At 42.5% G+C, this 56,933-nt stretch carries 50 protein-coding genes, 3 tRNA genes, 1 other RNA gene, 1 riboswitch and 1 other annotated feature; of the genes, 40 read left to right on the top strand and 14 right to left on the bottom strand.

Going from position 1 to position 56,933, the window contains the following annotated elements; genetic code table 11:
- The 6 genes from FFM67_RS08530 (at position 1) to FFM67_RS08505 (ending at position 4,034) form a co-directional block, all read left to right on the top strand.
- Positions 1-74: transfer RNA gene (locus FFM67_RS08530), tRNA-Ile, on the top strand.
- Between the two features lie 11 nt (positions 75-85).
- A tRNA-Ser gene (locus tag FFM67_RS08525) sits at positions 86-173 on the top strand.
- A 14-nt stretch (positions 174-187) separates the two neighbouring features.
- Positions 188-259 (top strand) — tRNA-Glu (locus FFM67_RS08520).
- 113 nt (positions 260-372) lie between these two features.
- Positions 373-456, top strand: a riboswitch (SMK box riboswitch).
- Complete coding sequence (gene metK, locus FFM67_RS08515) at positions 454-1,644, top strand: methionine adenosyltransferase (RefSeq protein WP_137614150.1); 1,191 nt, start codon at positions 454-456, stop codon at positions 1,642-1,644. It overlaps the preceding riboswitch by 3 nt.
- A 110-nt stretch (positions 1,645-1,754) precedes the next feature.
- On the top strand, positions 1,755-3,236 hold the full coding sequence (locus FFM67_RS08510) for an MDR family MFS transporter (RefSeq protein WP_137614149.1): 1,482 nt from the start codon (positions 1,755-1,757) through the stop codon (positions 3,234-3,236).
- A 15-nt stretch (positions 3,237-3,251) separates the two neighbouring features.
- Positions 3,252-4,034: an alpha/beta hydrolase gene (locus FFM67_RS08505; protein ID WP_137614148.1), complete on the top strand. Its 783-nt coding sequence runs from the start codon at positions 3,252-3,254 to the stop codon at positions 4,032-4,034.
- 61 nt (positions 4,035-4,095) lie between these two features.
- Here FFM67_RS08505 and FFM67_RS12270 read toward each other — a convergent pair whose 3' ends face one another.
- The 4 genes from FFM67_RS12270 to FFM67_RS08490 all read right to left on the bottom strand — a co-directional run bounded on the left by FFM67_RS12270 (position 4,096) and on the right by FFM67_RS08490 (position 6,575).
- Positions 4,096-4,263, bottom strand: coding sequence for a hypothetical protein (locus FFM67_RS12270; RefSeq protein WP_170178015.1), 168 nt, complete (start codon positions 4,261-4,263; stop codon positions 4,096-4,098).
- Positions 4,264-4,403: 140 nt separating this feature from the next.
- Positions 4,404-4,964: a tRNA 5-(aminomethyl)-2-thiouridylate-methyltransferase MnmM gene (gene mnmM / locus FFM67_RS08500; protein WP_137614147.1), complete on the bottom strand. Its 561-nt coding sequence runs from the start codon at positions 4,962-4,964 to the stop codon at positions 4,404-4,406.
- The gene (gene mnmL / locus FFM67_RS08495) at positions 4,939-5,919 is read right to left on the bottom strand and encodes a tRNA modification radical SAM protein MnmL/YtqA (protein ID WP_137614146.1); all 981 of its coding nucleotides are present in this window, start codon (positions 5,917-5,919) and stop codon (positions 4,939-4,941) included. The genes mnmM and mnmL overlap by 26 nt, the downstream gene beginning before the upstream one ends.
- Positions 5,916-6,575: a phosphatase PAP2 family protein gene (locus FFM67_RS08490; RefSeq protein ID WP_137614145.1), complete on the bottom strand. Its 660-nt coding sequence runs from the start codon at positions 6,573-6,575 to the stop codon at positions 5,916-5,918. The genes mnmL and FFM67_RS08490 overlap by 4 nt, the downstream gene beginning before the upstream one ends.
- A 181-nt stretch (positions 6,576-6,756) precedes the next feature.
- Positions 6,757-6,946, top strand: a binding site (T-box leader).
- Between the two features lie 107 nt (positions 6,947-7,053).
- On the opposite strand from FFM67_RS08490, the gene leuS reads away from it, so the two are divergent.
- Positions 7,054-9,567: a leucine--tRNA ligase gene (leuS, locus tag FFM67_RS08485; RefSeq protein ID WP_137614144.1), complete on the top strand. Its 2,514-nt coding sequence runs from the start codon at positions 7,054-7,056 to the stop codon at positions 9,565-9,567.
- Between the two features lie 176 nt (positions 9,568-9,743).
- Here leuS and FFM67_RS08480 read toward each other — a convergent pair whose 3' ends face one another.
- Positions 9,744-11,240 (bottom strand): UDP-N-acetylmuramoyl-L-alanyl-D-glutamate--L-lysine ligase, encoded by a 1,497-nt coding sequence (locus FFM67_RS08480; RefSeq protein WP_137614143.1) that lies wholly within the window; start codon positions 11,238-11,240, stop codon positions 9,744-9,746.
- A 120-nt stretch (positions 11,241-11,360) separates the two neighbouring features.
- On the opposite strand from FFM67_RS08480, the gene FFM67_RS08475 reads away from it, so the two are divergent.
- From FFM67_RS08475 to FFM67_RS08465, 3 genes are all read left to right on the top strand, one after another.
- Positions 11,361-12,998, top strand: a complete 1,638-nt coding sequence (locus tag FFM67_RS08475) for a putative polysaccharide biosynthesis protein (RefSeq protein ID WP_137614142.1) — start codon at positions 11,361-11,363, stop codon at positions 12,996-12,998.
- A gap of 409 nt (positions 12,999-13,407) precedes the next feature.
- Positions 13,408-14,016: an aggregation-promoting factor gene (gene apf, locus FFM67_RS08470; RefSeq protein WP_137614141.1), complete on the top strand. Its 609-nt coding sequence runs from the start codon at positions 13,408-13,410 to the stop codon at positions 14,014-14,016.
- Between the two features lie 454 nt (positions 14,017-14,470).
- Entirely contained in the window at positions 14,471-15,604 is a 1,134-nt protein-coding gene (locus FFM67_RS08465; RefSeq protein ID WP_137614140.1) for a 5-methyltetrahydropteroyltriglutamate--homocysteine S-methyltransferase, read from the top strand.
- Positions 15,605-15,692: 88 nt separating this feature from the next.
- Here FFM67_RS08465 and FFM67_RS08460 read toward each other — a convergent pair whose 3' ends face one another.
- On the bottom strand, positions 15,693-16,544 hold the full coding sequence (locus FFM67_RS08460) for an RluA family pseudouridine synthase (RefSeq protein WP_137614139.1): 852 nt from the start codon (positions 16,542-16,544) through the stop codon (positions 15,693-15,695).
- A gap of 194 nt (positions 16,545-16,738) precedes the next feature.
- Between FFM67_RS08460 and FFM67_RS08455 the strand changes: the two genes are divergently transcribed.
- The 3 genes from FFM67_RS08455 to FFM67_RS08445 all read left to right on the top strand — a co-directional run bounded on the left by FFM67_RS08455 (position 16,739) and on the right by FFM67_RS08445 (position 20,747).
- Positions 16,739-18,940 (top strand): PBP1A family penicillin-binding protein, encoded by a 2,202-nt coding sequence (locus FFM67_RS08455; RefSeq protein ID WP_137614138.1) that lies wholly within the window; start codon positions 16,739-16,741, stop codon positions 18,938-18,940.
- Positions 18,941-19,008: 68 nt separating this feature from the next.
- A complete protein-coding gene (locus FFM67_RS08450; RefSeq protein ID WP_137614137.1) occupies positions 19,009-19,350 on the top strand; it encodes a YlbF/YmcA family competence regulator in 342 nt (113 codons plus the stop codon).
- A gap of 263 nt (positions 19,351-19,613) precedes the next feature.
- Positions 19,614-20,747, top strand: coding sequence for a serine hydrolase domain-containing protein (locus FFM67_RS08445; RefSeq protein ID WP_137614136.1), 1,134 nt, complete (start codon positions 19,614-19,616; stop codon positions 20,745-20,747).
- A 50-nt stretch (positions 20,748-20,797) separates the two neighbouring features.
- On the opposite strand, the gene FFM67_RS08440 is transcribed toward FFM67_RS08445, so the two are convergent.
- Complete coding sequence (locus tag FFM67_RS08440; protein ID WP_137614135.1) at positions 20,798-20,980, bottom strand: hypothetical protein; 183 nt, start codon at positions 20,978-20,980, stop codon at positions 20,798-20,800.
- A gap of 207 nt (positions 20,981-21,187) precedes the next feature.
- Between FFM67_RS08440 and FFM67_RS08435 the strand changes: the two genes are divergently transcribed.
- The 10 genes from FFM67_RS08435 to FFM67_RS08390 all read left to right on the top strand — a co-directional run bounded on the left by FFM67_RS08435 (position 21,188) and on the right by FFM67_RS08390 (position 33,879).
- Positions 21,188-22,369: a metallophosphoesterase family protein gene (locus FFM67_RS08435; RefSeq protein WP_137614134.1), complete on the top strand. Its 1,182-nt coding sequence runs from the start codon at positions 21,188-21,190 to the stop codon at positions 22,367-22,369.
- Positions 22,359-24,989: an ATP-binding protein gene (locus FFM67_RS08430; RefSeq protein ID WP_137614133.1), complete on the top strand. Its 2,631-nt coding sequence runs from the start codon at positions 22,359-22,361 to the stop codon at positions 24,987-24,989. Before FFM67_RS08435 ends, FFM67_RS08430 begins: the two co-directional genes overlap by 11 nt.
- A complete protein-coding gene (locus FFM67_RS08425) occupies positions 24,986-25,930 on the top strand; it encodes a 3'-5' exoribonuclease YhaM family protein (protein WP_137614132.1) in 945 nt (314 codons plus the stop codon). Before FFM67_RS08430 ends, FFM67_RS08425 begins: the two co-directional genes overlap by 4 nt.
- A gap of 100 nt (positions 25,931-26,030) precedes the next feature.
- Positions 26,031-26,537: a GNAT family N-acetyltransferase gene (locus FFM67_RS08420; protein ID WP_137614131.1), complete on the top strand. Its 507-nt coding sequence runs from the start codon at positions 26,031-26,033 to the stop codon at positions 26,535-26,537.
- 107 nt (positions 26,538-26,644) lie between these two features.
- Positions 26,645-29,071: an HAD-IC family P-type ATPase gene (locus FFM67_RS08415; protein ID WP_137614130.1), complete on the top strand. Its 2,427-nt coding sequence runs from the start codon at positions 26,645-26,647 to the stop codon at positions 29,069-29,071.
- Between the two features lie 121 nt (positions 29,072-29,192).
- Entirely contained in the window at positions 29,193-30,686 is a 1,494-nt protein-coding gene (locus FFM67_RS08410) for a phosphohexomutase domain-containing protein (protein WP_137614129.1), read from the top strand.
- 83 nt (positions 30,687-30,769) lie between these two features.
- The gene (locus tag FFM67_RS08405; RefSeq protein WP_137614128.1) at positions 30,770-31,123 is read left to right on the top strand and encodes an iron-sulfur cluster biosynthesis family protein; all 354 of its coding nucleotides are present in this window, start codon (positions 30,770-30,772) and stop codon (positions 31,121-31,123) included.
- Between the two features lie 111 nt (positions 31,124-31,234).
- On the top strand, positions 31,235-31,906 hold the full coding sequence (gene sapR / locus FFM67_RS08400; protein WP_137614127.1) for a two-component system response regulator SapR: 672 nt from the start codon (positions 31,235-31,237) through the stop codon (positions 31,904-31,906).
- A gap of 11 nt (positions 31,907-31,917) precedes the next feature.
- On the top strand, positions 31,918-32,940 hold the full coding sequence (gene sapS, locus FFM67_RS08395; RefSeq protein ID WP_137614126.1) for a two-component system sensor histidine kinase SapS: 1,023 nt from the start codon (positions 31,918-31,920) through the stop codon (positions 32,938-32,940).
- Positions 32,941-33,015: 75 nt separating this feature from the next.
- Positions 33,016-33,879 carry a GRP family sugar transporter gene (locus FFM67_RS08390; protein WP_137614125.1) on the top strand — a complete coding sequence of 288 codons (864 nt, stop codon included), beginning with the start codon at positions 33,016-33,018 and terminating at the stop codon, positions 33,877-33,879.
- 78 nt (positions 33,880-33,957) lie between these two features.
- Here the strand turns inward: FFM67_RS08390 and FFM67_RS08385 are convergent, their stop codons facing one another.
- The gene (locus tag FFM67_RS08385) at positions 33,958-35,148 is read right to left on the bottom strand and encodes a toxic anion resistance protein (protein WP_137614124.1); all 1,191 of its coding nucleotides are present in this window, start codon (positions 35,146-35,148) and stop codon (positions 33,958-33,960) included.
- A 65-nt stretch (positions 35,149-35,213) separates the two neighbouring features.
- Positions 35,214-35,867 (bottom strand): 5-bromo-4-chloroindolyl phosphate hydrolysis family protein, encoded by a 654-nt coding sequence (locus tag FFM67_RS08380; protein WP_137614123.1) that lies wholly within the window; start codon positions 35,865-35,867, stop codon positions 35,214-35,216.
- A gap of 305 nt (positions 35,868-36,172) precedes the next feature.
- On the opposite strand from FFM67_RS08380, the gene FFM67_RS08375 reads away from it, so the two are divergent.
- Genes FFM67_RS08375 through FFM67_RS08360 form a run of 4 tightly spaced genes read left to right on the top strand, consistent with a single transcriptional unit; the run spans position 36,173 to position 38,383 of the window.
- On the top strand, positions 36,173-36,742 hold the full coding sequence (locus FFM67_RS08375) for an NUDIX hydrolase (protein WP_137614122.1): 570 nt from the start codon (positions 36,173-36,175) through the stop codon (positions 36,740-36,742).
- 45 nt (positions 36,743-36,787) lie between these two features.
- On the top strand, positions 36,788-37,072 hold the full coding sequence (gene macP / locus FFM67_RS08370; protein ID WP_137614121.1) for a cell wall synthase accessory phosphoprotein MacP: 285 nt from the start codon (positions 36,788-36,790) through the stop codon (positions 37,070-37,072).
- 20 nt (positions 37,073-37,092) lie between these two features.
- Positions 37,093-37,785, top strand: coding sequence for a 5'-methylthioadenosine/adenosylhomocysteine nucleosidase (locus FFM67_RS08365; RefSeq protein WP_137614120.1), 693 nt, complete (start codon positions 37,093-37,095; stop codon positions 37,783-37,785).
- Between the two features lie 52 nt (positions 37,786-37,837).
- Entirely contained in the window at positions 37,838-38,383 is a 546-nt protein-coding gene (locus tag FFM67_RS08360; RefSeq protein WP_137614119.1) for a cysteine hydrolase family protein, read from the top strand.
- A gap of 48 nt (positions 38,384-38,431) precedes the next feature.
- Here the strand turns inward: FFM67_RS08360 and FFM67_RS08355 are convergent, their stop codons facing one another.
- Positions 38,432-39,106, bottom strand: a complete 675-nt coding sequence (locus FFM67_RS08355) for an HAD family hydrolase (RefSeq protein WP_137614118.1) — start codon at positions 39,104-39,106, stop codon at positions 38,432-38,434.
- Between the two features lie 135 nt (positions 39,107-39,241).
- Between FFM67_RS08355 and crcB the strand changes: the two genes are divergently transcribed.
- Both crcB and FFM67_RS08345 read left to right on the top strand, forming a co-directional pair.
- Positions 39,242-39,619 carry a fluoride efflux transporter CrcB gene (gene crcB / locus FFM67_RS08350; RefSeq protein ID WP_137614117.1) on the top strand — a complete coding sequence of 126 codons (378 nt, stop codon included), beginning with the start codon at positions 39,242-39,244 and terminating at the stop codon, positions 39,617-39,619.
- Positions 39,619-39,975 (top strand): fluoride efflux transporter FluC, encoded by a 357-nt coding sequence (locus FFM67_RS08345; RefSeq protein WP_137614151.1) that lies wholly within the window; start codon positions 39,619-39,621, stop codon positions 39,973-39,975. The genes crcB and FFM67_RS08345 overlap by 1 nt, the downstream gene beginning before the upstream one ends.
- A 107-nt stretch (positions 39,976-40,082) precedes the next feature.
- Here the strand turns inward: FFM67_RS08345 and FFM67_RS08340 are convergent, their stop codons facing one another.
- From FFM67_RS08340 to ssrS, 3 genes are all read right to left on the bottom strand, one after another.
- The gene (locus FFM67_RS08340; protein ID WP_137614116.1) at positions 40,083-40,553 is read right to left on the bottom strand and encodes a universal stress protein; all 471 of its coding nucleotides are present in this window, start codon (positions 40,551-40,553) and stop codon (positions 40,083-40,085) included.
- A 57-nt stretch (positions 40,554-40,610) separates the two neighbouring features.
- Positions 40,611-40,895, bottom strand: coding sequence for a hypothetical protein (locus FFM67_RS08335; RefSeq protein WP_137614115.1), 285 nt, complete (start codon positions 40,893-40,895; stop codon positions 40,611-40,613).
- A 66-nt stretch (positions 40,896-40,961) separates the two neighbouring features.
- A non-coding RNA gene (gene ssrS / locus FFM67_RS08330) (6S RNA) lies at positions 40,962-41,155 on the bottom strand.
- Between the two features lie 120 nt (positions 41,156-41,275).
- Between ssrS and FFM67_RS08325 the strand changes: the two genes are divergently transcribed.
- The 3 genes from FFM67_RS08325 (at position 41,276) to FFM67_RS08315 (ending at position 46,919) form a co-directional block, all read left to right on the top strand.
- Positions 41,276-44,824: a hypothetical protein gene (locus FFM67_RS08325; protein ID WP_137614114.1), complete on the top strand. Its 3,549-nt coding sequence runs from the start codon at positions 41,276-41,278 to the stop codon at positions 44,822-44,824.
- Between the two features lie 63 nt (positions 44,825-44,887).
- Entirely contained in the window at positions 44,888-45,355 is a 468-nt protein-coding gene (locus FFM67_RS08320; RefSeq protein WP_137614113.1) for a MarR family transcriptional regulator, read from the top strand.
- 160 nt (positions 45,356-45,515) lie between these two features.
- Positions 45,516-46,919, top strand: a complete 1,404-nt coding sequence (locus FFM67_RS08315) for an MDR family MFS transporter (protein WP_137614112.1) — start codon at positions 45,516-45,518, stop codon at positions 46,917-46,919.
- 24 nt (positions 46,920-46,943) lie between these two features.
- Here FFM67_RS08315 and FFM67_RS08310 read toward each other — a convergent pair whose 3' ends face one another.
- Positions 46,944-48,221, bottom strand: coding sequence for a replication-associated recombination protein A (locus FFM67_RS08310; protein ID WP_137614111.1), 1,278 nt, complete (start codon positions 48,219-48,221; stop codon positions 46,944-46,946).
- 272 nt (positions 48,222-48,493) lie between these two features.
- On the opposite strand from FFM67_RS08310, the gene FFM67_RS08305 reads away from it, so the two are divergent.
- The 8 genes from FFM67_RS08305 to FFM67_RS08270 all read left to right on the top strand — a co-directional run bounded on the left by FFM67_RS08305 (position 48,494) and on the right by FFM67_RS08270 (position 56,739).
- Positions 48,494-49,120, top strand: coding sequence for a DNA-3-methyladenine glycosylase (locus FFM67_RS08305; protein ID WP_137614110.1), 627 nt, complete (start codon positions 48,494-48,496; stop codon positions 49,118-49,120).
- 2 nt (positions 49,121-49,122) lie between these two features.
- Positions 49,123-49,599 carry a DUF3013 family protein gene (locus tag FFM67_RS08300; RefSeq protein WP_137614109.1) on the top strand — a complete coding sequence of 159 codons (477 nt, stop codon included), beginning with the start codon at positions 49,123-49,125 and terminating at the stop codon, positions 49,597-49,599.
- Positions 49,600-49,613: 14 nt separating this feature from the next.
- On the top strand, positions 49,614-50,561 hold the full coding sequence (gene prmA, locus FFM67_RS08295) for a 50S ribosomal protein L11 methyltransferase (RefSeq protein WP_137614108.1): 948 nt from the start codon (positions 49,614-49,616) through the stop codon (positions 50,559-50,561).
- Position 50,562: 1 nt separating this feature from the next.
- A complete protein-coding gene (locus FFM67_RS08290) occupies positions 50,563-51,306 on the top strand; it encodes a 16S rRNA (uracil(1498)-N(3))-methyltransferase (protein WP_137614107.1) in 744 nt (247 codons plus the stop codon).
- 97 nt (positions 51,307-51,403) lie between these two features.
- Entirely contained in the window at positions 51,404-53,611 is a 2,208-nt protein-coding gene (locus FFM67_RS08285; protein ID WP_137614106.1) for a RelA/SpoT family protein, read from the top strand.
- A 35-nt stretch (positions 53,612-53,646) separates the two neighbouring features.
- Positions 53,647-54,093 (top strand): D-aminoacyl-tRNA deacylase, encoded by a 447-nt coding sequence (gene dtd / locus FFM67_RS08280; RefSeq protein WP_137614105.1) that lies wholly within the window; start codon positions 53,647-53,649, stop codon positions 54,091-54,093.
- Positions 54,094-54,197: 104 nt separating this feature from the next.
- Entirely contained in the window at positions 54,198-55,580 is a 1,383-nt protein-coding gene (gene fumC, locus FFM67_RS08275) for a class II fumarate hydratase (RefSeq protein WP_137614104.1), read from the top strand.
- On the top strand, positions 55,567-56,739 hold the full coding sequence (locus FFM67_RS08270) for an NAD(P)-dependent malic enzyme (RefSeq protein ID WP_137614103.1): 1,173 nt from the start codon (positions 55,567-55,569) through the stop codon (positions 56,737-56,739). Before fumC ends, FFM67_RS08270 begins: the two co-directional genes overlap by 14 nt.
- Positions 56,740-56,933: the final 194 nt, after the last annotated feature.

The following is a 56,933-nucleotide window of genomic DNA, read 5'->3' as shown; positions in this document are numbered from 1 at the left end:
GGGCCTATAGCTCAGCTGGTTAGAGCGCACGCCTGATAAGCGTGAGGTCGATGGTTCGAGTCCATTTAGGCCCATTAAATTTTTTGGGGAAGTACTCAAGTGGCTGAAGAGGCGCCCCTGCTAAGGGTGTAGGTCGGGAAACCGGCGCGAGGGTTCAAATCCCTCCTTCTCCGTTCTTTATATTTCTGGCCCGTTGGTCAAGCGGTTAAGACACCGCCCTTTCACGGCGGTAACACGGGTTCGAGTCCCGTACGGGTCATACTGAGATGTTTTTTAACGTCTCTTTTTTTTGCGTTAAAATAGGCTTTTCATAAATTTTCAAGATAAATAGTGTATTTGTTAGTGACACATGCCTTTTTTCTGTTATAATCAGGTCGTTGCAAGTTCCCGATAGGCTCTGAAAAAGCTCAGAGATTCCTTGTAACCGAATAAAAATTAGGGGGAATATTTATAATGGAAGAACGTCGTTTATTTACATCAGAATCAGTTTCAGAAGGACATCCAGATAAAGTTGCTGACCAAATCAGTGATGCGATCTTAGATGCGATTTTAGAAAAGGATCCGAAAGCCCGAGTTGCATGTGAGACATCTGTGACAACAGGACTTGTTTTAGTTTTTGGAGAAATTTCTACGAAAGCTTATGTAGATATCCAAAAAGTTGTGCGTGAGACGATCAAACGGATTGGCTACACAGAATCTAAATTTGGTTTTGATGGAGACAATGTTGCTGTCTTAGTAGCAATCGATGAACAATCACCAGATATTGCACAAGGTGTGGATGATGCCTTGGAAACACGGGGAAAAGAAGAATTATTGGATGATATCGGTGCTGGAGACCAAGGCTTGATGTTTGGGTTTGCAGTGAATGAGACACCGGAATTGATGCCTTTACCTATTTCATTGAGTCATCATTTGGTGAAACGTTTAGCTGATTTGCGTAAATCTGGGGAAGTAGCTTACTTTGGACCGGATGCAAAATCTCAAGTTACGGTTGAATATGATGAACTAGGCAAACCTCAACGGGTGGATACAGTTGTCATCAGTACTCAGCATAATGATCAAGTAGATAATGAAACAATCCAAAAAGATGTTATGGAAAAAGTGATCAAACATGAAATTCCAGCAGAATTATTGGATGAAGAAACAAAATATTTTATTAATCCAACGGGGCGCTTTGTGATTGGTGGACCTCAAGGGGATGCTGGATTAACAGGTCGTAAAATTATTGTTGATACGTATGGTGGCTATTCACGTCATGGTGGAGGTGCTTTCTCTGGAAAGGACGCAACGAAAGTTGACCGTTCGGCTTCTTATGCAGCGCGCTATATTGCTAAAAATATTGTAGCTGCTGAATTGGCAGAAAAAGTGGAAGTACAACTAGCTTATGCGATTGGTGTTGCTCAGCCAGTTTCTATTTCAGTCAATACTTTTGGAACGGCAAATGTTTCTGAAGCAGATTTGATTGCTGCAATTCGTGAAAACTTTGATCTACGTCCAGCAGGCATTATCGAAATGCTTGACCTATTGCGTCCAATTTACAGTGATACAGCTGCTTACGGACATTTTGGTCGAACAGATGTTGATTTACCTTGGGAGCATACAGATAAAATCGCTGCGCTAAAAAATAGCTTGAATATCGGATAAATCGTACAGACATATATGTTTATGGAGTTCACGAGGCGGTTTCTATTGATCATGGATCGATAGAACGGCCTCTTTCTTTATTTTAAAATCAGATAAATTTGGAGGAAAGAATGAATAGAAAAACAAATGTTAAGGTTGTGACGGTGGGGATTTTTATCGCAACGTTCATGTCGGCAATCGAAGGGACGATCGTGACCACGGCAATGCCAACAATTGTAGGCAGTTTGCATGGCATTGAAATTATGAATTGGGTATTTTCGATTTATTTATTAACGAATGCAATGATTACGCCGATCTATGGCAAGTTGGCAGATAAAATCGGACGGAAGCCGATTTTTATTGTAGGTATCTCATTGTTTGTTTTAGGATCGGCGTTGTGCGGTTTGTCAGACGAGATGCTGACATTGATTATTTCGCGAGGAATCCAAGGCGTGGGTGCGGGGGCAATTATGCCGGTTTCATTGACCATTATTGCGGATCTTTATGATATTGAAAAGCGAGCGAAGGTATTGGGTTTAACCAGTGCAGCATGGGGGATTGCTAGTGTCTTTGGTCCACTGGCAGGTGGTTTGATCGTGGATACAGTTGGTTGGCATTGGATTTTTATTATCAATGTACCAATTGGTTTGGGGTTAATTGCTTTATTACAGTACTTCTATGTTGAAGAGAAAAAGATTCGTCAGGCTAAGAAGATGGATATTTTCGGGAGTTTGTTTTTGATGCTGACTTTAGTCAGTTTGTTGTTAGGCTTTCAATTGTTAGGTGATGAAGGAATTTCATTGGCAGTAATGGCGCTATTTGCTGTTAGTATTGTTTCACTGATTTTATTTGTCCGAACGGAACGACGAGTGGAGGACCCAGTAATTAATTTGCAATTATTCAATAATCCGACTTTTGCCAGTGTGAATGTAGTAGCGGCTTTAATCAGCGGGTTTCTAATGAGCTTAGACGTGTATATTCCAATGTGGATGCAGGGTGTGTTAGGAAAACCAGCGGGGTTGGGTGGTTTGGTGTTGGCACCAATGTCGTTGGTCTGGATGTATGGCTCTTTTTTATCTGGCCAGTTGCTATCTAAGTATTCGGCGAAGCGGATCATTGTGATCGGACTGCTGATTATTCTATTAGGCGGTGGGACGTTAGTGGCATTGCCGCAGCAAAGTCCCTTCTGGCTTTTCTTTATTATTACCGGCGTTTTAGGTGTAGGCTTTGGCTTAGCGGTTACGACAACCACGGTAGAAGCCCAAGCCAGTGTCCCAAAGGAAGAAGTTGGTGTCGCTACTTCTTTCAATATGTTGTCTCGCACGATTGGACAAACAGTCATGGTTTCACTTTTCGGAATCATTCTGAACATAGCCAACGATCAGCAGCTAGCACGTGCCGAAATTCATGACCAAGATATTATGAATCGACTAATCAATCCTCAAACAGCGCTGCAAATTGAAGCGGGGCTAAGAACGGAATTACGACAAATTCTTTTTAATAGTCTTCACTGGATTTATGTAGCGGGACTGCTGCTAATTATTTTTGCTTTGATTTTTAGTTTTATGGTAGGGAAGCAATCAAAGCGTGTTAAACTAAACGGACAGGAATAGAATAGGAGGATTTTGATGGCCTTTTTACAAGTCAATGTGTATTCAAATGTTTTACAAATGGAAGTGGCGATGAATGTTATTTTGCCACAAACAACTCATAAAAATATCGGAACTGAAACGGTCGGAGTGACAGAGGATGTACCGGTGATGTATTTGCTTCATGGAATGGGCGGCAATCATAGCGTCTGGGAACGTCGAACATCGATCGAACGTTACGTAGCGGAGTATCAGATGGCGGTGATAATGCCGTCGACTGACCTAGGCTTTTATACAGATACCACCTATGACATGAATTATTGGACGTTTGTTTCAGAGGAATTGCCAACGATCGTTCATGAATTATTTCCACAAATCACGAACAAGCGGGAAAAAACCTTTGCGGCTGGACTGTCGATGGGCGGCTATGGTGCATTGAAGCTTGGTTTAGCAAAACCGGAGCATTTTGCGGCGGTGGCGTCTTTATCCGGGGCAGTAATTTTAGCCGATAGAAAGAGTTTACTACTCGTACGGAATGAAGCATATTGGCAGGGAGTTTTTGGTCCCTTAGATCAAATCCAGGGTTCAGTCAACGATCCCTTGAGATTGTTAGATGAGTTAGTCGCAAGTGGGCAAGAAGCCCCCCGCTTTTTCTTAGCCTGTGGCACCGAAGATGACTTGTATCCAGCTAGTCAATATATGGCTCATAAACTGGAGCAAAAAAATCTGACGGTGACGTTTGAAGAGGGACCAGGAAAACATGATTGGGTTTTCTGGGATGCTTGGATCCAACGTGTTTTGGCTTGGTTTAATGAACAATAGTAAAAAGGTCAAAGAAATCTGATAGTTGGATTTCTTTGACCTTTTTATGATTTATCTAGACTCAATCTTTACGGATTTTTGAGACATGTTTGCTACGGCCACCAATTTTTTCGGCGAATTGATCGGACTCTTGTTTACTTGTGAATACGAGCAGTTTTCCAGGGTCTTTTTCACGGGTCCGCTGACCTTCTTTACCAATGTAACCATGTAGGACTTTGACAACATACATAAGATCACCTGCTTTTTTAAGTTAGCTTATAGTATACGGATGTCTGAAGGGAAAGCAATTCTTTTGCCTACATGGGCTACTGAATAAAAAACGTCGATTCTCATTTACTAGAATGATGATCGACGTTTTTTTTGAGCATTTTATACGCGGGCTTCGACGCATAATAAAATGGGTGGGTTGTTTTTTTGATTGATGAATTGATAATTCAAGACGCTGTATTTTTCTTGCGGCAGGTTTTGGCAATAGTCGAGAACTTCGTGCTTCTCGTCTTCACCGCCGGCATGACCATAATAAATCACTACGATCATGCGTCCGCCAACAACCAACCGCTTCAAAATGGCATCCATTGCTTGCTTGGTTGTTTCGGGCAAGGTGATGATCTGTTTATCCCCCTTTGGTAAATAGCCAAGATTAAAGATGGCGCCTTTGATCGGTTGCTCTGCTGGAATGTTTTCTTCGATGGTTTCATGTCCAGCCAGATAAAGGGTCGTCTGATCGATGGCTGGACCTAATTTTTCCCGTGTATTCTTTAAGGCTTGTGCCTGAATATCAAAGCCGTAGACGTGACCCGTTACTCCAACGAGCTCTGCTAAAAAGAGCGTATCGTTGCCATTACCTATCGTGGCATCAATGACATGATCGCCGGCTGTGATAATTTCTTTTAATAATTGATGACTAAAGCGTAAGGCTGTTAGTAGCATGCGTGAATTCACCTCGTAACGCAAATTTTCCTTGATAAGAGTCGCGGCGAATCAATTCTTGGTCGATCGCGTTTAAGACTTCCCATTTTTTGAGACTCCACATTGGACCAACTAAAGAATCCCATGGGGCATCGCCAGTTAAGCGATGAATAATGATGTCTTGCGGGATCATTTCTAATTGATCACAGATCACCGAGACGTAATCGTCTTTACTCATGAGCTGCAGCCGACCTTCGGCATAATCCCGCAGCATCTTTGTGTTGCGCATCAAATGAAGCAAATGTAGTTTGATTCCTTGAACATCGGAATCTAAAATCGTCCGCCGAACATTTTCCCGCATCATTTCTAATGATTCCCCAGGCAAACCATTGATTAAATGAGTGCAAACATTGATATTGTGTTTCCGCAAGCGAGCTACCGCATCCACATAGGTAGGATAGTCGTGGGCACGATTAATCCGATCACTGGTTTTTTCATAAGTCGTTTGCAAGCCAAGCTCGACCCATAAGTATAAGCGCTGATTTAATTCGGCCAAATAGTCTACGACTTCCGGTGGCAGACAATCTGGTCGAGTGCCGACAGACAAACCAACGACACCAGGAAGGTTCACGACTTGCTCGAAGCGTTCACGAATCACCTCAACAGGTGCATGGGTATTGGTGAAATTTTGAAAATAGACGATGTATTGATCGACGTGAGGCCACTTTTGGTGCATCATGTCGATTTCTTTATGAAATTGCTGCGGTAGCGGATCACTTGGAGCCACGATCATATCGCCGGAACCAGAGACACTGCAAAAGGTGCAGCCGCCGTGTGCGACGGTCCCGTCACGGTTGGGGCAATCAAAGCCGCCGTCCACCGGTACTTTAAAAATTTTCCCGCCGAATTCTTGCCGCAGTGCATAATTCCATGAATGGTAGCGTTTGTTGTCATCGTCACTATAAATAAAGGTCATTTTTTTCTCCTAATCGTTTGCAAATCGTAAACTAATTTTTTTTCTTTGTAATAAGGGTAGGTAAATAAGAGCCAGCTGCTGCCAAATAAGAAGCCGGCTAGCACATCGCTGGGATAATGGACGCCGAGATAGATCCGGCTGATGATAATACTGAAGATCAATAGGCCAAGAAGGAGCTGGGCCATCAAGCGAGAAACTTTTTCTTTAAAAAATAGACCCGCCACAAAAATCAAGGTGCCGTACAACAAGGTACTGGCAGTTGAATGGCCGCTAGGAAAGCTAAAGCTGTGTTCTGTCACTAAATGGGGCAGGATCGTCGGTCGCGGGCGGTGAAAGAATAATTTTAAGGAATGGTTGCCTATCCCGCTGATTAAGGCCATGCTCAAGGCCAACCACAATGCCGTGATCTTTTGCTGATTGAAATAGAACAAAGCAACAAATACGATGGATAGAATCACCACCGTAATCGGATTGGCGAATTTTGTTACCCACAGAAAGTAGCCGTTCATTTGTGGGGACAACCCGTGAACAGCGTGAATGATCCCGCGGTCAAAGCCTCTTAGCGTCTCTGGGTAAAAACGAAGGATATAGCACAAGGCCGCAAAAAATAGCAAGGTAAAACTGCCGGTTAATTGGTAGGTGGATTTATTTTTCATACAGTTAGTTGGTTCAACCTCTCTTGAAATGAAAATTTATTTTTGACTCACAAAATCTGCGAGTCGAACTGGGAACTATTATAACATGATTCCTAGTGGGGACAATTTTTTTTGCGGGCTTCTTAAGGCGAATTCAATTGAATAATATTTTGGAATCTGCTAAGATAAAACTACTTTGAATATTATTGCTTGGAAGAGGAGTAGTAGAAGCGAACGCATTTCAGAGAGCGCACGGGGCTGAGAGTGTGCATGCGGACATTCGAACTTACCTTGGAGCATGATCGATTGATCCGGCTAGAGACCGTTAGCTCTTTAGAGGTCTGTCATCGACAGATAAAAATAGGTGGTACCACGTTGATAACGTCCTATGAAAGTTCTTTTTGAGCTTTCGTAGGGCGTCTTATTTTTATTCAATGGTGGGCTGATTTCACCGAATGATTCATGTATACAAATAAGTTCATATATTAGGAGGCGCAACATGAGTTACGAGCACAAAGCGATTGAAAAAAAATGGCAAAAGTATTGGGCGAAGCACAATGTGTTTAATACCCAAGATGATCCTGAAAAACCAAAATTTTATGCCTTAGATATGTTTCCTTATCCGTCTGGTCAAGGCTTACACGTAGGACATCCAGAAGGGTATACAGCGACAGACGTGATTGCACGCTTGAAACGAGCACAAGGCTATAATGTGCTGCATCCAATGGGGTGGGATGCTTTTGGTTTGCCGGCGGAGCAATATGCGCTAGATACAGGCAATGACCCAGCGGAATTTACGAAGAAAAATATCGAGACTTTCAAGCGTCAAATCAATTCACTTGGTTTTAGCTATGACTGGAATCGTGAAATCAACACAACGGACCCTGAGTATTATAAATGGACGCAATGGATCTTCGAACAAATGTATGAAAAGGGCTTAGCTTATGAAGCAGAAGTTCCGGTTAACTGGGTACCTGAATTAGGCACCGTTATTTCTAATGAAGAAGTGATCGATGGCAAGAGCGAACGGGGCGGCTATGATGTCATCCGCAAACCGATGCGTCAATGGATGTTGAAGATCACAGCGTATGCAGATCGTTTGCTAGATGACTTAGACGCGTTAGATTGGCCGGAAAGTATCAAAGATATGCAACGAAACTGGATTGGTCGTTCGATCGGTGCGAATGTGTCTTTTGCGATTGCAGATAGCGAAGAAAGCTTCACCGTCTTTACGACTCGTCCGGATACCTTGTTTGGTGCGACTTATGCCGTCTTGGCACCAGAATTAGACTTGGTTCAAAAAATCACAACGCCTGAACAAAAAGCAGCGGTGGATGCTTACATCGATGAAGCATCGAAAAAATCAGAATTGAATCGGACGGATTTAGCCAAAGAAAAAACCGGTGTTTTCACTGGTGCGTATGCGATCAATCCAGTCAACGGCGAAAAAATGCCGATCTGGATCGGGGATTATGTCTTGGCTTCTTATGGAACCGGCGCGATCATGGCGGTTCCCGCCCATGACGAGCGGGACTATGAATTCGCGAAAACCTTTGGCCTACCAATCGTGCCTGTGTTAGAAGGCGGCGACGTAGACAAAGAAGCCTTTACTGGCGATGGCCTGCACATCAATTCTGAATTCTTAGACGGCTTAAATAAACAAGAGGCGATCGATCAAATGGTCGCTTGGTTAGAAGAACACGAATGTGGTAAAAAAGAAATCAGCTACCGTTTGCGTGACTGGTTGTTCTCTCGTCAACGTTATTGGGGCGAACCGATCCCTGTGATCCATTGGGAAGACGGAACGACCGGCTTAGTACCGGATTACGAATTGCCGTTGGAACTGCCAAAAACCACAGACATCAAGCCAAGTGGTACCGGGGAATCACCGTTAGCAAATATCGATGAATGGGTTAACGTGATTGATCCAATCACCGGGAAAAAAGGGCGCCGTGAAACCAATACGATGCCGCAATGGGCCGGTAGCTCATGGTATTACTTGCGCTTCATCGATCCTCATAATAAGGAAGCTTTAGCAGATTACGAAAAACTAGAACGCTGGATGCCAGTCGATCTTTATATCGGTGGAGCAGAACATGCGGTGCTGCATTTATTGTATGTGCGCTTCTGGCATAAATTCTTGTATGACATCGGTGTAGTACCAACGAATGAACCATTCCAAAAATTATACAACCAAGGCATGATCTTAGGACAAAGCTTCCGTGACAGCCGTGGTGCGTTAGTCCCAACCAATAAAGTCGAAAAACGTGATGGCAAATGGTTTAGCGTTGAAACTGGAGAAGAGTTAGAAGAAGCACCAGCGAAGATGAGTAAATCATTGAAGAATGTCGTGAACCCGGATGATGTTGTAGAAAAATATGGTGCGGATACATTGCGGATGTATGAAATGTTCATGGGCCCATTAGATGCTTCGATTCCTTGGAGCGAAAATGGCTTAGAAGGCTCACGTAAATTCTTGGATCGGGTATGGCGTTTGATCGTCGATGAAAATGGTAAAATGCGTGATCATATTACCACCTTAAATGATGGTTCATTAACGAAAGTCTACAATCAAACGGTTAAAAAAGTTACTGAAGATATGGAACACTTGCACTTGAATACCGCAATCTCTCAGTTGATGGTCTTTGTGAACGATGCGTATAAAGCTGAAGCGTTAACGTATGAATATGTGGAAGGCTTCGTCCAATTACTAGCACCGATTGCCCCACATATCGCAGAAGAATTGTGGGCGATCCTAGGAAACGAAGGTGGCATTTCTCATGTGGCTTGGCCAACCTATGACGAAGAAGCTTTGATTGAAAATGAGATTGAAGTGATCCTGCAAGTCAACGGAAAAGTTCGTTCAAAAGCGATGGTAGCTGTCGATCTAGCCAAAGATGAATTAGAAAAACTGGCGATGGCGGATGAACATATCCAGCGCAACCTCGAAGGCAAAACGATTCGTAAAGTGATCGTAGTACCGAATAAATTAGTCAATATCGTAGCCAATTAAAGAATTAGAGCGTCGCAAATTTTCTTGCGACGCTCTTTTTATCGAAAAAAATACAAAGTGCTGACCAAATTATTTATGGAAAGTAAGAGGCGTAGAAAAGCAGCGAAACGGGTCGCAAGAAAGCGGGAGTCATCAGTCAAAACATCGTGATAAAATTAAAGACTAGCGGGTGTCCGCTAGTCTTTAATAAACGCTTCTGCTAAATGATAGTCTCCTTCATAAGGAAGACTTTCACCATTGATAGTCATATAGTTGTCAGTCCCTTTGCCAGCTAGAATGATCGCGTCATTGGGACCGGCTTGTTTAATAGCTTCTTCAATAACTGTTTTACGATCAGCCTCAAAGCGAGCGGTCACATGTGGGTTGTTAATGGCTTGCCGAATTTCTTCAGCGATTTTTTCAGGCGCTTCGAAATTTGGATCGTCGCTAGTCAAAAGTGCCACGTCAGCATATTCACCGATAGCTTGACCTAGACCTGCGCGACGGGATTCGGCTTTATTGCCAGTCGAACCAGTAATTACGACGATTTCGCCGTTTGGATGTTGTTCCTTGGCGAAGGCCAACAGCGATTTCATACTTAAATAATTATGGGCGTAATCAACATAGATATGAGCGCCGTTAGGTTTTAACAAAAGATTCATACGGCCAGGAACCAAGGCTTTAGCCAAGCCCTGACGTCCCGCTTGTTGATCCGCCCCGACTAAGGCACCGGCGATCAAGGCGGCAGCGGCATTTTCTTTGTTGAAATCGCCGGCTAATAAAATGTCATAATCACCGTTTAATTGGAAGCGATCATTTTTACTAGTTAAAGCAAAGGCCAACGGATGTTCCAAGGGCTGAACATGGTAATCCGCTTCTTCGTTGCCGTAAGTAATTACTGGCAGCGATTGTTTTGCTGCAAGTTCTTGTAATAAATCAAAATGATCGATCTCATTTTGCAAAATGACTTGCCGTGAATTAGCGACTAATTGGCGTTTACAGTAGAAATAATCTTCAAAGGTCGGGTGTTCGATAGGACCAATATGATCCGGTGAGATATTTAAAAAGATTCCGACATCAAAGGTCAGTCCATAGACCCGTGCCACTTTATAGGCTTGGGAAGAGACTTCCATGACTAAGTGGGTCATGCCGTTTTCCACCGCTTCGGCCATCATGCGATACAAGTCTAGTGATTCTGGTGTGGTTAATTGTGATTTGAAAAAAGTCACGCCATCCAAGGTTGTATTCAAGGTAGATAAAAGAGCGGTCTTTTTATTGGTCGCAAGGTCTAAGATTTGTTTCGTGAAATAGGCCACCGTTGTTTTGCCTTTGGTACCGGTGATACCAATCAGTTGTAATTTTTTTTGTGGGTAATCGTAAAAGGCCATACTTAGGACAGCCAAAGCTTTGCGAATGTCTGTTACAATGATCGCTAAGTCTGCCGGTACTTCGTAAGGCTGTTCGGCGATATAACAAGTCAGACCCGCACTGAGTGCCTGTTCAAGATAGCTTTGTTGGAAGTTATTGCCTTTGCAAAAAAATAAAGTGTCTGGATCGACTGCTCGTGAGTCGTAGGAAATAGCTGCAAAGTTTTTTTCTAAGGGAGCCGCCAACGTCCACTTTGTCGGCGTGATGAACTCGCGTAATAAATGTTCTTCTTCAAGGATCTGTTGAATTTGGGTAAGTGTCAGCATGTTGAGACCTCCATAATAATAGTCTAGGCTATTATAGCATAGCTGGGAACAGAAAAAGCAAAGAGTGATTGTCATGAGAACGATTTCGTTTTACTATAGAGGAATGAATAGGAGGAGACCATGAAGAAGATACAACCGAGTGATCTAAGCTACCAAGAAAAAATGATCCAAGGCTCCGCCTGGCTTTCGGTAGGAAGTATTTTTTCCCGCTTGATCGGCGCAATCTATATTATTCCGTGGTACGCCTGGATGGGAGAAAATGCCCGTGCGGCGAATGGCTTATTTAATATGGGCTATACCTTTTATGCCTTATTTATGATGATCTCCACGGCGGGGTTGCCTGGAGCGATCGCTAAACAAGTCGCCCGTTACAATTCTCTAGGAGAATACCGCACGAGCCGCCGCTTATTGATTAAGGCATTGCAGGTCACGGCGATCTTAGGCATCATTTTTGGCGGGGGAATGTTTTTTTCTGCACCATTGTTGGCGCAAGTATCTGGGGGTGGCCAAGCCTTGATCCCAGTGATCCAGTCTTTGAGTATCGCGGTGATTGCTTTTCCTTGTATGAGCGTCTTGCGCGGCTATTTTCAAGGTCAGCAGGACATGCGTCCATCAGCAATCTCGCAAGTCATAGAGCAGGTTGTTCGCGTTGTTTATATGCTGTTGAGTGTCTTTATCATTATGAAGGTGCTAGATGGCGATTATCTAAATGCAGTGATTCAATCGACCTTTGCAGCAGCGGTGGGAATGATTGGGGCTTATGGCGTTTTGCTGTTTTATTGGTTCAAGGATAAGGAACGCAGTGATCTGCAGCTGAATTATAGCTTGAATAAGGTAACCATTGACACGAAAAAATTATTGCTGGAAACGGTGCGGCAAGCGATTCCTTTTATTTTATTGGGGGGCGGGATCACTTTTTATAAATTGATTGATCAAGTGACCTTTATCCATACGATGGATGCCAACACGAATTACAGTCACAAACAATTAGTTGATCTCTATGCCTTATTTAGTGCGAATCCAGATAAATTGACAATGGTGGTAGTCGCGTTAGGCACTTCTTTGGCATTGACTAGCTTACCGATGCTGACCGAATTATTTACTCAGCGAAGACGACCGGAGCTAGCGAAGCTTGTGAATACCACTATTCAATTATTTGCCTTTATCATGTTGCCGGCCATCACAGGCATGATCTTGTTGGCCTATCCATTAAATACCGTCTTTTATTCCGCGGATGTTTTAGGAAGTAAAATCTTAGTCGTTGCTTGTATTACTGGCTTGATTTCAGCATTGTTTATGATGTTATCGACAACACTTCAAGGTATCTCACATAGTCGTATCGCTGTACGTTATTGGTTGGCTGGTTTATTGCTAAAAGTGGTGATCCAAGTGCCGTTGATCCAGCTTTTTGAGGTTTATGGTCCCTTGTTGGCGACGGCTATCAGTCTAAGTCTGACCTGCGGATTGTCCCTTTGGAAGCTTCAAAAAGTCGTGCGGGCCAATTATCATTTAGCCTTTCGTCGTTGTGTCTTAATACTGATTTTGACAGTATTGATGCTGATCGTCGCGTTCATTGTACGGCAAGTCAGTTATTTAGTTTTAGACCCTGCATTGCGAGGACAAGCTTTGATTACATGTTTATTGACGGCTGGAGTAGGCGGCTGGGTGTATTTCTATTTGTCGCTGAAGATTCGTTTAGTCGATAAATTGGTTGGACCACAAGGAAGAAAATGGCGCCATCGATTAAGAATAAAATAAGGCATACTTCTGCTTACTGCGGTGAGTGGAAGTATTTTTTTGTTATAAAGTCTTATTGAAATGTAAATACCCCAAAAATAGTTGCAAAATAATTCAAAAAAAACAGTGCCGGTTTCTCCAGTTTCATTACAAAAAGATGTCAATGTTGCTGGGAATAATTTTTGTAATATAAGGGTAAAACAGTTGTAAACGCTATAAACCGCTTGTGTATAAGCTGTTTATGGCCAATTGATAAAAACACTATATTTCAAAGTGACACACGAAGAGAAGTTTTGTTACATTGTTTCATCTTATTGTAATGAATTGTCACAATAATATTACCCATGAAATACAAAAGGATGATAAAGTAGCTCTCGTAGTCAATAAGACAGAAGAAAAAGACAAGATGAAAATCGGAGGAAGTTATATAATGAAATTAGGGAAAACAGTTCTTTTTAGTACAGTATTAGCAGCAGGTGCAGGGTTAGCGATGGGAGCTACAGATGCACATGCTTCAGAAACGTATACTGTTCAATCAGGCGATACGCTATCAAAAATCTCTCACAAGTTTGCTGGGAATGATAGCTTAGTGAATGCTATTGCTAAAGCAAATAAAATTTCTAACGTAAACATGATCTTTGCAGGTCAAGAATTGACCGTCAATGGTGATGCAAAAGCTGATGCAGCCCCTGCTCAAGAAACAAAAGCAGCAGCTCCAGTTCAAGCAGCAGCACCCGTTCAAGAAACACAAGCGGCTCCTGTACAACAAACACAAGTTGCAGCACCTGTCCAAGAAGCACAAGCAGCGCCAGCAGGAAATTCTTCTTCAGCAAAAGAATGGATTGCACAACGTGAATCAGGCGGCTCTTACTCAGCAACAAACGGCCAATACATCGGACGTTACCAATTATCAGCGTCATACTTAAATGGTGACTACTCTGAAGCAAACCAAGATCGTGTAGCGGAACAATATGTAACTTCTCGTTATGGTTCATGGGAAGGCGCACAATCTTTCTGGCAAGCAAACGGCTGGTACTAAGATAAAAATAAGTTGAACATCCAAGTCTTTGTGACTTGGGTGTTTTTTTGTGTAAAAAAACAAATAGAATTTTTTTGTGAAAACACTTGACAATCCCTTCTTAAAGTGTGAATATAATGAGCAAATAATGAAGCGTTGAAGAGAAGAGTAATTGATAGGTTCGTGAGTACAGAGACCTCGGAAGGTGAGAACGAGGATTGCGAATGTCAATGAAGATGAGCTCTGAGCATTTTGTTCCGTTCACGCGGAGCAAACGGGAAGCGACCGATACATCGCCGGGTATCAACAGGTACCGTTGAGGCATTATCCGTGAGGAAAATGTAAACAAGGGTGGTATCACGAAAACATTCGTCCCTTTATTTGTTGCAGTAGCAATAGGTAAAGGGATGGATGTTTTTTTTATTGTTCAGAGTTTGTTCTTCGATGCAAAAAAAGAAAACTGGAGGAATTTTTTATGACTAAACGTACAACATCACCCTTTCGCTTTGACATTGTAGGTAGTTTTTTACGACCAGAAGAATTAAAGACAGCACGGGCATCGTTTGAAGCTGGAAAACTGACTCAGGAAGCGTTGACGAAAATTGAAGATGCAGCAATTATTAATCTCATTCATAAGCAAGAGGCAGTTGGATTAAAAGCAGTTACAGATGGGGAGTTTCGCCGTAGTTGGTGGCATTTGGATTTCTTTTGGGGGCTACAAGGGATTGCATTTTTTATTCCTGAGCATGGCTATTTTTTCCATGGAGAGGAAACTCGGCCGGGTACCGTCATTGTTACAGATAAAATTTCGGGGGAGCATCATCCGTTTGTTGACCATTTCAAATTTACAAGGGCTCATACCAGTGAAGGAATCGAAGTTAAGCAAACCATTCCTGCTCCAGCCCAAATTTTGGTTGAATTACTCCGGCCAGATGTGCTTCCCAAAGTTCGCCAAGTCTACCCTGACAATGAGGGCTTGATTGCAGACATTGTTAAAGCGTATCGTCAAGTAATCGCTGATTTGTATGCTGCCGGCGCCCGGACGATTCAATTGGATGATTGTACCTGGGGTGTCTTAGTCGCACCGTTGCCGGCAGGTTTTATTTCAGAGGATGAGAAGCCAGAAAAAGTGGTTCGCCAAGAATTGGCTCAGCTATATCTGGAAATTAACAATGCGGTTTTAGTGGATCAGCCGGAAGACTTAATATTGAATACGCATGTTTGTCGGGGAAATTATCATTCGACGTGGGCAGCTAGTGGCGGATATGAAGATGTGGCGGAACCTTTATTCACTGATGAAAAGGTCAATGCCTACTATCTAGAATACGATACTGAACGCTCTGGCGGATTTGAGCCATTAGCAAAGGTTTCGGGAGATAAAAAAGTTGTTTTAGGCTTAATCACTTCAAAGGAAGGTGCTTTGGAGTCACCAGAGCAGATCATTGCTCGTATCTATGAAGCAGCACAATACCTTCCGTTGGATCGGTTATGTTTAAGCCCGCAATGTGGTTTTGCTTCAACGGAAGAAGGAAACATTTTAACAGAAGAGCAGCAATGGGAAAAAATTGCATTGATTAAAGAAATTGCCGAAAAAGTTTGGGAAGAGTAATTAAGAAAAGTTTGGAACATCGTTTTATATAGAAAACAAGGAGGCATGACTGAATTCAGTCATGCCTCCTTGTTCATTAACATCGCAATCACCAAAGTCCTGGTAACGCTTGAACCGAAATTTTTTGATTGGTGAAAGGATGAATTAAATGCAACTCATAGGCATGGAGCATCAAGCGTCCATGGGGGTTCTTACTGTAAAGTGGATCACCAACTAAGGGATGTCCGAGACTGGCGAGATGGACCCGGATCTGATGAGTTCTACCTGTGTCTAACTGACAATAAATGGCAGTTTGGTTGTTTAATTGGTGAGCGACGGTTACATGGGTCACCGCCGCTTTTCCGCCTTTTGGATCAATCCGACGCTTCCGTCGATCGTGGCGGTCGCGTCCGATTTTTTGATTGATGGTCTGATCGTTTGTGAGAACGCCGTGAACGATTGCTTGGTAACGACGATAAATTTTTTTCTGTTCTAATAAGCGTCCTAAGATTGGAAGAACAAACGGATTTTTAGCGAATAAAATGGCACCGCTAGTTTCTTTGTCTAAACGATGAACGACATGGGGCTGCGTGTTTGGCGCCAAATAAGCTGCCAAGTGATTTAGCACAGTATCTGTTTCGTTAGGTTGATTCGGATGAGTCTTCATACCGGCGGGTTTATTGACGATGATTAAGTGCTCGTCTTCATAAAGCACATGGATTTTTTTCTGATTCCCTAAGTGGATGTGTCGTTCAGGATAATCACTTGCTTCCACAGTGATACCGATGATATCGCCAGGATGGACCGGCATTTGAAAATGACACAGTTCGCCATTGACAGTGATTCCTTTGCGCGTCCGAATAAAATGGCGAACTTTTCTAGGTACCAACCATTCATTTTCTAATAGGTCTTTGACGGTCATTTCAGGAAAATCATCAGGCAGAGTCATGGTAAAATTCATTAGGCTACTCCTTATGTAAAATGTCATTGGACTTATTGTATCACTTTTAACGGATATTTAAGAAAAAAGACAGTAATTCCTTGAGGTGTCATGCTAAAATAGCTCCATGTGTGTATCGGTCTCAAGCCTCACGCGGCGAGTAGAGAATATATGGTACACTATGTCTGAATTTTGTAGAGAATGGAGATCGAAAAATGGATTTTCAGGAATTTTGGCGCAAGTTTAAAGATGGAGCAAAAGTGTTTTGGCAGCAGTTCCGCAATGGCACCAAAACATTTTGGCAATGGATCAAGCCGTACTTGATTCGTTTTCATCATTGGCGCAAACGTATTTGGAAAAAATATCATATTAATAAAATTTTGCTCTTATTAACGTTAGTCGCTGTTTTAGTCATGAGTGTCTATTTATTTATTTTAGCAAAATCAGTAGATGTTGAAACGTTACAATCGAGTCTGAAACAATCGACCGTCGTCTATGACGAAAAAAATGAACAAGCGGGTAGTCTGTACGGACAAAAGGGAACGTATGTGGAGAGTGATCAGATTTCTTCGAATTTAAAAGATGCTGTCGTCTCCACTGAGGATCGCAACTTTTATAATCACCACGGGTTTGACATCAAAGGGATCGCACGAGCGGCTTTAGGGCTAGTCACCTCAGGACATATTACCGGCGGAGGAAGTACGATCACCCAGCAGTTGGCGAAAAATGCCTACTTGAGTCTCGATCAAACGTTGGAACGAAAAGCCAAAGAAATTTTTATGGCGATCGAGATTGAAAAGAAATACGACAAAGACCAAATTTTGACCATGTATCTGAACAATGCCTATTTTGGGAATGGGGTCTGGGGGGTGCAAGACGCTGCCCGGAAGTATTTTGGTGTTGATGCCAATCAAGTGACCGTTGGTGAAGCGGCGACGATCGCGGGAATGCTGAAGGGTCCGGGGATTTACAATCCGATTGATCATTTGGACAATGCAATTGACCGTCGTAACACAGTACTGTCGGTAATGGTTGAAAATGGTAAATTGACCCAAGAGCAGGAGAATCAGGCGAAAGCCACTGATCTTGGCTCGGAGCTGAGTGATACTTATACCTCTGCGGATGCAGGTTATCGTTATCCTTCTTATTTTGATGCGGTGATTGATGAAGCGGTAGAGAGATATGACATGTCTGAAAAAGATTTACTGAACAAAGGCTATAAAATCTATACCTCATTAGATCAAGACTATCAAAAGCAAATGGAAGCTGTCTATCAAAATAATGCAAACTTTCCAGCCGATGCCGCAGATGGGGCGATGCCGCAATCTGCTTCAGTAGCCTTGGACCCTAAAACCGGCGGCGTCCAAGCATTGGTGGGTCGACGGGGCGAGCATATTTTCCGTAGCTATAATTTCGCGACTCAGATGCAACGTTCACCAGGATCAACGATGAAACCGTTAAGTGTCTATTCGCCAGCATTAGAATCTGGCTACAAGCCGGACAGTATCTTAAGAGACGAACCTCAGTCCTATTACAAAGCGAAAAACTACGATGGCACCTATCAAGGGGAAGCGCCGATGTATCAAGCAGTAGCGCAAAGCTTGAACTTGCCAGCAGTATGGCTATTGCATGAGATCGGTTTGAACAAAGGCTACAATAAAGCAGAAGAATTTGGCATTCCTTTAAGCAAATCGGATAAATATTATGGTTTAGCGTTAGGTGGTTTGGAAAAAGGCACGTCACCGATGCAAATGGCAGCCGCTTATGGTGCTTTTGCTAATCAAGGTCGAGTGTATCAGCCGCACTTAGTAACGAAAATCATTGATTCTACTGGCGCTGTTTTAGTCGATAATGGCTCACCAAAATACGATCAAGTGATTTCGAAGGAAGTCGCCAATGAAATGACCAGTATGCTGTTAGGCACTTTTTCAAACGGAACAGCTGCACAAGCGGCACCAGCCGGCTTCACTGTTGCCGGCAAGACCGGAACAACCGAAACTAACTTTGACGCGAATAAAGTCAACGACCAATGGGTTATTGGCTATACACCAAATGTCGTGATCTCAACTTGGTTAGGTTTCGAAAAAGTCAGCGAGACGCATTATTTAAGCGGTACGAGTGGTTCAGAGGTCGGTCAGGTCTTTAAGGCGGAGGCAGAATCGATCTTGCCGTATGCTGGACAATATTCCTTTGATGTAGCAGATGCTTATGCGACCGGCGGAAAAGTGGTGGCAGCGGATCAAGTCAATCAAAGTGGTCAAGAGGTAGATACGAATAAGTGGCGAGAAGAATTGAAAGATATTGGCGGCAAAGCCAGTGAAGGCGCAGCGAGCTTCTTTGAAAAAGCCAAGGAAGGCGCCAATAAGTTAAAAGAAAAAGGCCAAGAATTGTGGCAGCAATATCAACCAGGAAATTAGGGTATGAACCCGTTTCCATTCATGTTACAATAAAAAAGTAACTTTTATAGAAAATGAGGGATTAAATAATGGCAAATATTTACGATTCAGCAAACGGGTTAGAACGTGAAATCCGTGAACTACCAGAATTCAAATCTTTAGAAGAAGCATTCGCAGAACTTAAGAAAAATGAATCCGCATATGCAGCCTTCAAAGACTTCCAAGCTTTCCAACAAAGCTTGCAAGAAAAACAAATGCGCGGTGAAGATTTCAGCGATGAAGATGCTGAAAAAGCACAAGCGTTAGCAGAAAAAGTTCAACAAGAAGAATTGATCAACGAATTAATGGTGAAAGAACAAGCCTTCAGCGTGATCGTCAACGACTTGAACCGCATCATTATGACGCCAATTCGTGAATTGTACGAAGGATAATTGAATAGCAGAAAAAGAGTTTGTGACCATTTATAGTCACAAACTCTTTTTGATTTATTAAGGGAGTATACATTCTTTACGATTGAAAATACTCAAGGAATAGCTTTAGCTCGTACGATAAGTAGTACGAGCTTGTTTGCTTATTGTTAGCTGAAGGAGTGCATATAGCCGTTCTTACGAACAATATTGTAAGGTGAGGAAAAAGACCAGAAATTTTACTTGGAACTTGCTATACTTCCAACTATAAGGATGGCGAGTGAAAAATGAAAAAAAGTATTTTCGCGGTAGCAGCCGTAATCGTGTTAGCAGGCGGCATCATTTGGTACACCCAAGGAACGAGTCACGAAACAGAGAAGGCTGTATCGGCGAACACAAAAAGCACTTCAACCAGCTCAACAATAAAAGAAACTGTAGAATCAATCGAGCCAAAAAAAATCCCAAAAGTTACGTTACCCGTGACAGACAACCAAGAACTAGATACTTTCTTAAAGGAAAAACAGTTTTCTGGGACAGCTTTGGTGGTTCGAAAGGGTCAAGTTATTTTGAATCAATCTTATGGTTTGGCGAATCAGGAAAAACAAATAAAAAATACGCCCACCACTCGCTATTATATTGGTTCTGCTCAAAAGGCGATCATTGCAACCGCAATTTTACAATTAGAGCAGGCCGGTAAGTTAAGTATCAATGATCCAGTAGCGAAATACTTGGCTAATTTTCCGAATGGACAACAAATCACCTTGAAAAATCTCTTGAACCACACTAGCGGACTGACTGGACGGAAAGAAGGCAGTGAAAAGATTTTACCGCAAGCGATCGTGGAAGAGATCGAGGCCGCCGGCAGTGACTCGGCGATTGGAACCTGGCATTATTCAGACAGTAATTATGCCGTGTTAGCCTATTTGGTGCAACAGCTCAGTCATCAAAGTGTCGCTGAATATGTCCAAGCTAATATTTTTAAGCCTGCGAATATGCAGGATTCCGGCTTTTATCAAAGCACCGATCCAATCGAAAATGTAGCAGAGAGCTATAAAGCAAAGAATGGCCAAGTCGAAAAGGTGGAATTGCCGGATCTTTCTCAATTATTCGGAGCAGGGGATATCTACACGACAGCGACGGATTTTTATTTATTTGACCAAGCGCTGATGCAAGGAAAATTGATCAATCCAGCGGAGCGGGAAAAAATGCTGACAGCCGGCAGTGAATCGACCTATGGGATGGGCTTTTACGTCAATCCTGGCAGTTATTCTAGTCATGGTGTATTGGGGGGCTTCAATACCATCAATACCTTTACTCATACTGGACTGACGGAGATCATTTTGTTAGCGAATACGAATCAAGTAGACTCCTTAGGTCAAACCGCGGATCATATTTATGAAGTATTGAATCAAATGGAATAAAAAAAGTTAGAAACGGTCACTCGTTAGGAGCGGCGTTTCTAACTTTTTTATTAAAAGAATTTTTTGAATTGATCCATCACACCATCAAATTTTCCTGACTTCAATAGTACTTTCGCTTTGTCATAGTAATCGCCTAATTCATCTTTATGGTCTTCGATAAATTCTTTGGCTTTCTCGATATTTCCTTCATTCAATAGTTCTTTGATTTTCTTTACTAGTTCGTCTTTATCCATCCGTATCACTCCCTTTGTGCTTTTATTTTAGTTGATTTTGCTTTTTTTTTCGAGGATTTATCATTTCAATATCTTTGGTGAAAGACGAACAAACTTTCGCTTTTTTTATGGTAAAATAATTAAGATTGAGTTTCAGCCTTTCTCTCGAAATCGTTAAGAGTGAGAAGAGTGTTACTAGTTACTTTGTATGGATAAGGAGGAGAGAAAATGAAATTTTTACACGCAGCAGACCTGCATTTAGATCGCTCCTTTGAAGGATTGACAAAGATGCCGGAAGACTTTCAACAACAGCTGACAGCGGCTAATCAAAAAATGCTGCAAAATATTGTTGATACAGCGATTGATCAAGCGGTAGATTTCATTTTATTGGCAGGGGATACCTTCCATCAAAATCGCCCCACATTAAAAACACAGCGCTATTTTTTTCAGGAGATGGCTCGCTTAACGGAAGCGCAGATCCCGGTCTTTATGAATTTTGGGAATCATGATTTTTATCAAGCAGATCGTTATTGGTTTGCTTTTCCTGAGAATATCCAGCTATTTGCGGATGAGCAAGTCGAAACGAAACAGCTAGTGACTAAAGCAGGAGAGCAGATTGCAATTACCAGCTTTAGTTATCAGCACCCGACGATTGAAGCGGCAATGATCGAGGGCTTTCCTGTCAAAGGCGCAGCCGATTTTCATATTGGGATGTATCATGGCGGACAACTGCCTTATGCTCCAGTTCAATTATCGGAATTGTTAACCAAAGGCTATGATTATTGGGCATTGGGACATATCCATGTGCCGCAAGTTTTAACAGAAGAGCCCTACGTGATCTATCCTGGAACCCCTCAAGGGCATACCCAAAAAGAAGTGAATCTGGCTGGAGTGACACTAGTAGAATCTTTAGGCAATCGCCTAGTCTGTCGGACACTTTCCGTCGAAGCAATTCGTTGGGAAAAACGCAGGATTTCTTTAGCCGGTCTACGGCAACCACGAGAAATTTTTTCATTGGTACAAAAATTATCCACAGAACTGCCTACCTTGTTGCATTTGGAATTTAGTGAGACAGAAGGGATCGGTGATGAGTTCGCGTATCAACTTGCTTCAGGAGAATTATTAGAAGCGCTACAAGAGGAAGTCGATTCAGGTATTTTTCTATGGCAAGTGACACTAGCTGATGCTCCGGTGACGCGACCCTATTTGGCAGTGGAAAAAAACTTGATTGATCAACTAATAGCTACTTATCAGGAGCCGGATGTATTTAGCGACTTACTTAGTGAATTGGAACAAAATCCGCAGCTGCATCGCTTGATGGATCAAGCATTTAAAGCGACGACGATCGAAGGATTAAAAGAAAAAATGGCGCAAAGCTATCAGTTTAGGAGGGAAGCTGATGTGGATTAAAAAAGCGGAGATCACTAGCTTTGGCAAGTGGCGCCAGCAGACGTTTTTATTTGAAGCAAAAAATCAGTTGGTCTACGGCTTGAATGAAGCCGGCAAATCGACATTGTATCAATTTATCCAAGCGATTTTATTCGGTTTTCCTACCAAGCGTAAAAAGGGTCAAGATTATACACCTAACGATGGCAGCGGTTTTGGCGGTCGTTTGCTGCTGGTCCATCCAGTTTACGGAACGGTGACTGTTGAGCGGTATAAAACGAAAAATAAAGGTAAAGCAAAGATTTGGCTAGCCGATGGTCAACAAGGAGAAGAAGACTTGCTGGAAAAAATTCTCTATCCATTAAACCTTCAGCTCTTTCGCCAAGTTTTTACGTTTCAACAGGAGCAACTGCAGCAACTAGAAACATTGAATGAAGAAAATTTGCATGAGGCACTAATTTCTCTAGGGCTTTCCGGTAGCAATGAATTATTCGAACAACGCTTACAGCTGAAAAATAATTATGAAAGTCTTTATCGGCCCCGTGGCCGCAAGCAACCCTTGAATGTAGCGTTGCAAAATTATCAAAGTCTGCAACAAAAGATCAAAGAAAAGGAAGCGCAAGAAGCGGGCTATCAGCAATTAGTCCGACAAGCCGATGAAGAAAAGCTGCAAGTGGCTCGTCAAGTCGGGAGGAATCGCCAGTTGCAAGAGCAGCAACTAGCCTTGGAGCAGCAACGGCTGAATTGGTCTGGCTATGCGGAATTCTTAGGGTTGAAAAAAATGAATCTGGATCTGTCAGCGACTGAGCCGGAGCAAGCGCAATTACAAGAATTTTATCAAGAATACCAGCAGTTAATGAAGGAACAGGAAAAATTACACGGCGCACTGCAGCAGCATAGTGGCAACCAAGAATCTGCTCGGTACTATTTCTATTTAGAAAATGAAACGAAGATTCAGCAATTATTAACAGAACAAGTCGCCATGAATCGAATGCTGGATGAGGAGCAACGGATCGCGGTGAAGCTGGCTCAAGCTAGTGAACTTCCAGCAAAGTGGCAGCAAACGCCGCCACGCCCATTTGCTGATGAGACAGCGATCCACCAGCTTTTTGCCCCCTTGCAAGAGGTGCAAAAAACATTGGAAGAACAACAGATTCAGCTGCGGCTAGTTAAGGAACAGCGTGATCAAGCCGAAGTCAGTCTCAATGACTACGAAAAAAAGCATCCGGAACTTTTTAATCCCCAAAAGAAACAACCGTGGCTGTTGATCGCAGCAGTTGCAGCAATAGTTGTGGCCTTCATACTGCCACCTCCTTTCCGGTATCTTTTGCTCGTGGCAGCAGCCGTTTGCGGGATCATCGGAGGAGTGAAACGAAATAAACCGGCAGACAAAGGAACTTGGCAAGAAAAATTAGGTCAGCTGGATATTTACGAAGGTCAGCTGGTGGAAATTACTAAAAAAAATGCGTTGAGTCAGGGAAAAGAACAGCAGTTGCTTGCACACATCCAAAAAGAATTGCAGCAACGAAATTTCTCTAGCTTGGAACAGAAATTTTTGGTTATCCAAGAAAATCAGCAAGCACAAAGTTATTTAGCACGGCTTCAGTCTAGTGCGGAGCTAGGAGAGCGACAATCTGCTTTACGCCAAAAGCTGATGCAGCAAGAACAACGCTTTGACTTTTTAGCCGAGTGGTTACCATTGCATGAAAAAAATTTATCTGAGAAATTTGTAACCTTAGCTACCTTTGTGAAGGAAATGGAGCAGATTCGTTTTGCTCAGACTTATCAGGAAAATACGGTCTTGCAACAGCGGATCCATGAAACGCAAAAGCAGCAACAACAATTGTTAGAACAGCAGCAAAAATTATTGGAAAAATTTCAATTGGCGTACCCGTCAGAGATCCCAGCCTTTTTACAACGGGAAACAGAGCTTAGCCGTAAGCAAGCGCGCTTGCGGGAATTGACGGAAAGCGTGGTGCCGTTGTTTGCAGAAGAGACTAGCCTTGTAGAAATTGAGCAGTCTTTGGGTATCTTACAACAGGAGCTTCAAGCTGGCGAAGTCGAGCTGTTGAAGATGCAAGAACAAGAACAGCGTTCCCGTTTGCAGATCCAGCAAATGCAGGCTGACGGTACTCTAGACACGCTTTATCAGCAGGCCAGTCAGCAGCAAGCACTAGTTGAACAATTAACGATGGCGTACGCGGTGGCGAAGCTAGAAAACCAATTGCTGCAAGATCTAGCTACTGAACTGTCAGAACAACAACTACCGGAATTATTAAAACAAGCAACTAGTTATTTCCAACTGCTGACCAATAATGACCACAGCCGTTTAGATTTTAACGAAGGATTATTGACGGTGGATCAGCTGAGTCTCTATAATCTTTCCACCGGGACGAAAGACCAGGTGATGATGGCGTTTCGTTTTGCTTATTTAGCGTTGCAGCAAAAGCATCCCTTGTGTCCTGTGATCATAGATGATGGCTGGTTGCATTACGATCATCAGCGAAAATATCAATTTGCGAAATTATTACAGCAATTCAGCGAAAATTATCAAATCATTTGTTTGTCATCTGACCAAGAAATGGTAAGCTATTATCAAAAGCTTCACCAGCCAGTCTGGGAATTGAAGGGAGTTCAACGATGAAAAAGATCAAAGAATTAACGGTTGACGAGCAATTTGAAATGTATGTACTGATCAAAAATGCCGATGTCCGTTTAGCTAAAAATGGGAAAAAATTTATCGCCTTTACTTTCCAAGATACTTCAGGAACAGTTGACGGAAAATTTTGGGATGCGTCAGAAGAAGAAATTAAACGCTATAAAGCCGGACAAGTCGTCTTGTTAACAGGGAAGCGTGAAATGTATCAAGGCAATCCACAAGTCAAGATCCTGCACTTGCGAACTACCAAACCCGAGGAGCCCAATGATCCTGCTTTATATATGGAACGGGCACCGATCAAGCGTGAAGAGATGGAAGAAGAAATCAATCAGACCTTGTTTGAAATTACGAACGCTCATTGGAATCGGATCGTTCGCTATCTTCTGAATAAATACCAAAAAGAATTTTTCGAATTTCCGGCGGCCAAACGGAACCATCATGCCTTTGCCGGTGGGTTGGCCTTTCACACATTGACTATGCTGCGCTTAGGCAAAGCAATCGCAAAAGAATACCCGCAGCTAAATGCGTCACTGCTATACGCTGGGATCATCATTCATGATTTAGGAAAAGTCATTGAGTTATCCGGCCCTTCATCCACCGAATATACGGTCGTAGGTAATCTTGTCGGTCATTTGGTGCTAGTGGATGAAGAAATCACCAAAGCCTGTATAGAATTGAAAATCAATGACGCGGATGAAGATGTGGTCGTTCTACGCCACATGGTGCTTTCTCATCATGGCTTGTTGGAATACGGTTCGCCTGTTCGTCCACGGATCATGGAGGCCGAGATTTTGCATCAGATCGATAACATTGATGCTTCGATGCAGATGCTTTCCAGTGCTGTTAAAAATGCAGAGCCAGGCACCTATACCGAACGGATCTTTGGAATGGACAATCGCAGCTTTTATGTTCCAAAAGATATTTAAAGTAACAGCTGCGACAATAATGTAAAACGTAGGGCCGAGACAATTTATTGTTTCGGCTTTTTGTAACTTGTTTGAGACTAGCTGTTAGGAGGAAACATAGATGATTGAGACGAAACGATTATTCCTGCGGGAGTTGCAGGTGTCAGACCTACCTGCTCTAAAAAAAATCTTACAAGATGAAGAAACAATGACAGCGTATGAAGGGGCCTTTGATGATCAAATGGTTCAGAATTGGTTGGAAAAGCAATTAATGAATTACCAGCGAGACGGTTTTGGCTTATGGGCGGTGGTTTTAAAAGAGACGGATGAAATGATCGGACAATGCGGGTTAACGTGGCAACTCGTTGGAACGGATCAAATTTTAGAGATTGGCTATTTATTTCAGCGCGAATTTTGGCACCAAGGCTATGCCATTGAGGCGGCGCGAGCTTGCAAAAAATATGCCTTTGATGAATTACAGGTACAGGAGATTTTTTCGATTATTCGTGATACGAATCGAGCTTCCCAAAAAGTTGCAGAGAGAAATGGGATGAGTCGACGCCAAAAAATTGTCAAACATTATCGAGGTGTAGAGATGCCTCATGACGTGTATTCGATTCAAAAATAAGGGAATGGCTCTGTCCCGACTTAAAATGAAAGTCGTGTTAAGATACTGATAGAGAAAAAATTCGCTGTCAATGGCGTTTTGCGACAAATGAGATGAGGTGAAACCGGATGAAGAAAAAAACAGATATTCAAACGGTGGAGGAAGAATTTGACTTTGATACAGTGGTGATTCCTGATGATTTAGCTGGATTGACAGAGGCCGAAGTCCAACAAAAAATCCAACAAGATCAGACCAATCGAGTGGAAGAAAATTTATTGAAGTCAGACAAAGAAATTATTAAAGAAAACACTATCAATATTTTTAATATACTGAACTTCGTTTTGGCATTGCTAGTGTTACTCGTGGGTTCACCAAAAAACACATTGTTTTTCGGTGTGGTGGTGATTAATACGTTGATTGGGATCATCCAAGAGCTGCGAGCGAAGCACACAATCGATAAATTATCCGTCTTGGCTAAAAGTAAAGCAGTTGTGTTAAGAGGCGGTCAGCTCCAGCAGATCGATCAGGAAGCGATCGTCTTAGGCGATGTACTTTATTTACGCAACGGTGATCAAGTGCCGGTGGATGGTAAATTATTGGCAGGCGAGGGCGTTGAAGTCGATGAATCCTTGCTGACTGGAGAAGCGGATCGCGTTCAAAAAAGTCAGCGAGATCAATTATTTAGTGGGAGCTTCGTTACAGCTGGCGAATGTTTTTATCAAGGAACAGCGGTGGGAAAAGAAAACTTCGCGGAGCAATTAACGAGTGAAGCGAAGGCGAAAAAAACGGGCAGCTCTGAACTGACTAAGGTACTAAGTCGAATGATCGCCGTCTTGACGATCGTGATTGTTCCAGTAGGACTAGGCTTGTTTTATAGTCAGTACCAAGCCTCAGATTCGATCAAACAAGCGGTATTAGGCACCGTTGCGGCATTAGTCAGTATGATTCCAGAAGGCCTGATGCTATTGACAAGTGTCGCCTTCGCGGTTGGAGCAGCAAACTTGGCAAGGAAAAAAGTGCTGGTTCAGGCGTTGCCGTCGATTGAAACATTGGCACGGGTAGACGTAATCTGTTTGGATAAGACCGGTACAATTACAGATGGCACCTTGAAATTTGAAGAGGCAGTATTAGAAGATATTTCAGACAGCCGTCTAAATACCATCATGGGCTCATTATTGAATCAATTAAAGGATCAAAATGCGACTGCTAAAGCGTTGCGGGAGGCATTTCCTACCAGAGACGAGTGGCAGGCGGAAAAGGTCGTTCCTTTTTCTTCTGCTCGCAAATGGAGCGGGGTTACCTTTAAAGAACAAGGGAGTTTTGCTTTTGGTGCACCAGAATTTATTTTCAAAAAGATGTCAGCAGAAATGCAAAGTAAGCTTCAACCTTATTTGGCAGCGGGTCAGCGGGTCTTAGTGTTAGTCGAGTATCCTGGACTGCTGGAAGAAGAAATGATCGAAGAACCACGTTTGTTGGCGACACTGATCATTTCAGATAATTTAAGAGAAAATGCGCGGGCAACCTTTGGCTACTTTGTTCAACAAGACGTTCAATTAAAAGTGATTTCTGGGGATCATCCTTTGACTGTTTCAAAAATCGCCCAAAAGGCTGGGATTCAAAATGCAGAAGCCTTTGTGGATATGTCCAGTCTAGATGAACCAATCGATTATCCAACACTGGTTAATCACACGACAGTATTTGGTCGCGTGACGCCGAAGCAAAAGCAGTCCTTGATTCAAGCCTTGAAAAAAAATCATACCGTCTGTATGACCGGTGATGGGGTAAATGACGTTTTGGCATTACGAGAAGCGGACATCGGCGTGGCAATGGCCAATGGTAGTAGTGCGGCTCGTGCGGCGGCAGATGTTATTTTGCTGGATTCAGACTTTGCTCGGATGCAAACGGTGCTAAATGAAGGTCGGCGAGTGATTAATAACATTGAACGAGTGGCTTCGATGTATTTAGTCAAAACGATTTATTCATTAATCTTGGCGGTGATCTTTATGATTCTAACCAATCCATATCCCTTCGAGCCGGTCCAATTAACTCCAATCAATGCATTGACGGTCGGCATTCCATCTTTCTTCCTGGCCTTGAAACCAAGCTATGAACGAATCAAAGGGGATTTCTTAAATAATATTTTCCGCGTTTCCTTACCGGGAGCTTTGACCGTGGTAAGTGCAGTGATGATTATCCAATTAGCGGCGCTTTTATTTCATTTAGATTATCAAGCCACTTCAACGATGTCGGTCTTTTTAACCGGCTGTGTGGGTCTTTTAGTCTTATATAAAGTCTCATTCCCACTAGATAAGAAAAAAATTGCGTTGATCGCCGTTTTAAGTACAGCCTATCTCAGCTGCTATTTATTCTTTAGAGAATTTTTTGACTTCGATAAACTTTGGAACCGTAATTTGTTTTTTGTAATTCCTTTGACCTTTGGGATTTACTGGTTGTTTAAAGGATTGACCTTCGTGATGGACAAGCTAGTGGCTTGGCGAATTCGTTGGCAAGAAAAACGCAGGGCGAAAAAAAATCCCTCTTCACGTGTGTTTTAAACGAATTGAATACATGAAATGTTAAAAAATCCCGGAAAAGGCTTTCTTTTTCGGGATTTTTGGTATAATGAACTAAAAGACCGATAGAAAGAAAATTTGATTGAAAGAAGGCGACGCAGTAATGGAATTAACGAAATTGCAAAATGGCTCAGATATTCGTGGAATCGCTATCACAACAGAGGATAAAATCAAAAATTTGGGGACGGATCAGGCTCGTTTGATTGCCCAAGGAATTTTGAATTGGTTAACGGACAAAGGGACCGAACGTCCATTTAAAATCGGAATCGGTCACGACAGCCGCTTGACGGGACCAGAATTAAAAACGGCTATGATCGGCGTTTTTACAGCGGCGGGCTGTGAAGTTTTGGATTTTGGCTTAGCGACGACACCGGCTTTATTTATGGCGACGCAGTTTGAGGAATTCGCTTGTGATGCGGGCATTATGTTGACGGCTAGCCACTTACCCTTTTATTTCAATGGTATCAAAATCTTCAGTCAAGCTGGCGGTGCGGAAAAAAGTGATATCGCCTTCATTCTAACTCATACCGAAGCGGCAGAAAAAGCAGCGGGCAACGTCAAGTCCGCGGATTTATTGTCTCGTTATGCCGCAGATCTTGTAGAAAAAATTCAGCAAGGCAGCGGCAGTGTTCGGCCTTTGGAAGGTATGAACATTGTTGTCGATGCCGGTAATGGGGCCGGCGGCTATTTCGCCGATAAAGTACTCGCGGTCTTAGGTGCAGATACAACCGGTTCACAATTTTTAGAACCGGATGGACATTTTCCAAATCACATTCCCAATCCAGATAATAAAGAAGCAATGGCCAGTATCAAGCAGGCCGTGTTAGACAATCAAGCGGATCTCGGTGTAATTTTTGATACCGACGTCGATCGGTCAGCGATCGTTTCGAAAGACGGGCAAATGATCAATCGTAATAATTTGATTGCAGTTTTAGCGGCAATCGTTTTACAGGAGCATCCTGGCAGCACAATCGTGACGAACTCGCCAACTTCGGATCATTTAAAAGCTTTTATCGAAGAAAAGGGCGGACAGCAATACCGCTATATTTCCGGTTATCGTAACGTGATCAATAAAGCGATTGAATTGAATGAAGCTGGGACAGATTGCCAGCTAGCGATTGAAACCAGCTCTCACGCTGCGTTTAAAGAAAATTACTTCTTAGATGATGGTGCCTATGTGATTGCCAAAGTGTTGATGCTCTTACCGAAGCTGCAAAAGGAACAGCGGGCGTTGACGGATCTAATGGCGGAGTTGGAGCAGCCCGCTGAGACCTTAGAAATTCGTTATCCAATCAGTGGAGAAGAGTATAAAGCAATCGGACAGCAAATGATTCAACGCTTCCGGGAAGAATTACCAAAGCACGCCGGCTTCACGGAAAATCCAGAAAATCAAGAAGGGGTTCGTTTCTCGATCAACGATCCTTATGGCAAGGGCTGGATGCTGTTACGTTTAAGCCTGCATGAGCCACTCTTGGTGATGCAAGTAGAGAATGACCAAGCCGGTCAGATAAAGCGACAATTACCAATTTTCCGTGAGTTGTTAGCACAAGAAAGCAACATCGATATCACAACGCTGGACCAACAAATAAACAAGTAAAATTGCTTGCAAAAATCGTTTCTTAGTCTGATGATAAGCATTAGATGAAGGAACGATTTTTTTATTAAAAAGGAGCGAGAAGAATGAACATTACACTTGATGAAGCAGCGAAGGAAAAAGTATTGAGCCATTTAGACAAGGACAAATTATTACTATTAACCTTTGAAGATGGTGTGGGGGCTTATTCTCAGCATGCCATGATCCATATGCAGACACAATTTTCGATTAACATTATTTCACAAGAGATGGAAAAACCGGATTATGATGAAAAGATTCCTTCAAATGTCGGTAATTTTTGGATCAAAGGGTATTCAAAAGAAGATTTGCAGGAAGAGATGACGATCAAGTTCAATTCTCGTCTCAGCACCTTTAGTTTATCTGGAGAAGGCGGCTTGATCGACGACAATCTTGGCTTTATTGATTTTACTAAAAATTAAAAGAAGAAGGGTCGGCTTTCATTTTTTTACTTTTCTTTGATATGATGGAACAAAGCTTTTAAGCAGTCATTGATTGAACTTGAGAGCAGATCGATAGAAGGAAGTGGAAGCATGGCAAAGATCATGATCGTGGAAGACGAAGCGGTGATCCGTCAATTAATTGGTGAAGAATTAACGAAGTGGAAGTTCGATGTTTTTCAAGTGACGGACTTCAATCAAGTCTTTGAGGAGTTCGAACAAGCAGCGCCACAACTGGTTTTGTTAGATATTAATTTGCCAGTCTATGATGGGTATTATTGGTGTCAAAAAATTCGTGAAGTTTCGAAAGTTCCGATTATTTTTATTTCTTCTAGGAATACGAACATGGATCAGATCATGGCGATGAATATGGGAGCGGATGATTACATCACAAAACCCTTCCAAGTTGATATTTTAGTGGCGAAGATTAATGCGTTGTTACGTCGTTCTTACAATTACGCAGAAAGCGGCGAGGAATTAGAACACAATGGGATCAGCTTGAACATTGATAACAGTAGCATGACGATCAATGGTGAAGTAGTGGATCTAAGTAAAAATGAATACCGTCTGCTGTTTATCTTAATGAAGCAGCACGGAAAGATTTTGAGCCGCGATAAATTGCTACGAGCGTTGTGGGATGATGAGCGTTTCGTTGATGACAATACCTTAACGGTCAACATCAATCGCTTGCGTCGTAAAATCGAACAAGCAGGCATTGAGGATTACATCCAAACAAAAGTCGGACAAGGCTACATTGTCCCGTAAAAGGAGTAGCTATGACATTTTTAAAGTATTTAAAGGACCGCCTGCTGGTTTTTGTCGGCTGGGCCCTTCTAAGTTTATTGCTGGTCTTTATGATTTGGCTGACCCCTGGGCTGCAGGGCTTTTGGGGAAATCTTAGCTACTTATTGATTTTACAATTGTTTTTACTGTTTCTTTTTTTCACGATCGACTATCAGCGACGAAAAAAATGGTTCAAAGCCTTTGATGAGCAAGAGGAATCCCATTTGCAGCATTTTGTAGCAGCGGCAACGACCAATGAAGAACAGCTGCTGCAAGAATACGTGAATCGGCAAGTACGGGAACATCATCTGACGATGGAGCAATTATTGGATAGTCAGAAGGATCAGAAGGATTATATGGATTCTTGGATTCATGAGATCAAGGTGCCGCTGGCGGCGGTGGATTTGATTTTAAATTCGATCGAGTTTGACATTCCCGATGATAAATTCGTCCTGCTGCAAAATGAGATTCAGCAAATCGATGAATACGTGGAGCAGATCTTGTATTACTCTCGTTCAGATGCATTCGTTAACGATTACTTGATTCAAGAGTATTCCTTAAAAAAAATTATCCAACCCATCATTCGTAGTCAGGCGAATTATTTTATCCAAAAAAATCTACAATTAACCTTGTCTGAAGAGGACGCAAAAGTCTTAACCGACGCGAAATGGATCGAGTTTATTTTTCGCCAGTTATTAAGTAACGCTATTAAGTATACTCCGGATCATGGCGAGATCAGTATTGCGGTTGCAGTCAAAAGAGGAGGTGTCGCCTTGAGTCTGCAAGACAACGGGATGGGTATCCCGCCAGAAGACTTAGGTCGAATTTTTGATAAAGGTTTTACTGGCGAGAATGGTCGTAAGGCCCAGCAGCACTCCACAGGACTTGGCTTGTATTTAGCTAAGCGATTGGCAGAAAAGTTAGGCGTAGGATTGACCGCCGAATCGACGATGAATGAAGGGACTAAAATGACGCTATTTTTCCCTCGATTAGATTATTTTCATGAAGAACGTTAATTTTTTTGTTTTTGATTGCCAAATTTCCTTTTTTTCGCTAAACTGTTCCAGTTGTGAATTGAAGGGAGTAAGGTTATGAGTATTTTAATTGCCCTAGTGCCGATGGTGGCGTGGGGAAGCATTGCTTTGGTCAGCGGAAAATTAGGCGGTGACGCCAATCAGCAAACCTTAGGAATGACGATGGGCGCTTTTGTCTTTGCATTAGTGACCTTTTTTATTGTTCAGCCGGCAATGAGTGGTTGGATTTTGTTAATCGGTTTTTTGTCAGGACTTTTTTGGTCTGTTGGTCAAAACGGTCAGTTTCACGGGATGAAATTCATGGGAGTTTCGGTGGGCTTGCCCATTTCAACCGGGTTTCAATTAATTTTGAATACCGTCGCCGGTGCTGTATTCTTTCATGAGTGGACGAAGACCAAAGATTTTGTCTTAGGATTTATTGCATTAGCTTTCTTAGTGTTAGGGGCTTATTTAACGGCTCGTAAAGATGACGAAAGTGGCGTAGAGACGGATAATGGCATGTTGAACTTCGGCAAAGGGTTTCGTGCGCTGATTTTCTCAACCCTGGGTTATGGTGTCTATACAATCATTATCACATGGGCAGGGCTTAATCCATTGGCGATCATTCTGCCGCAAAGTGTCGGCATGTTAGTTGGTGCCAGCTTCTTTGCTTTCAAAAAAGCCAAAGTCGATCGCTATGTCTGGCGCAATATGGCTTCTGGATTATTATGGGGCATCGGGAATGTTTGTATGTTGTTAAGTGTCCAAAATATCGGTTTAGCCATCGGGTTTTCATTGTCACAAATGGGGATCATTATCTCAACATTAGGTGGGATCTTCCTGTTGGGGGAACACAAGACGAAAAAAGAAATGTATTATGTGATTATCGGCTGTCTGCTGATTATTCTTGGCGGCGTCGTGTTAGGATATATGAAAGCCTAGAAACGCGTAGTAATTATAAGCTAAAAAATCAGCCTACCGAATATCGGTAGGCTGATTTTTTACTAGTAACTTTCTGGACTAGTGTCCAGAGTTTAAGTCCATTAGTTTTTGTTTCAAATCGTTTTCCATATGACCAATCTCGATCTCTGCGGCTTGTCGACGTTCGCGCCCTTCTTTTTGGATGCGTAAGGTTTCTTCTAATGTTTCCACCAGATCGTTTTGCGTCTGTTGTAAAGTATCCAGATCGACGATTCCGCGCTCGTTTTCTTTGGCAGTCTCGATGGTTGAAATCTTCAGCATCTCAGAATTTTTCTTCAATAGGTCATTCGTTGTTTCCGATACTTGACGCTGTGCTGTGACGGCATCTTTTTGACGGAGCAAGGTCAAGGCAATGGCTACTTGGTTTTTCCATAAAGGAATTGCTGTATTGATAGAAGCTTGAATTTTTTCCGCTAACGCCTGATTCGTATTTTGAATTAAACGAATTTGGGGCGCTTGTTGAATCGTAATTTGACGAGCCAATTTTAGATCGTAAGTCCGTTTGTCTAAGCGATCTAAAAATTGTGAATAATCGTTCACGATTTGGACGTCCATTTGATCTCCTGAGGCCTGCGCTTTTTTGGTCGCTTCGGGGATCGTGGTCAGCTTCATTTCTTCGATCTTCAATTCGGCTGCGGCAATATAGATGTTCAAGGCATCAAAATAATCTTTATTCTTATTGTAAAGTGTTTCTAACATTTGGTTGTCTTTTAGTAACCCGTCTTTTTCGACATTTAGTTTCATGGCAATTTTGTCGATTTGAGCACCGATCTTTTGATACTTAGTAGTAATCTCATAAATCGATTGCTTGACCTTACCAAACATTTTTTGGAAAATATTGCCTTCGCCCACACGTAATTCATCCGGATTGGCTTCGTTTAGACGGTACATTAATTGGTTCAATGAATCACCGATAGGGCCAATGTCTTGTGAGGATACGGAATTCAGCATCGATTGCGAGAATTCACTTAATTTTGTTTGAGCGGTCGAGCCGTAGCTGATGACTGCTTGCGAATCATTGACATCGATTTTTTTTGCTAATTCCCGCGCTTGGGCTTGGCGTTCTTCCGGTAATTTATCCACTAAGCGGTCGGCTTGTTCCTGCGACTGCAAATGAGAAATTTCTTGCTGCTGAACCGGGGTTAAGGCGTCGGTGCCAAAAGGATTGCTTAATAAATCGTCTAACGTACTGTCAACTGGTTGCGTCTGTGTTTTATTTTCTGGTTCCACTCTGGTTCCTCCTGTTCGAAAAAAATCTAGCTTAAGCTAGATTTTTTTGTTTAGCTAATTTTAAGTTATTTTGTCGACAAATCGGGATCATGGTCAAGATTTTTTTTCGCGATAGAGAGTTCAACGTCCATATCTTCTAAATCCCCTGATACAAATTGTTGATAATCCTTCACAATTAAATCAGCCATTTGATCAATAATCTGTGCACTTTCTTCTAGTTTACCATAAACTTCTTTTGACTTTACTTCGTGACTGTTGATCTCGACATAATGGTCGGTCAAATCAACAATGTTCGGTAAATGGGTATAAAGAAATTGACTAGCCTCTGGTAATCGAGTCGGCTCTTTTACCAATTCTTTGAATAACGCCTTCGCTGCTTTCAACGTATCATGGCGTAAATCAATGGCTTTTAGCTTCGCGCTTTTTTGAACATTCTGTTGCAAACGTAAAACTTGTTGTTTTGAAAGATTCATCGTTTCACGGAACAATTCGATCTCACTTTCACTCATGCCGTTTTGTTTGTAATACGCTTCTTTTTCCTTCGTTAAAAATGGCACGTCTTCTTTTTTACGAGAACCCGTTCTTCCTTTAAAGCCGCTATAAATTAACCATCCACCAACAGCCAGCATTAAAAAGATGATAAAGTTGCCGAAATCCCCTTCAAAAAGGCAGAGAACACCGATTGCTGCGATGATTATCGGGAACAGTTTTCTTCGCATAATAATCCTCCTAGTCTGTAAAAACCCTTCACACTTATTTATTCAAAATACTTGATTTCTTTACAGGCTCATCATAGCATGAATTTCTATAGAATTAGTATGGGACTAAAGATGGATTTTTCATATTTAGAAAAAACGTAAGAAATTTCTGTGATACAATAAGGCAGAACCGTTGAGAAAAGCTTGCCGACTCGTTTTGCTCCTTCTGTTAGAAGAGCGCTAGGACGGTCTGCGGCTTGATATAGAACTAATTTTTCCACGAAAAATTAATTCCTTAGTATGAAAAAAGAGGAAAGGCTGTTGTTATGTTAGAGTATAAAGATTTCGAAGAAAAGACGATCAATCGTAAAGAATTGTTTAAGGGAAAGATCATCGAAGTGTATTTGGATGAGGTAGCCTTGCCAATGGGTGGAACAGCCAAGCGTGAGCTAGTTTTTCATCATGGCGGTGTCGGTATCATTCCTATTACGAAAGAAAACAAACTAATTATGGTTAAGCAGTTCCGTAAACCTTTAGAAAAAGTAGTTTTAGAAATTCCAGCTGGAAAAATTGATCCTGGCGAAGGACAGCATCCCGAAAAAACCGCTTTACGGGAATTGGAAGAGGAAACGGGCTTTACAACAGAAAAACTGAATTATGTTAATGAAATGTATTTATCTCCGGGTTTTTCGAATGAGAAATTATATATTTATAGTGCCACAGAATTGGTTAAAGTTGAAAATCCGTTACCACAAGATGAGGATGAAGTCTTAGAATTATACGAATTGACTTTGGAAGAAGCGAAGCAAGCGATTATTGATGGTACTATTTGCGACGCGAAGACTATTTTTGCGGTCAATTATTGGGAACTATTGATCCATCAGAATGAAATTTAAAAAGAAGAGGTTCGTTTCAATCTCGCTTGGGAGGAGAGGATGCGCATGAGTAAATCACCCCTGGTGACGCGTAGCGAAATGAGAAAGCGCAAAGAAGCGCAAGAGCGTTTAGCCGAAGAACAACGGCAAAGCGCTGAACGAGCGTATGAAAAAAAGCAAAAAGAAATCAGCAGTGTGTATCGTAAAGAGCTAAAAAAGAATAAACCCGTCACCAAGAGTCGCAGCAGCGAGCGGGCCAAACAAAAAGAACGTGGTAGTTTTTTGAATAAAGCAATCATTTTTGTATTGTTACTATTGATCGTTGTGATGTTGGCGGTATTCTTTATTTAATTAATGGGAGGAAAAGAACGATGAAAATTGGAATTATCGGCGCGATGGAGCCGGAGGTCAGAGCATTACGAGAAAGTTTAGGTCATCCTGTATCATGGGAACAATCAGGAGCTTTATTTATTTCGGGTAGTCTAGGAAATCATGAAGTAATTGTGGTACAGTCAGGGATCGGGAAAGTTTTAGCTTCGATTACTACGTCTGTATTGATTCAACAATATAAAGTTAACATGGTCATCAATACCGGAACAGCTGGCGGAATCGGAAGCGGCTTGGCGGTAGGAGATCTCGTGATTGCGGATAAAGTCGCTTACTTTGATGTTGATGCGACAACGTTTGGTTATCATATTGGACAAGTTCCAGGCATGCCTCTTTATTTTGAAAGCTCCACCTATCTGAAGAGTGAAATGCTGGAAGCTAGCAAAAAAATGAATCAAGAGGCCCAAGTAGGCTTAGTTGTTTCTGGCGATAGCTTTGTCAGCAGTGGTTCAAAAATTTATGAAATCAAAGCGGCCTTTCCGGATGCCTTGGCAGTGGAGATGGAAGGGGCAGCTATCGGACATACCGCTGCACAATTTGGTATTCCTTTTTTAATCGTACGAGCAATTAGTGATACAGCGGATGGCGAAGCAACGGAGACGCATGAAGAGTTTGTCAATCGGACGGGGACATTATCAGCACAGTTGGTTACAGAATTTGTTAACCATTTAGTTTAATGAACGGCAGCACAGATTCAATCAGTAAAAAGTTGACTAGGGGGAATAATCCATGCGAGCATTACTTTCAATTGATTATACGAATGACTTTGTAGCGACAGATGGGAAATTAACGACTGGGAAAGCCGGTCAAGCTATCGAAACAAATTTGGTTGACCTAACGAAAAACTATGTTGAACAAGGTGAGTTCGTCGTCTTTGCAATTGATGGCCACGACCCTAATGATCACTACCATCCGGAAAATAAATTGTTTCCGCCCCACAATGTGATCGGAACAAGCGGCCGCAAGTTATATGGCTCCTTGGCAGATTTTTATCAAGCGAATCAATCAGCGGAGACGATCTATTGGCTGGACAAGCGGCATTACTCCGCTTTTAGCGGAACAGACTTGGATATTCGTTTGCGGGAGCGGGGGATTACGGAGCTTTGTTTGACGGGTGTCTGTACCGATATTTGTGTTCTTCATACGGCAGTGGATGCTTACAACCTGGGCTATCAATTAGTGATCCCGGAGCGAGCAGTAGCCAGCTTTGATCCGACCGGACATGCGTGGGCATTGACGCATTTTAAAAATACGTTAGGTGCCACGATTATTTAAAAGAAAAAAACGGTTCCCCACCTTTCTAACGGAAAGTGGGGGCCATTTTTATTTTATATACATCGAGATAAAGTTGGTAAAGTCTTCGATCACCCCATCTTTTGCTAACCCTTCTGCTTCAAAAATTCCACGATTTTTACCAAAAGGATCGATGGCGACGATCGTTCCAATTTGCGCCCGCTGTGCGGCTTGTAATCCAGAGTAAGAGTCTTCGATGACTAAACAATTCGCAGGTGCTAGTTCAATTTTTTCAGCCGCGATCAAAAAGATATCCGGCGCAGGTTTACCGGGAAACGTCCCATTATGATAAACGATTTTTTCAGGATCAAACCATTTGGCTAAAGCAAAAGTTTCCCAATAAAAATCCATATTAACCTTAGGTGAGGCAGAGGCGATCGTCATAGGGATTTGGTGAGATTTTAACGCATCCAACGCGGAGTCTAATCCTTTTGTAAAGTGGATTCTCTCAGGATGGGCCAGAACGCGCTCGCGATAATAAGCTTCTTTCTCATCGGATAATTTCTCTACCTGCACATCTGTTAAGTCGGCAGAAATAAAGTGGCGTAAAATAATATCATTGGTTTTGCCATGAATCGAGTGAATAATGTCGGTTGCACTTAATTCATTTTTTGAATATTTTTTGATTATATGGATCCAAGCTTCCTCGTGAAGATCGGAATCTAAAAACATTGTTCCGTTAAAGTCGAAAATTATTCCTTGCATATGTCGCCCTCACTTTTTCATTGATAATCTTAGTTTAGCACTTTTTGAAAAAAGAAGATGAAAAGGTAGCATCATTTGCATCTTTATTTTAATCGTTTTATAGTGTTAAAGAATGAATTGATGGAGATGAATTGAATGCTAGACTATTTAGTCATTGCCCTATGTGCGTTTATCGGCGGTTCTGCCCGTTACTGGCTAGGTGTTTTTTTGCCAGCGGTTGGGGGCTTTCCGATTGGAACGCTTGCAGTAAATTTAATTGGCTGCTTTATTTTTAGCTGGGTGGTTAAACATATTATGAATGATATCGATATTTCGGGACGATTGGTCTTAGGCGTTGGCGTGGGCTTTTGTGGGGCGCTGACGACGTTTTCTTCTTTTGCTTTAGATACGATGAAATTGGTCCAAGCAGATCAAATTGGCTTGGCCTTTCTTTACCTAGTTCTGTCTTTTGTCGGAGGCTTGGCGATGACCTTTTTAGGTGAATCAATCTATCATAGAAGGGCGGCGCAGTGATGATTGAGACTGTGTTAGTCGGTAGCGGAGCGGCAATAGGCGCGATGCTGCGTTTCACTTTAAACAATTATTTTGAATCTCAAACGAAACGGTTGCCAAGATCGACCTTCTTTATTAATTTGACGGGTAGTTTATTATTAGGGATTTTTTTTGGCTTGCACTTGTCCGAGTCCATGTATCTTTTTTTAGGGACAGGAGTGATGGGGGGCTATACCACTTTTTCCACCTTTAATTTTGAGCTATTCATCCTTTGGAAAAATGACCGGTCGATGTGTTATCGCTATTTGATTGGCTCATATGGTCTAGGCTTGCTGTTGAGTTTTATTGGGATCGTGATTGGGTCGAAACTATCATAAGAAATAAATTAGTTAGTAGAAGCGATTTAAATTTAAAACGCCCCCTCCACTCGAAAGTTGTTTCTCGAGTGGAGGGGGCGTTTTTTTTACTTGTGCAAGTTGGAATATTATTCCTCTTTTTCAGGAATGTTGTTGTCTAAGTCGGTTCTTACGATTAATACATCACAGCCAGCGTTGCGAATGACGTATTCGGAGACTGATCCGATAAATAAACGTTCCACAGCATTTAAACCGGTGGCACCTAACATGATGAGATCAATTTGATTGCTTTCAGGAATTTGATTGGCGATCATAACCTTCGGAGCACCATATTCAATGACTTTGCTAATGTGTTCAACGCCGTTTTTTTTAGCCTCTGCTTCATAGTCATCTAATGTTTGTTTCGCCATATCCGTTGCTTGTTCAGCTAAAACATTATCGAAAGAGGAAACGGTTTGAAATGCCCGTGTATCAATCACGTGTGCTAGTAATAATTCTGCTTGATTCCGTTTCGCGACGTTTACCGCTTTTCTAAAAGCTAATTCTGCTTCGTTCGAACCATCGACTGCAACCATGATTTTACTATATTGTTGTTCCATCGTTCTCAACTCCTTTTCACCTCTTATTTTAAAACAAATACTGAAAAAATGGTACTGTTAGTCTTTTTTTGTTTTTGCTCCCATCAAGAGTGCGAAAACCGCTGCTACAACTAAAAGTAAAATTAAATACATCATGGAATACGACCGATTGTTCATAATGCCGATAATGATCGCCATCACACCGAGGACTGCATAGATCGACCCGAAGCGACGCAAAAATCCAAGAGATTCTGTTTGTTCCTCTTTACTAAACAAAAGGAGAAAGCCTTGAGGTCTTTTGATTAAGTAATAGCTGCAAAGCAATAAAATAAGTGCAAGTAAAAATAATAATATCCGAATCATTTTCTTCCCCCAATATAACAAAAAGCAATTTGCAGTACGCAAATTGCTTTCATTCCATAAAAAATGGAAAATTCCGTCGATGCCGTTATTCACCCGATAGTATTGATCCCGCAAGATACAGCAGGTGGGTTCCATGGTCTAAGTATCGAACTACCAAATGAAAAGGCATGTTACCAACTTTGACACAAGACGGATCCCAAGATATCAATAAAAATGTTCGGTCAACACTGAAGTAGGCAACGCGCACATCACAGAATTTCCATCTCAATCATAGCATAGTCATAACCGAGACGCAATGAATGGGACTTTGATATAAAACATTCGTTAGCCCAAAATGTTTACGTCTTCTATACGTATATTGTATAAAAAAGGAGGATAATATGTCAAAAAAAATCGACTATTTTTTAATTGCAATTCTTATTTTCTTATTTTTAGTCCTTCCCGAAAAGGCAGAAGCCGCTGAACTACAGCTAACGCCATCAATCGGATCCCAAAGTAAATTTCCTGCTAGTTCGGCAGGTTTGCAAGAATTGCTTTGGGCGATATATCAAACAGATCCAAAGCAAAGTTATACCATCCAGTTAGAGCGTTCTTTAGATTTAACCGGTACAGCCGTTGGTACGCCAGAAATTCAAGAAAATCCTGTATTAGAGACGATTAATTTTGCCAGTGTTCCGAATTCGTTAACGTTTAAAGGAATAGATCAAGCTGTGATTTTAAGCTTGCCGGAAAGTTGTTTTTTTGGTCAAGACCTTGAATTGAACCAATTGATGTTGCAGGCACCAAAAATTTATGGCAATGGTCACTCATTAATCTTCGAGTCTATTCAACATTTCGGAAAGACGAAACTATTTGGAGGTAGCAATCACGACTTAGTCGGCAATCCGAGAATGATTTTTAATCAGGTTATTGGAGGGGAATGGCAAATTTGTGGAGGAAACGAGTCGGGAATTTTAACTGGAACGGTTGAAACAAAAATTATGAACCTGACAGGCCAGCTCACACGATTATGCGGTGGATCATTAAGCGGAATGATCTCTGGGGATGTAACGACTGAAATAAAGGGGTTAAACGGAGTATTAGTTGATTATTATGGTGGCGGTATCGGAACTGTGGCTGAGCCAGTGACAGTCAATGGAACAATCAGCAATCATATCAACGGCGCTTCAACGGATTTTGTGCTGGGAAATTATTATGGGGGAGTCGCTTTTGGCAAGACTGGACCGATTCAGAATCGACTTAATGGGATTGGTAATTTTTCGACAAAAGGCAATTTAATTGGCGGTTCACAAACTGGGGAAATTAAAGGAGTTTCGCAAGCAATCACGACACAGATCGACACAAGTCAATTTCTTTCAGGCGAACGGAATTTTGTTGGCGGCAATCAGTTTAGTGGTGTAATTACAGGCGCTATCGACAATCAAATTTTAGCTGGTTCATTTGATCGCGGATCGTTCATGCGGATCGATGGTGCCGGTGGGATGGATATTGAAAAAGCCAGTTTGACCAACGCCGTGAATTTTCCGCCAAGTGTGGAGCTGGCCGATCCGTTAAACGTTACTGTAGAAGAAGCGGCGTATGATCAATTAACCGCTGCTGAGCGTTTTGCGACGGCGAGAGAAAAGACGGCTTTTTATGTGGCTGGGGATGTGACAACGCGATTATTTGGCGGTTGTGTGAGTGACGGGGCTGGCAGGGATAAAAATATTTGCGGAGCGGGCTTTGCCGGTTTGGTTAATGGAAAGGTTCAATTGATCTTAGGAGAAAGCGGATTGGTTTACAGCAAACGTTGGGGTCAGCGGGCACAAGAACTAGGGATCAATCCAAATTTTTTGCCGGATAGTCTAAGTGCCGGTTCAAACTATGGCTTTAACGTGGCAGCTGGGGGTGGTGATAATAAAAATAACTGGGAAAATACCCTCTATGTTAAGGGCACGACTCAATTAGTCATGAAACAAGCCTTAGTGAATTTTGCCTACGGCGGAAGTTTTAGTGGAATCTTAGACGGTACTAGTGAGGCGAACTTAGCTGGTGGGCAAGTCAGCCAAATTTGTGGTGCTGGTCAAACGAGTTACCGAATTTATGGGGACAGCTCGTTAAAAATATCCGGTGGTAAGGTAGAAACATATGCGGTTGCTGGCGGGAGATTAGATCGCCGCTTAATTGGGAACTTGCGAACAGAAATTTCTGGTGGCGAGTTTGAGGGGCTAATCGCTGCTACATTTGGTGCGAATTCTAATCATTTGATTGATGGAAATGCTACCACGATCATTACTGGCGGTCGTATCAAAAAAGGGAAAGCGGACACTCAAATTATCGGTGGGGTGGCTAACGAAGGCAGGATTAGCGGGAATATTTCTCTAGTAATAAAAGACGCCGTTGAGTTGGATACTGGTATCTGTATCAGCGCAGCCCGTCCTAAAAAAGCAACACAAAAAAATAGTATTGGTGGGGTGAACAAGCAGGTATCATTAGAAATCGACACGAACAATGCTTTCTCGGAAATTGAACTATTGGGGGATGGGGGAACAGCCGCGAAAGAGCTAATCAGTCCGCAGCTAGAGTTAATAGTGAACGCACCAAACGGCCATTTTTCTTTGATTCAAGGGATGCTCCAAAATAGTTATGCTGGTCGCCTGCTCCACGAAGTTATATTAGATGTTGAGGCGGCAGGATCCATCAAAAAAATGATTGGCAGCGGCGATCCGACCTTTTCGAATCGTTTGATTGCCAACAGTACTGCTGAAATTTTGCTACAGTTAAGTGCGTCGCAAAAAGAATTAGCCGTTGAAGAAATATATAATTTCACCCAAGCGACTGTTTTAGAAAATAGCCGAATCTCGCTGCAAACAATGAAAAATGCTTATGGGGCTACAAATGAAAATTTTGCGACTCATTACCATCAGTTTGGGGAGTTAACTTTGTCCGAAGGGGCTTGTTTAGCGGTAAATGAATTAAAAACTGGCAGTCTAGTGGCCGAAAAAACCGCTGAACTTCATTCTCCTGCTGAAGCTTCAGCGATACATTTACGGAAATTCGCTCCTACAACAAAGCTGACTTGGCGTCCTTTAAACGAAAAATTGCCACAAAAAATCAACGGCACCTATTTTGACCAGCAAAAAGGGTTTGCCATCATGCAGTTCGCTGGAACCGAGAGTCTGTTAACACCGCTGAACTTTATCGGTTTCGATGCTGCTGGGCATGTGTACACTGGCGATACTAATGGGGAACTGGGGCTGGCGGTGGCGGCCACCATTATTAACTATCAAGCAGTTGATCAACAAGGGAAAATTATTCATGACTTGCCCTTGCAGCCCAACAATCAGCCCCTACCGTTAAAAATATGGGGAACTGGTGATGAGCATAGTGATGAGTTGATTATTCCAGGAGAAACAAAACTTCAGCCGACAGTGCACTTTATGGGAAAGGACGATTCTTCTTTCCAACAGGCAGAAATTCACGGTAGTGACGGGACAATGAAGCAAATCAGTGAGTCTAGTTGGCAACCGACCGAGAGCTATTATTATCAAGTATCAGCGACCTATATGCCGATGTCGGGAACACTAAAACTAGTATCAGTTCCATCAGAAATAAATTTTGGTCAGCAGTCAATCGGTCACATAACACGTTTTTATCCAAAAATAAAGGGTGAGTTAATCATAGAAGATACGCGCCAAAACCAACGGCCGTGGCAATTAACGCTGCAAGCCGACGCTAGTGAAATAGGAGAATTATTTTTTCAGGAGTCGGAAACAAGTTATCCATTGAATGAGGAAATTTCGGTTTTTAACCAAACGGGGTCTTTAAGAACAGACTTCGACGATTGGAATCAAAAAAAGGGCATCTTTTTAACGGTTCCACAAGGCAGGCAAAAACTAGGAAAACATCTTCTGACCTTTCGCTGGCGCTTGACAACGAAGGTTGGATGAACTTTGTTGAAAAAGAAACATAATTATCCTAGAATGAGAGTGCACTCACTAGGAGGAAGATTCATGAACAAAAGGGAAGAAGTCCTTGAAGGCTTCAGCGAAGTATTTAACAAACGGGCGTGGCTGGATAAAGTCAAGATGGAGACGGCTTTAGCTGGTTATACAGCATCCGAGGTTCACTGCATTGAATTTATCGGTAAGCATCAAGATCCGAATGTCACGAAGATGGCGGAGTCGATGTATATGACCCGTGGTGCTATCAGTAAGTTGACTAAAAAAATGTTGAAAAAAAAATACATCGAAAGCTACCAAAAGGCAGATAATAAAAAAGAAATTTATTTTAAGCTGACTGAAGAAGGCGAAAATGTTTTTAACATTCATGAGCAGCTTCACAAAGAATTCGAAGAACGAGATAAAGAAGTCTTCGCACCTGTTACTGAGGAGCAGTACGATGCTTTTTTAACTTTTTTAGAGCGATACAATCAACATTTAGAAGCGGAAATAAAGAAGCAAGGTCTTACGATCAATTAAGTAGCTGGGCAGTCTCAATTTTTTGAGGCTGTTTATTTTTGTTGACACGGAAACAAATAAGTAGTATTGTTTCCTGAGAAACAAAAACTCGGTTTATTTTCATGCTGCAGCTAGAAAAATTTACTGATGATCAACTACTTGTTCTTGAAAGGAATCTTCTATGAATCAATCAAAATTACCGAAAGAAGTGTTATCGGCGGCCTGGGCGATTGCCTTGGGTGCGATTGCTCCTATGTTAGACTCAACGATGGTGAATATCGCCATCGATCAATTAACCAAAAATTTTCATACAACCCTTACTATTATTCAATGGGCAATCACCGGCTACGTTTTGGCTTTAGCCATCGCTGTTCCGATTGCCGGTTGGTTGATGAATCATTTTGACGGTAAGAAAATTTTTATTGCCGCGGTGATTCTTTTCGGCTTCACTTCGATTCTTGCCGGCATTAGCTGGAATGTTACTAGCTTTATTGCTTTTCGTCTGCTGCAAGGTTTTAGTGCAGGAATTATCACACCTTTGATGTCAACGTTGTTAGTCAAAACAGCCGGTCCAGAAAATATCGGACGGGTCATGGCGATCGTCAGCACCCCGATGATTTTTGGTCCGATTCTTGGTCCAGTTCTCGGCGGCTTTATCGTACAGGCGGCTTCGTGGCGTTGGATCTTTTTCATAAATGTCTTCATTGTTTTAATCGCGGCACCCTTAATGCTGCGTACCTTGCCAAGCTTTACGCCTTTTAATCGCGAAAGCAAGCTGGATATTTTTGGCATTCTTGATTTGTCGGTTATGAGTGCCGCGTTGATTTATGGCATTACCAAGGCCGCGGATTATGCGACCTTCAATAATAGCGAATCCTTAATTTGGACAGGTGTCGGTCTATTATTGCTTGTTACTTATATTTTCTATGATCACTATAGAGGACATCAAACGGTTTTACCGCTGACTATTTTTTCTCATCGAAGCTTTAGGGCATCTAGCATCGGTTTATTCTTTGCCAATATTGCTATTATGGGTCCTATGCTGATTTTACCCTTGTTCTTTCAAAACTTCCGGCATTTTTCCGCGATGGCGGCAGCAATCGCATTAATTCCTCAAGGTTTGGGAATGCTGGTGACCCGACCTTTGATCGGTAAACTCATCGATCAGCTTGGCGCTAAGTATGTTGTCATCGTTAGTTTAATTATTTCGCTGATTGGTACGATTCCGTTAGTTTTTATCACTAATCAAACTAGCATGGTCTGGATCGCCTTGATCCTGTTTATTCGCGGGACCAGTTTTGGCGGCATCAACTTGCCGTTAACAAGCGATGCCTATACTGGGCTGTCGGATGAAGAATTACCAGACGCCGGTGTAGGGATTAATATCATTGAAAATCTTGGTTCAAGCTTCGGTTCAGCGATGATCGCAACAGTCGTGGCTGCGGTATTACAAGGCGCACAGCCAACGATCGCTCACGAATTGTCTGCTTATCATGCGGGCTTTCTGGTGTCAGTCATCGTTCTGGTTTTGATCTTTCTTCCTAGCCTCTTTCTAACAACTAAAACGAATGACCCTCAAAGTTAGATTCCTCTAACCTTGAAGGTCATTTTATTTTTTCTTTTTCCATTCTTCGATCCGTTGGTATTGCTGACCAAGCGCTTGTTCGTATTTGCCAGTCGCTTTAGGCTCGTAGTAATGAGCATCTTTGATTTTGTCAGGTAAGTATTGCTGATCCACCCACGCATTTTCAAAGCTATGGGGATATTGGTAGCCAATTCCCCGTTGTAACTCTTTTGCACCTTTATAATGACTGTCTCGTAAATGATCGGGCACTTCGCCGGCATTGCCAAGACGGATATCAGCGATCGCCGCATCTAAGGCTAGATAAGCCGAGTTTGATTTAGGTGAAAGGCAAAGATCCACCACTGCGTCGGCCAAAGGAATCCGCGCTTCGGGAAAGCCTAATTTTTCAGCGGCTTGCACGGCTTGAACTGTGCGAGCAGCGGCGGCTGGATTGGCTAGGCCGATGTCTTCATAGCCCATCACCATCAAGCGTCGACAAATAATCGGTAGATCACCGGCTTCGACTAGTCTGCCTAAATAATGTAGCGCAGCATTGACATCGCTGCCTCGGACCGATTTTTGAAAGGCGGAGATCACATCGTAGTGAGCATCGCCGTCTTTGTCGTGGGTCAGTGCTTTTCGTTGCACACATTCTTCGATGATGGGAAGGGTCAAATGAATGTTTCCTTCCGCATCTTTTGGCGTAGATTTAGTCGCTAGTTCTAAGCCGTTTAAAGAGCTGCGTAAATCCCCGTTGGTGGCCCGCGCCAAATGCCTCAACGCTTCTTCATCTATTTTAACCGGATATCCTCCAAGACCGCGTTCTTTATCAGTCAAGGCTGACTTGACTGCTGTAATAATATCAGCTTCGTCTAAAGGCTTGACTTCAAAAATTTGAGTTCGACTGCGAATAGCGGGATTGATGGTGATGTATGGATTTTCAGTAGTAGCGCCGATCATAATAATTCGGCCACTTTCTAAATGAGGCAATAGAAAATCCTGTTTGGTTTTATCTAGCCGATGGACTTCATCCAATAATAAAATAACCGTACCGCTCATCTTGGCTTCTTCGGCAACGATCTGTAAGTCTTTTTTTGTGTCAGTGGCGGCGTTCAACATTCGAAAGGCGTAGTTGGTAGAGCCGGCGATGGCGCTAGCGATGCTAGTTTTCCCAGTGCCGGGAGGGCCATATAAAATCATCGATGAAAGCATTCGCGCCTCCACCATTCGGCGAATAATCTTGCCTTCGCCGACTAATTGCTGCTGCCCGACAACTTCATCTAAGTTGCGGGGGCGCATGCGATAAGCTAAAGGTTGTTGCATAAGAAACCTCCTTGAAATTTAATAAAGGGAGTAAAGAGTCCTTCGATAAGGTATGATCGATGACAGGTGAATTCAGCGATGTGCTGAAGAAAATCAGCTTTTATCAATTTTGATTAGTGCTAGTTCTCATTCGGCTAATTTGCTAAAGCAAGGAGTAAAATTAGCAAATGTATGTTCTCATTATAGCATTTTTTGCTTATGTTTGCTGGGTTTTGGGTTGTTGGGCGTAGCGAGTATTTGGATTATTGTGTATCATGGAGAAGGTGAGAAAAATGGAGCAGGTAATTGATTTTTTTAATCGTGAAACGACTGAAAATATTGCGAAATATTTATTAGGGATGTACTTGGAGCATGAGACGCCTGAAGGGAAATTGGGCGGCTATATCGTTGACTGTGAAGCGTATTTGGGACCGGATGATTTGGCTGCGCATAGCTATGGAATGCGGAATACACCACGTGTTCGGGCGATGTACGAAAAGCCGGGTACAATTTATTTATACACGATGCATACCCATTTGATTTTGAATATGATCACACAGCCTGAAGGGGTGCCGCAAGGAGTAATGATCCGAGGGATTGAACCGGTGGACGGTATCGAAGTGATGATCGTCAATCGTCATGGTCGAAGTGGGGCGGTACTTTCGGATGGACCGGGAAAATTAGTTGAGGCTCTAGGTATTAGCCGAAAATTGTATGGTGAGTCGATTTTTTCTAGCTCTTTGCATCTTGTTCCCCAAAAACGACGGGTACCGAAAACAATCGATGCGCTGCCTCGTATCGGTATTCCGAATAAAGGGATTTGGACTGAGCGGCCGTTACGATTTGTTGTTCATGGCAATCCTTACATAACGAATCAACGTAAAACTTTAATAGAAGAGAATAATGGATGGAGGAAATAAGTATGGCGAAAGAGACTATGGTTACGTATTTAGATAATTATTTAAACAAAAAAATTCCGGATTATGAATTGGCATTGGATTGGGATACCCGCAATCACAGCTTTGAGATCGCGTTTCTGATTTATGGCGAAAATAAAGGGCAGATTGAAATTGATGACGCGGATGGTGTGGCTTCTGAAGAAGAGATCATTGAATTTGAGGATGCGATTTTATTGGTTGATCCGGACAAATCGAAGTACGATGCTGACGATTATTTGGCAGTGATTCCTTATGAAGGTAAAAAAGGGATGAAGAAAAATGAACTGACGGCAGTCGTGGATTACTTGAAAGATGTAATCGATGACGGGCAAAGCGATTTATTAGATTTTCTCGCAGATGACAGCGACGAAGCCGTTTTTGAAATGAATTGGGACGATGCAATCTTTCAAGCATCCATTAAACCAAGTGACAGTAGCTATCTATCCTATCCAAGTTATTAAAAGGGGCGAATATTATGAAATGGAATGAAGTAAAAGTAACAACGGAAAGCGAGGCGGTAGAAGCTGTCTCGAATATTTTGATGGAGGCGGGGGCTTCAGGAGTCGCGATTGAAGACGCGCTAGACTTTGAGAATTATCAAGAGGATCAATATGGTGAATTGGTTGATAAAGAAACGTTTTCTAGCTTAGCTGAAGGAGCTATCGTTAAGGCTTATTTTCCTGAAACGATTTTTTTACCGGAAATTTTGCCTTTCATCAAAGACAATATTGCTAAGTTGCCAGAATTCGGGTTGAATATCGGAAAAAATCTGGTGGAAGTCAGCGAAGTAGAAGAGAGCGACTGGGCGACTGCGTGGAAAAAATACTATCACCCTGTTCGTGTGACTCGTTATTTGACGATTGTGCCTAGCTGGGAGAAATATGAAGCACAGCATGACGATGAAAAAATTATTACCTTAGATCCCGGCATGGCTTTTGGAACGGGGACACACCCAACAACCAACCTAACCCTGCAAGCGTTGGAAACTGTTTTGCGTGGTGGCGAAACTGTTTTGGATGTTGGCACGGGCTCAGGCGTTTTGAGTATCGCCAGCTCCCTTTATGGGGCAAAGGAGATTCATGCCTATGATTTAGACGAGGTGGCGGTTCGTTCCGCACAGGAAAATGTCGACTTGAATGCTCATACCGAAAACATTCATGTATCGGCCAATGATTTGCTGGTTGGTGTGGAGCAAGAAGCCGATGTGATCGTGGCGAATATTTTGGCGGATATCATCGTGTTGATGATCGAAGATGCGTGGCGCTTGTTGAAAGCGGACGGAAAATTGATCGTTTCAGGCATCATTGAAGATAAAAAAGATATGGTACTGGAAGCTATGTACGCCCAAGGGTTTGAAGTGGATCGCATCTTCCAACAAAAAGATTGGTTCGCAATTATTTTACAGAAGCCAGAGGAAGACTAAGATGCAGCGCTATTTTATTGATCAAGCCTACCAACCAACGGTAGAACTTAGTGGTGAAGCGCATCATCATATGGCACGAGTAATGCGGATGGGTGTCGATGATGAAGTGTTTCTCGTGTTTACGGATCAAACGGCGATTAAAGCGAAAATCATCGAGATTGACAGTGAGAAAGTCGTGCTAGCCGAGGTGGAAAAGGAAAGTTGGCAACGAGAATTGCCGATTGCTATCACCATTGCCAGCGGCTTTCCAAAAGGGGAGAAGCTGGAGCTGGTCGTTCAAAAAGGGACGGAATTAGGGGCACATCAGTTTATTGCTTTTCCTAGTGAAAGCTCGGTAGCGAAGTGGGATGCCAAGAAGCAGCAAAAAAAACAGCAGCGTTTAAATAAGATCGCCCAAGAAGCGGCAGAGCAATCCCACCGCCAAGCATTACCGACTGTTGAATTTGCTTCGGAAAAAGAATTAGTCGCTCGTTTTTCTGACTATGATGCAGTCTTGATCGCCTATGAAGAATCCGCGAAGCAAGGGGAGCAAGCTCAATTAGTTCAAACTTTCCAGCAATTAAGAGCCGGTCAAAAATTACTGGTCGTCTTTGGGCCAGAGGGTGGTCTGACACCGAAAGAGATCGCGCTTTTTCAAGGGGCGGGAGCAAAATTATGCGGTTTAGGTCCACGCATTTTGCGGACAGAGACGGCACCACTTTATTTTTTGAGTGCCGCTAGTTTCTATTATGAGCTGCAGCACTGATTTAATTGAAAAAGACCACTAGAGTTTGTATAATAAGTACAATCATTTTCAGAAAGAGTAGCAGTCTGCTTCTTATTAATTAAAGGGGGAACGTCACATGGCAAAAGAAGTTGAATTGACTGGTCCTGACGTCATTAGGATGGTCAGTACCTACATGGGAAAAGAGCACGTGGCGTTTGTCCAAAAGGCTTACGACTTTGCTTATGAAGCCCATAAGCCTCAGGTCCGTAAATCGGGCGAGCCTTACATTATTCATCCGATTCAAGTCGCCGGGATCTTGGCAGACTTACATATGGACCCTCATACAGTTGCCACCGGGTTCTTGCATGATGTGGTGGAAGACACGCCAGTAACGTTAGAAGATTTAAAAGTTGAATTTGGAGAAGACGTCGCTTCATTAGTTGACGGCGTAACCAAATTAGGGAAGATCAAATACAAATCCCATGAGGAACAATTAGCAGAGAACCATCGGAAAATGTTGTTGGCGATGGCGCAAGACCTGCGGGTAATTATGGTCAAACTAGCAGACCGCTTGCACAATATGCGGACGTTAAAATATTTACGTGATGACAAACAGCGTCGTATCGCACGGGAAACATTGGAAATTTACGCACCATTGGCTGATCGTTTAGGGATGAGCCGGATCAAGTGGGAATTGGAAGATACGGCCTTACGTTACTTGAATCCAAAGCAATATTATCGGATCGTTCACTTGATGCGCAGTAAACGGGATGAGCGGGAAGGTTTCGTTGACGAAGCGGTGGACGAGATCAAGGAAGCCACGAAAGAGTTAGGGATCGAAGGCGATATTTATGGTCGCCCGAAACATATTTATTCGATTTACCGCAAGATGCGCGATCAGAAAAAACAATTCGATGAAATTTATGACCTATTAGCGATTCGAGTAATCGTGGATTCCATCAAAGATTGTTACGCAGTGCTTGGTGCAATCCATACCAAATGGAAACCAATGCCTGGGCGTTTCAAAGATTATATTGCGATGCCGAAAGCGAATATGTATCAGTCGCTACATACGACGATCATTGGCCCTAGCGGCAATCCGGTTGAGGTCCAAATTCGAACCCACGAAATGCATCAGATCGCTGAGTTCGGGGTTGCGGCTCACTGGGCATATAAAGAAGGCAAGACCGATAAGACAGAGGAAACGCAAGACAATCGACAATTGGATTGGTTCCGGGAAATCATTGAGCTGCAAGATGAGAGCTACGATGCTTCCGAATTTATGGAAAGTGTTAAAGGGGATATTTTCAGTGATAAGGTTTACGTCTTCACACCAAAAGGAGATGTAACCGAATTACCGAAAGGCTCTGGTCCGTTAGATTTTGCGTACAGCATCCATACCGATGTTGGGAATAAAACAACTGGAGCAAAAGTCAACGGCAAAATGGTGCAACTGGATTATAAATTAAAAAATGGCGACATCATCGAGATCATGACTTCAGCCAATTCCTTTGGTCCCAGCCGAGACTGGTTGAATCTAGTAAAGACCAGCAAAGCCAAAAATAAAATCAAACGTTTCTTTAAAACCCAGGATCGTGATGAAAATGTGACAAAGGGCCACGATGCGGTGGTGAAATGTATCAACGATCTAGGCTTCCTACCGAAGGAAATGCTGACGAAGGACAAGCTGTCTGAGGTGTTAGACAAAATCAATTTTCATAGTGAAGAAGATTTATATGCGGCAATTGGTTTTGGTGAGATTAGCGCGCTGACTTTTGCCAATCGTTTGACGGAAAAAGAACGCCGCGAACAAATGAAGCAAAAGCAACGTGACGCCGTCGATGAAATGGTGAATAGTCCGAAAGAACCAGAAAAAATCAAAGTTCGGCATGAAGGTGGCATTGTGATTCAAGGGATCGAAAATCTTTTGATCCGCATCAGCCATTGTTGCAATCCTGTTCCCGGAGATGACATTGTCGGCTATATTACTAAAGGCCGCGGCATTTCGATCCATCGGGCCGATTGTCCAAATATTACGAAGCAAAAAGACATCCAACAACGCTTGATCGAAGTAGAGTGGGAAGACACGACGAATTCTGTTCAAGAATACAATGCCGACTTAGAAGTGTATGGTTTTAATCGTGATGGACTGTTGAATGATGTCTTGAACATCGTCAGTGGCATGACTAAAAAATTAGTTAGTGTTGAAGCGAAGCCAACCAAAGATCGGCTGGCAGTCATTAATTTGACCTTTAAAATCCAAAATTTGAATCATTTGTATTCTATCGTCGATAAAATCAAAACCGTTCCCGACGTTTACAGCGTGAAGCGGACCAAAGGTTAAGCAGCCTAGCTAGACAAATTTTCAGGAGGTTTTTTATGCGAGCAGTCATTCAACGGGTTAGTCAAGCAAGTGTTACCATTGATAAGCAAGTGATTGGTCAGATCGATCGGGGCTTTATGATCTTACTGGGGATTCATGAAGAAGACACGCAAGCAGACGCGGATTATTTGATTCGCAAAATTCCATTATTGCGGGTCTTTGAAGATCCGGAAGGCAAAATGAATCAGTCGTTGCAAGACATCGGCGGTAGCGTCTTGAGTGTATCGCAGTTTACGTTGTATGCCGATACTAAAAAAGGCAATCGTCCAAGTTTTATTAAAGCGGCGCGACCAGAAACGGCGATTCCTTTGTATGAGTACTTCAATGAAGGCTTACGTGAGGCGGGGCTAACGGTGGAGACTGGGGAATTTGGCGGCGATATGGACGTTGCGCTAGTCAATGATGGCCCTGTGACGATTCTATTTGACACACGGGATAAATAACGAACGAAGGACAAAAATCTACGGATTTTTGTCCTTTTTTTCTATCCTTCTAGCAAAAAATAAGGGATAATTGAACCAATGAGTGAACATTGAGAGGAGCATATATGGAGACACGAACTGAACGAGATTCAATGGGGCCAATCGAAGTGCCGAAAGAAGCGTGGTGGGGAGCGCAAACTGAACGAAGTCGTCAAAATTTTAAAATTGGTGGAGAGAAAATGCCACCAGAATTGCTACAGGCCTTAGTTTTGGTAAAGAAAATGGCAGCGATTGCGAATCAGAGAACGGGCAAACTAGAGGCTGAAAAGAGCTTAGCGATTCAAGAAGCAGCTGACTTATTGTTAAAAGGCGAGAGCTGGCAAGAGTTCCCCTTAGTGGTTTGGCAAACGGGCAGTGGAACCCAAAGCAATATGAATACCAACGAAGTGCTGGCTCATCTAGCTAGTGAAAAGGATTTAGCAGTTCACCCAAATGACGATGTGAATATGTCACAAAGTTCCAACGATGTGTTTCCAACAGCGATTCATCTAGCGGGAACATTGGCAGTCGAAAAAAAGTTATTGCCAGCGCTTCATGAGATGATCGGAGTTTTAGAAGAGTTAGAAGAGGTTAACCAAGATGTGATTAAGATTGGTCGGACCCATTTGCAGGATGCAACGCCAATCACTTTTGGGCAAGAGATCAGCGGTTGGCGCGCCGCCTTAGAACACAATGAGACTATGCTGATCAGTAGTTTATCACAATTGCGTCAGTTGGCGATCGGCGGCACGGCAGTAGGAACCGGTTTAAATGCATCGAAGGCTTATGAAGCAGCGTTTATTGATGCGTTGAAGGAAGAGACGGGGATTCATTTTATGAGTGAAGCCAATAAATTTCATGCTTTAGCCAATCGGGATGCGGTGGTGTTTGTCAGCGGAGCATTAAAATCGTTGGCGGCAAATGCTATGAAGATGGCCAATGATATTCGTTGGTTGGCTAGTGGTCCTCGCAGTGGCTTAGGGGAAATCACAATTCCAGCCAATGAACCCGGCAGTTCGATCATGCCTGGCAAAGTCAATCCAACGCAATGTGAGGCTTTAGCAATGGTGGCGGTTCAAGTGATGGGAAATGACACGGTGATCGGAATCGCGGCATCTCAAGGTAATTTTGAATTAAATGTCTATCTGCCTGTGATCGCTTTTAATTTATTACAAAGTGTTCGCTTATTGACGGATGCTTTGCAGTCTTTTAGTGAGAATTGTTTGAAGGGTCTGCGGGTCAATAAAGCACGGATGGCGGAATTAGTGAAGCAGTCTTTAATGCTAGTTACGTCATTGAACAGTCACATCGGTTATGACAAAGGTGCTGAAATCGCTAAGAAAGCCTATAACGAAGGGACAACCTTAAGAGATGCGGCGTTGACGTTAGGCTATGTTACCGAAGAAGAATATGATCTGTGGGTCAGACCAGAGAAAATGATTGGAGAGAGAGTAAATGACTATTTATGATGAAGCATTGACCGCTCATGAAAAATGGCGCGGTAAGATTGAAATAACCAGTAAAGCCAGAGTTCACAACAAAGAGGATCTTTCATTGGCTTATACACCTGGTGTGGCGGAACCTTGTCGCAAAATTGCTGAGAATAAAAATAAAGCCTATGAGTATACCTGGAAAGGGAATAGTGTTGCAGTGGTGACAGATGGTACGGCGGTGTTGGGTTTAGGTGATATTGGACCAGAAGCGGCTTTGCCTGTAATGGAAGGGAAAGCCTTGCTATTTAAAGAATTTGCGGACATTGATGCAGTGCCGATTTGTTTAGACACGAAGGACCCACAAGAAATTATCCAGATCGTCAAAGCGATTGCACCGACTTTTGGTGGGATCAATCTCGAAGATATCAGCGCCCCGCGCTGTGTAGAAATCGAACGTGCATTGATTGAAGCATTGGATATTCCGGTCTTTCATGACGATCAACATGGCACCGCAGTGGTGGTTACTGCCGCACTGATTAACGCTTTGAAATTAGTCAAAAAAGACCCGCAAGAGTTAAAAGTCGTTATTTCTGGAACCGGTGCTGCCGGTAGTGCAATCATTCATATGCTGGTTGATCTTGGTGTCAAAAATATTATCGCCTTCAATAAAGAAGGCGCATTGAATCAAGAGGTGGCGAACGCAACTTTTGTAGAAAAAGAAATCTTGGAATTGATCACACCAAAAGATTTCAACGGGACGATGGTGGAAGCTTTTGTCGGTGCTGATGTGTTTATTGGTGTTTCAGCCCCTAATTTAGTGACCAAAGAAATGATCGCCTCTATGAATGAAGGGAATATCGTTTTTCCAATGGCGAATCCTGAACCAGAAATCAGTTATCATGAAGCATTAGCTGGCGGTGCTGCCGTAGTCGGTACCGGCCGATCAGATTACCCAAATCAAATCAATAATGTCCTGGCTTTTCCTGGCTTGTTCCGTGGCGCTTTCGCGGCCGAAGCGAAGAAGATCACACCGGGTATGCAGCTAGCTTGTGCCCACGCGATCGCCGATTCGATTCCGTATTCGGAATTAAGTTCGACCTACATTATCCCATCCGCTTTTGAGGAAAATGTCGTTGATTTGATTACGATGAAAGTCGCAGCAGCTGCCAGAAAAGATGGCGTTACTCGTTCGTAAAATAGGGTGTAGTACGGCTGAAACAGACTTGTTGTCGATTTTATAGTTTTAGGTAGAAAGGAATCCGTTGAATGAGTAAAATTTTTGGAATGAGCTTTGCCAGCATTTATCCTTTATATATTCTTAATTGTCAAATTAAGTTAGACAAATCATCAATACTTACGTAACTCAAAAATACTTCCAAAGGTGTTCGA

Origin of the sequence: Enterococcus viikkiensis, assembly GCF_005405345.1 — a bacterium.
Taxonomy (GTDB): domain Bacteria; phylum Bacillota; class Bacilli; order Lactobacillales; family Enterococcaceae; genus Enterococcus_A; species Enterococcus_A viikkiensis.
The sequence above is the reverse complement of the archived record's forward strand: the minus strand, read 5'-3'. Positions and strand labels throughout refer to the sequence as shown.

Bases quoted from the DNA above. Each gene is read 5' to 3' on its own strand.
- FFM67_RS08475 (WP_137614142.1), top strand. From the start codon at position 11,361: ATGAAGAAGATACAACCGAGTGATCTAAGCTACCAAGAAAAAATGATC.
- FFM67_RS08410 (WP_137614129.1), top strand. From the start codon at position 29,193: ATGGAATTAACGAAATTGCAAAATGGCTCAGATATTCGTGGAATCGCT.
- apf (WP_137614141.1), top strand. From the start codon at position 13,408: ATGAAATTAGGGAAAACAGTTCTTTTTAGTACAGTATTAGCAGCAGGT.
- FFM67_RS08335 (WP_137614115.1), bottom strand. From the start codon at position 40,895: ATGATTCGGATATTATTATTTTTACTTGCACTTATTTTATTGCTTTGC.
- FFM67_RS08505 (WP_137614148.1), top strand. From the start codon at position 3,252: ATGGCCTTTTTACAAGTCAATGTGTATTCAAATGTTTTACAAATGGAA.
- leuS (WP_137614144.1), top strand. From the start codon at position 7,054: ATGAGTTACGAGCACAAAGCGATTGAAAAAAAATGGCAAAAGTATTGG.
- dtd (WP_137614105.1), top strand. From the start codon at position 53,647: ATGCGAGCAGTCATTCAACGGGTTAGTCAAGCAAGTGTTACCATTGAT.
- FFM67_RS08270 (WP_137614103.1), top strand. From the start codon at position 55,567: ATGACTATTTATGATGAAGCATTGACCGCTCATGAAAAATGGCGCGGT.
- FFM67_RS08465 (WP_137614140.1), top strand. From the start codon at position 14,471: ATGACTAAACGTACAACATCACCCTTTCGCTTTGACATTGTAGGTAGT.
- FFM67_RS08480 (WP_137614143.1), bottom strand. From the start codon at position 11,240: ATGCTGACACTTACCCAAATTCAACAGATCCTTGAAGAAGAACATTTA.
- FFM67_RS08375 (WP_137614122.1), top strand. From the start codon at position 36,173: ATGTTAGAGTATAAAGATTTCGAAGAAAAGACGATCAATCGTAAAGAA.
- mnmL (WP_137614146.1), bottom strand. From the start codon at position 5,919: ATGACCTTTATTTATAGTGACGATGACAACAAACGCTACCATTCATGG.
- FFM67_RS08310 (WP_137614111.1), bottom strand. From the start codon at position 48,221: ATGCAACAACCTTTAGCTTATCGCATGCGCCCCCGCAACTTAGATGAA.
- macP (WP_137614121.1), top strand. From the start codon at position 36,788: ATGAGTAAATCACCCCTGGTGACGCGTAGCGAAATGAGAAAGCGCAAA.
- FFM67_RS08415 (WP_137614130.1), top strand. From the start codon at position 26,645: ATGAAGAAAAAAACAGATATTCAAACGGTGGAGGAAGAATTTGACTTT.
- FFM67_RS08510 (WP_137614149.1), top strand. From the start codon at position 1,755: ATGAATAGAAAAACAAATGTTAAGGTTGTGACGGTGGGGATTTTTATC.
- FFM67_RS08430 (WP_137614133.1), top strand. From the start codon at position 22,359: ATGTGGATTAAAAAAGCGGAGATCACTAGCTTTGGCAAGTGGCGCCAG.
- FFM67_RS08380 (WP_137614123.1), bottom strand. From the start codon at position 35,867: ATGCGAAGAAAACTGTTCCCGATAATCATCGCAGCAATCGGTGTTCTC.
- crcB (WP_137614117.1), top strand. From the start codon at position 39,242: ATGCTAGACTATTTAGTCATTGCCCTATGTGCGTTTATCGGCGGTTCT.
- FFM67_RS08340 (WP_137614116.1), bottom strand. From the start codon at position 40,553: ATGGAACAACAATATAGTAAAATCATGGTTGCAGTCGATGGTTCGAAC.
- FFM67_RS08320 (WP_137614113.1), top strand. From the start codon at position 44,888: ATGAACAAAAGGGAAGAAGTCCTTGAAGGCTTCAGCGAAGTATTTAAC.
- FFM67_RS08460 (WP_137614139.1), bottom strand. From the start codon at position 16,544: ATGAATTTTACCATGACTCTGCCTGATGATTTTCCTGAAATGACCGTC.
- FFM67_RS08365 (WP_137614120.1), top strand. From the start codon at position 37,093: ATGAAAATTGGAATTATCGGCGCGATGGAGCCGGAGGTCAGAGCATTA.
- FFM67_RS08325 (WP_137614114.1), top strand. From the start codon at position 41,276: ATGTCAAAAAAAATCGACTATTTTTTAATTGCAATTCTTATTTTCTTA.
- mnmM (WP_137614147.1), bottom strand. From the start codon at position 4,964: ATGCTACTAACAGCCTTACGCTTTAGTCATCAATTATTAAAAGAAATT.
- prmA (WP_137614108.1), top strand. From the start codon at position 49,614: ATGAAATGGAATGAAGTAAAAGTAACAACGGAAAGCGAGGCGGTAGAA.
- FFM67_RS08305 (WP_137614110.1), top strand. From the start codon at position 48,494: ATGGAGCAGGTAATTGATTTTTTTAATCGTGAAACGACTGAAAATATT.
- FFM67_RS12270 (WP_170178015.1), bottom strand. From the start codon at position 4,263: ATGTATGTTGTCAAAGTCCTACATGGTTACATTGGTAAAGAAGGTCAG.
- FFM67_RS08445 (WP_137614136.1), top strand. From the start codon at position 19,614: ATGAAAAAAAGTATTTTCGCGGTAGCAGCCGTAATCGTGTTAGCAGGC.
- FFM67_RS08490 (WP_137614145.1), bottom strand. From the start codon at position 6,575: ATGAAAAATAAATCCACCTACCAATTAACCGGCAGTTTTACCTTGCTA.
- sapS (WP_137614126.1), top strand. From the start codon at position 31,918: ATGACATTTTTAAAGTATTTAAAGGACCGCCTGCTGGTTTTTGTCGGC.
- FFM67_RS08420 (WP_137614131.1), top strand. From the start codon at position 26,031: ATGATTGAGACGAAACGATTATTCCTGCGGGAGTTGCAGGTGTCAGAC.
- FFM67_RS08300 (WP_137614109.1), top strand. From the start codon at position 49,123: ATGGCGAAAGAGACTATGGTTACGTATTTAGATAATTATTTAAACAAA.
- FFM67_RS08405 (WP_137614128.1), top strand. From the start codon at position 30,770: ATGAACATTACACTTGATGAAGCAGCGAAGGAAAAAGTATTGAGCCAT.
- FFM67_RS08290 (WP_137614107.1), top strand. From the start codon at position 50,563: ATGCAGCGCTATTTTATTGATCAAGCCTACCAACCAACGGTAGAACTT.
- FFM67_RS08390 (WP_137614125.1), top strand. From the start codon at position 33,016: ATGAGTATTTTAATTGCCCTAGTGCCGATGGTGGCGTGGGGAAGCATT.
- FFM67_RS08450 (WP_137614137.1), top strand. From the start codon at position 19,009: ATGGCAAATATTTACGATTCAGCAAACGGGTTAGAACGTGAAATCCGT.
- FFM67_RS08455 (WP_137614138.1), top strand. From the start codon at position 16,739: ATGGATTTTCAGGAATTTTGGCGCAAGTTTAAAGATGGAGCAAAAGTG.
- FFM67_RS08355 (WP_137614118.1), bottom strand. From the start codon at position 39,106: ATGCAAGGAATAATTTTCGACTTTAACGGAACAATGTTTTTAGATTCC.
- FFM67_RS08315 (WP_137614112.1), top strand. From the start codon at position 45,516: ATGAATCAATCAAAATTACCGAAAGAAGTGTTATCGGCGGCCTGGGCG.
- FFM67_RS08435 (WP_137614134.1), top strand. From the start codon at position 21,188: ATGAAATTTTTACACGCAGCAGACCTGCATTTAGATCGCTCCTTTGAA.
- FFM67_RS08425 (WP_137614132.1), top strand. From the start codon at position 24,986: ATGAAAAAGATCAAAGAATTAACGGTTGACGAGCAATTTGAAATGTAT.
- FFM67_RS08360 (WP_137614119.1), top strand. From the start codon at position 37,838: ATGCGAGCATTACTTTCAATTGATTATACGAATGACTTTGTAGCGACA.
- metK (WP_137614150.1), top strand. From the start codon at position 454: ATGGAAGAACGTCGTTTATTTACATCAGAATCAGTTTCAGAAGGACAT.
- FFM67_RS08440 (WP_137614135.1), bottom strand. From the start codon at position 20,980: ATGGATAAAGACGAACTAGTAAAGAAAATCAAAGAACTATTGAATGAA.
- sapR (WP_137614127.1), top strand. From the start codon at position 31,235: ATGGCAAAGATCATGATCGTGGAAGACGAAGCGGTGATCCGTCAATTA.
- FFM67_RS08345 (WP_137614151.1), top strand. From the start codon at position 39,619: ATGATTGAGACTGTGTTAGTCGGTAGCGGAGCGGCAATAGGCGCGATG.
- FFM67_RS08285 (WP_137614106.1), top strand. From the start codon at position 51,404: ATGGCAAAAGAAGTTGAATTGACTGGTCCTGACGTCATTAGGATGGTC.
- fumC (WP_137614104.1), top strand. From the start codon at position 54,198: ATGGAGACACGAACTGAACGAGATTCAATGGGGCCAATCGAAGTGCCG.